This window comes from Mesorhizobium sp. M0663, from assembly GCF_040320585.1.
Taxonomy (GTDB): Bacteria; Pseudomonadota; Alphaproteobacteria; order Rhizobiales; family Rhizobiaceae; genus Mesorhizobium.
Map to the genome: position 1 here is coordinate 56,498 of NZ_JAMYPX010000011.1, position 56,144 is coordinate 112,641.

The window sequence follows — 56,144 nt, forward strand, 5'->3', positions numbered from 1 at the left end:
ACCGGAGCCAGCGCACGCCCCATCATGATCGAACTTGCAATCATGACCCCGGCCGTAGCCTCCTGCCTGATCACAAGGTACGCGCCGACGGCAAGAATGGCCGATTGCAGCAGCACGCGCAGCGACTTTGAAATGGCACCCAGCCCACCTGCCACGTCCCCGGCTTTCCGGCTGGCGGCCAGATACTTGGCATTGGCCGTGTGCCATCGGGCAGCGATCCGCTTTCCGAGACCGAGAGCTTGCACGACCTCGGCATTGCAACGCGCTGCTTGCAGTAGACCATTGCGTGCCATGTTGTGGGCAATGGTATCGCGTATCGGTCGTTGCGAGAGAGTGTTGGCAAGAAGTGTCAGAGATGTGAGACCGATCGCCCCGACAAGTGCCGTCATGCCGATCCAGAAATGAAAGAGGAAGCAAATGCCAAGATAAAGCAGCATCCATGGCAGATCGAAGAACGCTGTCGGGCCGTTTCCACCTAAGAATCCGCGAACATTGTCGAGATCGCGTAGCGGCTGCAAGCCGTCGCCCGGCATGCGCGTTGAAAGCGGAAGGCGAACGATCGCATCGTGAACGCGTCCGGAAAACTGTTCATCGAAACGCTCGCCAATCCGCAGCAGCACGCGCGCGCGCAAAATGTCGAGCAGGCACTGGAACGCATAAAGCCCTGTAGCAAGCACGACGAGCCCCACTAGCGTCGATACGCTGCCACTTGCCAGAACGCGGTCGTAGACCTGAAGCATGAACAGCGGCGAGATCAGCGCAAGCACGTTCACCACGCCGCTGATCAACAGAATTCCCCAAATAGCGGAAGTCAGAGGGAAAGGTCTCAAAGCTGAATCCTTCAAGGAATGGTTACTCACGTAGGTCTCCGTGAGGATCTGGCGACCCAGCTCCCCATATTGCTCCCCGAGCGGCGACCGACTGCATCCGCTCGCTGATTCAGGATCAGTGCTCCCGCCGAATATGTTTGGTTTGGCATCTAATGGAGCGGGTCAACAACAACACCGTCCGGCTGAAGGTTTGGAAGGGCAACGTCATCGTGGCCGGCCGCAAGGGCCCGAACAGGCTTCCGCCTCCACGCCTTCAGGGAGATTTCGGTGTACGACCAGCGCGACGTGCAGGGCTTCGTCAAGCTGTACACGCTGCGACTGCTCCCGGGCGCCCCGGCCCATCGCAAGTAGCGGAAACGGAAAGCGCCCGCCCCCGGGGGGCGGGGCGCTGTTCCGTATGGGTTTTCTGGATCAAACGAAGGTGAAGTCCGACGCGGTCAGGCCTAGGTCGGCCACGGTGACCACACCGCCCAGGTGGACGAATTCATGCGCGCTGTTGTCGGCGGTGACATAGGCCAGAGTTGCGACTCTGTCGGTGTAGCTGCTTTGGTAGACAATGATGTCGCCGGCGTGCTCGCCGGAGATCGCACTCGCGGCTTCAGAAGCAGAGTTGAAAGATTCGCCAGTGATTACCACGACGTGTTCGCCGTTCGCACCTGAGGCCGCACCACTGTAGAAGCTGCTCACCGGGTAGCCGGACTGTATGCTGGCGTTGTTGACGAAGTTCGCGCCAAAACCGTCATTGTAGAGGCCCACCGCATCGAAGGCGAACTTGTCCTCCGCTGGGTTGAAATCGGTGATAGTGGAAATGTCCGACTTCGACCCGACAACCCCAGGCACCGGATTGTGGAACTGGAACACGAACGTGTCACTGTCGGTGCCCCCGGTCAACGTGTCCTGGCCGTCACCCACGTAGAGGACATCCTGGCCGGGACCGCCGCTGAGCCTGTCATTGTCCTCACCGGAGACGCGCGGGTTGAAGCGGCCGTTGTCGCCGGAGAGATCGTCCCAGCCATCTCCGCCGAAGATGCGGTCGTTACCCTTGCCGCCGATGAGTCGGTCACTGTCCGGGCCACCCGAGATCTCGTCGTTGCCGCCACGACCGTCAATCCAGTCACCGCCCTGGAAACCCTCCATCCAATCGTCAAGCTCGGTGCCCATGAGTGTTTCGGCATCCGGGCCACCCTCGATAATGTTTGCCATCGAAAAATACTCCTAATGATGCACCCTGCCTGACGCGTTCATATTGCTCATCGGATAATTAGAGAAATCGATTGCTTGGATAGACACACATTTACGAAATGGATGCACTCACGTTCGCTTCCTTCTGCTGAGCAGTTGCGGGCTCGCAGGCGGCGGAGACGCTGGTCGCCGATGCAATCGATGAAGATTCGACACTCAAACCGGGACTAGGACGAACTTCGTAACGGGGCCGTCCTGGTTGGGCCCCAAACTTCTCTCTGTTTGCTCGACGCCGGCATACCCGCACCGTGAGCGCTGGACGAGGACAAGTTCCGCTGGCGGAGAACGGCGTGATCGGCTTGCCGCGCCGAAACTGATGGCGCTCGTCGAAGGCATGGACTGGACACGCGTTCGAGCCGAACGGCGACGGCGTCCGGCCGGAAGGCGGTGGCGAAGTGACTCAGGCGCAAAAGGCGGGCTTCAGGCCGTGCACAATAAGCTTCTGTCGGCGTCATGACGAGAAGCGCTTCGGCCCGTCCCCACGAAATCGATATGCTCAAGGCGATGTTCGTCGCCATGGCGGCGGAGAAGGCCGAACTCCAACAACTCCGGAGCGAAACACTCAAGGCCGAGATCGTCCGGATGGCGACACTCAACGAGCCTGCCCAGGAGCGGATCGCCGACCTTTATGGGATCGTCAAGCAGCTGGAGCGCGCCGCTTCGGTCGCAGCTCCGAGAAGCTCGAACGTGACCAGCAGGCCTTCGCCTTCGACGAAATCCAGACCGGGCTCGGCGCGATTGAGTCCGAGCTCGAGGCCGCAAGACCGACAGGCGAGCCGCGACGTGCTGCGCGACCGCGCAAGGCGTTCCCGGCGCATCTGGAGCGGGTCGAGATCGTCATCCAGCCCGAGCCATGGGGGAAGAAGCGCTCCCGCAGCCAATCGTCCAGTCCGTCAAACGCGGTCGGCCGCACAGGCTTGCGAAACGGAACAGTCCCGCCCTCCCTTAGATACCGAGGCACCGTGTTGCGCGCGCACCCGAATTCTTTCGCCCGTCGGTTCATTCCCCAACCAAGCTCATGCAGCCGCAGCATCGCTGCCACCTCTTCATGCTGAAGGATCTGCTCTCCCTGCATCGTTCTCGACAATGCAGGAATCGCCCAATCCCAATCGCCATCCATGCCTCCTCTCATAACCGAGGGAGTCAGTTGCTCAATTCGGCCGACAACTGAGACGTCCGGTGCTCTTAGGCGGGGTAATCATACGAGATGCCTCCTGCAACATCATTTCCCGCATCCATAGGCTTGCCGGATCATTATTGTGAAGCGCAGGCCATTGGACGGCCTCCGTGAATGCGGCAGGAAGTGGCGGCGGAAGTTCGACAATCCGCAGGGGTGTTAATTTTGCGAAATGCTGCGCCAGCCGTAAGGGCATTGTCCCGATGCGGTTGGTGCCTGATAGAAGGGGCGGGATCATGCTAAAGCCCTGTACGACGACCTCGATACGTCTCTCGAAACCGTTCTCGAGCAAATACCATTCCTCGATGGAGGGCTGCCGGGTGTCCCCGAATTTAAGCACAACCTGCCCCATCGACAAGTATCGGTCGAATGTAAGTGGCTCTGACAGCTGCTTGTTCGTGCCGCAGCCTACGCATACGAGCATATCTTCGAACAGGGCTGCGCGAGGATGTTTCGACATGAACACTTCCGGCATAATCAGAAAATCAACGTCGCCGCGCCGGAGAAGCTCCTCGGGGTCGTCGGAAATAGGCAGACATTCGAAGCGGACGGCGGGAGCTTCCCGCGCAGCACGCTTTACGATCTTCTTAAAAAATACGAGTGTGAGGTAATCGGAAAGGATGATGCGGAAGCGACGATCCGATCGGGCCGGGTTAAAGGCGTCCCAGGAAATAATCGATAGCTGGATGTGCAGCAATGCCTCCCGGACTGCTGTGGCGAGCCCCTCCGCGCGCGGTGTCAAAATGAGTTCGCGGCCGTTCATCGTAAATAGCTCATCGCTGAAATAGGCGCGTAACCGACCGACGGCGGCGCTCATGGCCGGCTGACTCAGGTTAATACTGCGGGCCGCGGCGGTGACTTTACGCTCCCTGATCAAAGCGTCCAGCACAACGAGGAGATTTAGATCGAGTCCCTTAAAACGCATGTATTGACCTATCCGACGCGTGGATGGGTATCGCCAAAACAATCAATTTTACGAATGGTGAGTAGCGTCAACGCATCAGCCGACGACGAAATAGAGCAACCGATAGGAAGAACGGCAAAACCGTGTATATGCAAAGCGCGCCGATATGCAGGCCCATGCTGCCGGCCGGACGGCCAAGCATCGCCGGACGAATGAGGTCAATTGCATGTGCGAGCGGCAACAAGGAGGCGACGTCCTGAAAAGCGCCGGGCAATTGGTTGACCGGAAACATCGCGCCGCAAAGGAACAGCATAGGTGTTATAACAAGCGTATTATAAAATATGAAATATTCATAACTGGGCGCAAGCGCCGTGACGACCATCGCTAGACTCGCGAAGGCGAGGCCACTGAGAGCGATGACTGGCAGCAAGCAGAGGACGGATGGCCACGATGTGTAGCCGAGCGTGGTGGCAACAATAGTGATTGCTGTGCCCGCCATCAGGGCCTTGGTGGCTGCCCACGCCAATTCGCCGAGTAAGATATCGCCGAGCGTCAGCTGAGTGCATAGCATTCCTTCCCAGGTGCGCTGGTTGTCCATGCGGCCAAAACTCCCGTAAACCGTTTCAGCGGTCGCCGATGCCATCGCGCTTGTGGCAACCATGCCAGCCGCGAGAAACGCAATGTACGAAGTGCCCTCAACAGGACCTATCATTGTTCCGATGCCAAAGCCGAGACCGAACAGATAGATCATCGGATCGGCGAGGTTGCCGAGAACCGATGCAAGCCCGATTTTCTTCCATCCAAGATAGTTGCGGCGCCAAACCGCGACCCAATTCCACGCATTGGCGGGCATGGCCGCCGCATAACGTTCGCCCATTGTTCAGTCCTCCATCTCGCGCCCGGTTAGCCGCAAGAACACATCCTCGAGATTGGGGGGACGCTGCAGAAGGCGCAGACCCGCGCGCCCGCGTAGCTGCACCAGCACCTGCTCCGGATCGGGTGCATAGCAAAAAAGCGTCTCACCGCTCACCTCGATGCGCTGTGCGTACGGCCGGATCAGCGCACCCAGTTCATGCGGATTGCCGCCGTAGACCTCGACCACGTCACAGCCGATCTGCTCGTCAATGAGTGCGGACGGGCGGCCTTCGGCGATCTTGCGCCCCTCCTCCATAACGCACAGCCGATCGCACAGCCGCTCGGCCTCTTCCATGAAATGGGTAGTCAAAAGAATAGTCTTGCCCCGCGCCAGCAGCGATCGCAGCCGTTCCCAGATCAGGTGGCGGGCCTGCGGATCGAGGCCGGTGGTCGGCTCGTCCATCACCAGCAAGTGCGGGTCATTGATCAGCGCACGCGCGAGCGTCAGGCGCCGCTTCATGCCGCCGGACAGTTCGGCGACGCGCGCATCCGCTTTGTTCTCGAGGCGGGCGAACTCAAGCAGCGACGGTATGACCGCTTCGATCTGGCGTCTGCTCATCCGGAAGTAGCGCCCGAACACCAACAGGTTCTCGCGCACAGTGAACGCGGTATCAAGATTGTCGAACTGCGGGACCACGCCGATGCGCATACGTGCCAAACGGGCGCGCGCCGGCACTGGAGCGCCGAGCACAGTAATCTTCCCCGCATCAGGCGATGTCATGCCGAGGACCATACGCGCAATCGTGCTTTTGCCCGCACCGTTCGGTCCCAAGAGCCCGAAGCATTCCCCCGCCGCAACGCGGAACGACAGTCTGTCGACAACGAGCTTGTCATAAGTTTTGCTTACCTCAGTAAGATCGATCGCTACCGTGGACATGGGTTCATTTTACCTAGAGGGTCGCCTCGACCGGCGGTTGCTCGGTTGCCTGCCGGACCTGAAACTGTGACTCGTCTTCGCCATCCCAGCCGTCGATAAAGAACTGATCGACATCACAAGGATTTAGCCCCTGTTCCGCCAAAGCGGCGACAATTGCGTCGAGATTATCGATGGTTTGGTAACGCGGATTGTTGTGCCGCTTTTCCTGCTCAACGCAGAAGACGAGCCGTCCATCCTCGACAAGGGCGATCGCCCCGTCATGGGCCTGCTTGGTACCACAGATGCGCATAGTGTCTCCACGTTAACGGCGATAGATTCGATTCATCAGGAAGCGGAAAGCGGGTTCCGGAAACGGACGAGCAAGCAGTGTTCGTTAGCCGACTCGCCCCGGCACTCAAGACGCTCTACCTCGATCAACGTTTCGTTCAGCATGGCGATGACCGGCTCAGCACCAGCTGCATGACCCCAGCGACGGCAATTAGCATCCCTTGCCGATCCGAAGATCAGATACCCGCCTGGCGCAAGCACCCGCACCAGGTTTCGGACGGCGCCGCACATCTCGGCTATGTCTTCGAGGTAGTAGAGGACCTCCGCCACAACGATCAGGTCAAACAACTCGTCGGTCGAAAACTGTTGAACATCGGAGAGCATCCAGTTGATGCTCGGCGACTCCTTCATCCGTTGACGTGCTCGAGCAATCGCTTGCGCCCTGACATCGATGACGGTGAGCCCTTGGCAGCAGGGGGCTAGTTTCTCCGTGAATGCGCCGGCAGCGCACCCGACTTCGAGGGCATTTGTGATGGAGCCTTGGGCAAGCGCCATCCGGAGCATTTGCGTGTGGCGCTCCCGCTCGAACGGATTGCCGTCGAGGCGCCACGGATCGTCTGCGGCCAATTCCCGATCGAGCAACTGATGATTCATGTTCTGGGTCAAACTCGTCCACCTCTCGTCCACCTAGGTAATTAGCGATCACTCGTCGCCGCAAATGTTGCCCGACAGCGCTAATCCCGAAGAATCCGCGCAAGATTGAGCCTGCGAAGCGGAGCCGCATGCGGTGAGAATTCTGCCCTGCTTGATCCAGTGATCGGAGTTTGGGTGGGGGCCTGTTTTCCCCCAGTGTTCGATGTAGCGACAGCAGAGCTTCGCGACAGCCAATCGCTATTGCTCAATGTACACAGCGCGTAGGCCTTCAAGGGAAGTAAGAGAAAGATGTTGATGAACGTGTGCAGGGAAAAGCCCAGAAATCGAAACTGTCGAGCACGAAATGCTACCACGCTGCATCGGAGCATGGTCATGGACACAATCATCAGTCCTGTCCACCAAGGCACAGTGCCTGTCAGTGCGAAATGTGCGAGGCCCGTTAGTACCGATAGGGCGAGGAGTAGCGGCCCGAGATTCTGTCCGACCACGTCCAACGTGAGATAGCTATTGAGGCCGGGCAGCAAGCGCAGCCCAAGCAGCGTGTCCCGGAATGTGCTTCGTGCCCAACGGAGTTGTTGGCGCAGATACGGTCCGAGTCTGTTCGGAACGACTGTGGCCGCGATGGCGCTCGGAACGTACTCGGTTCGAAAGCCTGCTTTCAGCATGAGGATAGTGAGATGGCGATCCTCACCGAAGTCGCTTGGCTTGCCCCGAAAAAATTGCGACTCGTACTGGTCCAGTAACAAAAGGAGCGCAGACCGGCGGTACATGGCACATGGGCCGCAACAGCACATAACGGCACCGAAGCGAGCCTGTGCCGCGCGCTCCTCGTTGCAAGCCAGCCAGTACTCCATGTCTATCAGCCTGGTCAGCCAGCTCTCGCTCCGGTTACTGGCCGTCAACTGACCCATGACTGCGCCGACCGCTGGATCTCGCATCTTCGGTACAAGCTTGGTAATGACGTCGGACGCGAGTATCGTGTCTGAATCAACGTTAAGCACCAAATCCCCGGATGAGCGGCGTATCGCGGCGATCTGTGCCTTGCGCTTTCCAACATTCTCGGGAAGCAAAATGATGTCGAACCTAGGGTCGCGCGCGTAGGTTTCGTGGACAGTTCCTACGGCTTCGCGATTTCCAGAACCGTCATCAACCACATAGACCCGAAGTCTTCCGGCGTATTCTTGGTCTGCAATGGAAGCCAGGCACTCTGAAAGCGTGCGCGGATCCTCGTTGAAGCAGGGGACGATGACATCCACGCTGGGCAGTTGATCGGAGCCGACGAGATCCTCCAACGCCGATGAGTCGTTTGTCGGCAGAGCATAAATCCCCTGCATGCTCTTATAAGTAGTCGAGAGCAGTGCATAAAGCGAAATGGCCACAGTGCTGGTTGTACCAAGAAGAGTCATGGGATCTCGTTTGTTCAGTGATGTTGAGGAAGTGAGCGGACTACAAATCCGCGCTCATGAAGTGCTGGAATCAGACGGGACAGCGCCGTGACCGTCTGGTCGCGCAGACCGGCGTGAGCGCCCTGGCTCAACTCGCCGGGAGGGCATCCGTCGTGCAAGAGTACTATTGCGCCCGGCCGGACAGAGGCGAGCACGGTATCGATAATCGCGTCGACCCCAGGGCGAGACCAATCTCGAGGGTCGACGGACCAATGGAGGGCCGTCAGCCCGGCGATCTGTGACGCTGTGAAGACTTCTTCGCTCCAGGCGCCGTAGGGCGCGCGAATATAGCGCACCGAGGCCTGAGGGCACGCCCTCATGATGGCGCCGTTCGCTTCAAAGATCTCACGTTGCACTTCGCCGAAGCCGCATTTGTACAGATCCGGATGAGTCATCGTGTGGTTGCCTAGCTCGTGCCCTTCTGCAAACATTCGTTGGATTAGATCCGGGTGCTCTAAGGCGTAGGCGCCGATGACGAAGAAAGTCGCCGGCACCCGCTGCTCTGCCAACACATCCAGAATCTCCGGTGTGAAAAGTGGATTGGGACCGTCGTCGAACGTCAGATAAACGCTGCGACGGCCGGTGCCGTCAGAGCACTCACGGCGCACTTCGTATAAGCAATCGGGACGGCTCATAGCTCTGGTCCGTTCCGATCGATCATCGCGCCGGTGGGCCATTCGCTGATCGGTCGTCCAACTGGCAGAACAATGACGAGTGCGTCATCGATGCGTGTGGGCGGCAGGTCGAGGCGCGCCTCTGGTCGGGTGGAGCGCACGCGAATTCCCGACAAAACAGCCAAAGGGCTGTATCGCCGCCCGAACCTCTCAACATGATTCCGCAGCGCGTCCCGGACGGTTCCGAAAGCGAATGGAACGCCAAGCTCCTGCAGTGTTGGAAGCATGATATGGATTGAATGGGCGATTCCGAGGCCCTCAAGATCCGGACGTACCCCGTACAGGCCCAGCTCAGCCACCAATAGATCGACCGCGTCAACCTTGACGAAACGGCGCAGTATGCCCATGTGGGCCGCTACACCGCTCGAATCATAGGCGATTACGCGGAGTTCAGGCCTGGCTCCGGCCCAGCTTCGACTACCTTCGAACGGTTCTGCGTTGCACGCCCCAGTCGGCCCATAGGTATTTCGAAAGAACTTGGCGAGCTCGACATGGTCGGAGAGCTGCAACTCATTTTCCCAGCACAACTTCCACTGCACCTGCGAGCGCATTCAGGATCTCTCTTTCTTATTGGTTTCTTGCGGGCCGCATTACCCGGCCAAAGCGGCGGCGTTGTTTGACTGCACTCAACCGTTGTCGTTAGCGAAGGTGAGCCAGCCGGTCGGGCTCGCAAATGAGCTCTCTCGATGTTCCCGCCCGTGTTGCGGCGCCGTCGATTTGAGCTTGACGTCGGTCATTTACGTTCCTCTAATGCATGGTTCGTAAATTCGTAAAATTGATTGTTTAGATGATACCCATCCACACGCTGGATAGATCAGGACATGCGTTTTAAGGGGCTGGATCTAAATCTCCTCGTTGTGCTGGACGCTCTGATCAGGGAACGTAAAGTCACCGCGGCGGCCCGGAGTATTAACCTGAGCCAGCCGGCCATGAGCGCCGCCGTCGCTCGGTTACGCGCCTATTTCAGCGATGAGCTATTTGCGATGAACGGCCGCGAGCTCATTTTGACACCGCGCGCGGAGGGGCTCGCCCCAGCAGTCCGGGACGCATTGCTGCACATCCAGCTATCGATTATTTCCTGGGACGCCTTTAACCCAGCCCAATCGGATCGTCTCTTCCGAATCATGCTTTCCGATTACCTCACGCTCGTATTTTTTAAGAAGATCGTAGAGCGTGCTGCGCGGGAAGCTCCCGCCGTCCGCTTCGAATGTCTGCCTATTTCCGACGACCCCGAGGAGCTTCTCCGGCGCGGCGACGTTCATTTTCTGATTATGCCGGAAGTGTTCATGTCGAAACATCCTCGCGCAGCCCTGTTCGAAGATATGCTCGTATGCGTAGGCTGCGGCACGAACAAGCAGCTGTCAGAGCCACTTACATTCGAGCGATACTTGTCCATGGGGCATGTTGTGCTCAGATTCAGGCACACCCGGCAGCCCACCATGGAGGAATGGTATTTGCTCGAGCACGGTTTCGAGAGACGTATCGAGGTCGTCGTACAGGGCTTTAGCATGATCCCGCCCGTTGTATCAGGCACCAACCGCATCGGGACCATGCCCTTACGGCTGGCGCAGCATTTCGCAAAAACAACACCCCTGCGGATTGTCGGACTTCCGCCGCCACTTCCTCATCCCGCATTCACGGAGGCCGTCCAATGGCCTGCGCTTCACAATACTGATCCGGCAAGCCTGTGGATGCGGGAAATGATGTTGCAGGAGGCATCTCGCCTGGCGCCTTTGCTTGAAACTATTGAGCGTCTCGGGCACGCCGGATCCGACCTTGCCGTTGTTGGTACCGAATTGAATGCCGCCTCCGATTTCGCATGCGAAGTCCCAGAAGAGATTTAGCCCCACTTAAACACCGGCTGTAAGAATAATGTCATTAATCAGCATGTTAGGCGCGCGCCGGCGCGTGTTACCACTACCTTTTTGGGGGTGATCTCAGGCGAGTTGTTTGTCGAGCTGTGTCGCAGAGCGATGCCAGCTGCCTTCAAGACGTTGCCCACTTTTGCCGTGACGTGGTGGTGACGACGCGACCATCCTTTTCGATGGTGGCTCCTGGAGGCGGTCGCGGAGGAGCGGTTGCCATTCGGGGCAGAGCGGCGCAGTTACTTGCTGAGTACGAGGGCCAGGAACGAGCAGAACACATGCCCGGTTGGTGCTGAGTTGACTGCCGCCTCCGATTTCGCGTGCGAAGTCCCAGAAGATGTTTAGCCCCACTCAAATGCCAACTTTGCCGGCCTTGCCGCGGCTTTTCACGCGCGGCCAGGCGAGGAGATGGCGGTCGACGAGGTCGATCCCAATGGACTGTGCCGGCCTCGCTCGGCTACTGGCGTGAGGCATCCTTGACGACACCGCCCTGCACCGACAACGTCGAGATGTTGGCAATGAAGCCGGTCGAGGTCGACGCTGCGGATGTAGGGAATTTACGTCGCGCTTCCGCCTGAACGCGCGGCCGATCCGTTCACTCAATCGGCGCTTTCATCCTGGGCCGCGGCTGAGGCCTGTGGGGTGCGGCTACCCCGCGTGGATCGGATCATCAATCAACTTTCTCTCATTTATGAAAGGAAACTCCCCGCTTACGATAGAATCCATCAGCTTCATATATTTTCCGGCAGATGGATGTCGAACGGCAGAAATGTCTGTCCTGGTGTTTCAGCAGTGCCGGTCTCGATAGCCCGCGTCATCAGCGTTATCAGCTCCTGGGAAAGCCGGCGCATTGGCGTGGCGACCGCCATCGTGATGATGTTATCTGCGAGTGCCGCCCGAGATTCCGGCGTGATTTCATTCACGATCGCGACGAGATCGCGACTTTTACCCTCTTCCCGGACCGCGGAGATGGCGCCCTCCATGCCGCCGCCGGCGACATAGAAGCCGACGAGCTCGGGTTCCCGCTGCATGAGATCAAGCGTTGCCTCGTAGGTGACCTGCCGTTTCTCCAGGTTCACAAGCGGATCGAGTACCTCGAACGTCGGCGCGTTCTCACGGCAATAGGAGCGAAAGCCGACGTCACGGAGCTCGTGCCCCTGGAAACGATGGCTGCCGACAAACACCGCCACCTTGCCGGGCCGTTTTGCGACCTTGGACACCATCCAAGCGGCCGTGCGCCCCACCTTGCGGTTGTTGAGGCCGATATAGCCCTGTCGCACGCCGGCGGCGAAGTCGGAAAGCAGCGAGAAAACCGGAATGCCTTTGGCCTTGAGGTCCTCAACCGCTGCTGTAATTTTCGGGTGGTCCGGTGCCACCATCGCGATCGCATGGCAGCGTGCGCCCAAATCCTTGAGCGGTGCGATTAGGTCGCTCGGCATATGTGACGGGGCGAATTGGATGAGCGGAATGCCGTGGAAGGACTGGGCCAAATTGACCGACGCTTCGACCTCGCGCGCAAAGTCTTGGTAGAAATGCTGGGCCGGTTTTCTCAAGATGAAGCCCAGACGGTAGCACGGTAGGTCTCGCCGCAAGCGCTGCTTGATGAGCCCGGCAGCATGATAGCCGATCGCGTGGGCGGCGTCGTGGACCCGCCGCGCGGTCTCCTCGCGCACCGGATGGCGGGCGTTCAGAACCCGATCGACCGTTGCTACGCTGACTCGGGCTTCGCGGGCGAGATCGGCAATTGTGGGGCGCTTGGTCATGGGTCCTATTCTGATTGGTTTTTGACGCAGGCTGGCTCTCTGTCACCTAGCGCGATTCGACAATGGTTTCGGGTGGGCAAAGTGGAGACGCCCGCATACTGAATGATCGACAGCGTATTGGACTACTCCAGATGTAGACCGGCCGGGTATAACGGAAGGTTCATTCGCTTAGGGCGGCGATGATTTGCACTCACACATATTGCGCTTCTGATACATGGTCCGTGAGGCGCCGTTTAGAGCCTGCGAGTCGATCGTTCAGGTCATGTGACCAGCTTGGCGAAACCGGTCGCGGTGCGTCGACCTTACTCGGCGGAGGATAGCCGGTTTGATGCCTCGGCAAGCTGATGACCGCAGAAGGCGGCTTTCATCTGCGCTCGGTCCAATTCTCCTTCCCAGCGGGCAACGACGAGGGATGCCACTGCGTTGCCGACGCAATTCGTCAGCGCCCGGCATTCGGACATGAAGCGGTCGATGCCGAGTATCAGTGCCATCCCAGCAACGGGAACACTCGGAACTACGGCGAGCGTAGCAGCCAGGGTGATGAAGCCCGCACCTGTCACACCTGCAGCGCCCTTGGAGGAAAGCATCGCAACGAGCAGCAGCAGCACCTGATCGCCGATTGACAGATCCGTGTTCGTCGCCTGCGCGATGAAGAGGGCCGCCAGGGTCATGTAGATATTCGTGCCGTCCAGATTGAACGAATATCCGGCCGGGATGACGAGACCCACAACCGAACGCCTGGCGCCCGCCTTCTCCATCTTCTGCATGAGCGAGGGGAGCGCGGCCTCCGAGGAGGACGTTGCGAGGACAAGCAGCAGCTCTTCCTTGATGTAGCGAATAAGAGAACAGATCGAAAAGCCGTTGTAGCGGCAGACCGCGCCGAGAACCCCGAACACGAAGAGGAAGGCGGTGAAATAAAACGTCGCGACCAGCATCGCGAGGTTGACGACCGAACCGATGCCATATCTACCGATGGTGAAGGCCATTGCGCCGAAAGCGCCGATCGGCGCGGCTTTCATCAGAATGCCGACGAGCTTGAAGACAGGCGCGATGAGCGCCTGAAGGAAGGAAACGACAGGCTTGCCCGTCTCTCCGGCCATCGCGAGCGCCATGCCGAACAGAACCGAGAAGAACAGCACCTGCAGGATGTCGCCTTCCGCGAAGGCACCGACAATCGTTGGCGGGATGATGTTCATCAGGAAGCCGGTGACCGACTGCTCGTGGGCCTTTGCGGCATAGGTATTCACGGCCTGGACATCGAGCGAGGCCGGATCGATGTTGAGGCCGGCGCCAGGCTGGACGACATTGGCGACGATGAGGCCGACGATCAGCGCCAGCGTCGAGAAGGTGAGGAAATAGACCATTGCCTTGCCGGCGACCCGGCCGACCTTGTGAAGATCGTTCATGCCGGCAATGCCGGTCGCAATTGTCAGGAAGATGACAGGCGCGATGATCATCTTGACCAGCTTGATGAAGGCATCGCCCAGCGGCTTCAGGCTCTCGCCGGTCCCTGGATAGAAATAGCCAATTGCGACGCCGAGGGCGATGGCGGCAAGCACCTGCGCGTAAAGCTTGGCATAGAAGGGTTTGCGGGGCGCGGGACTCGCGCCGCGGACTTGTGCAGCTGACACTGTTTCTCTCTCCCTGACCGGATCGAGGTGGCGTGACTTCTCCCGGGCTTCTCCCTATCGCGGCGCTCCGGTCGAACGCTGCACCAACGCCGCCGCAATACCCATGCCAAATGGATCCGCATGACCTGAACTGACGTTGGGCTCGCCAATGATGGGATGAATGCGGTGGCACAAGACGGGAATGACAAGGCCGCCGTCCAGCACGCGCTTGATGTTCTCCGGCAGATTGCCGGTCGATCTCTCTGGCTTGCGGTTTTGCTGCACATCGTGGCGGGCTCCTCGGTTTGCCGACTTTGGGAAGGGCCGCATCGCTGGCACCAGGGCGCAGAATTGCCGTGTTCTTTGCCGCGCTCCCGCTGCAGCGACAGCTTGAAAGCGACGTCGAGACGTAGGGATTGACGCCGCTGGTGCTGACCGCGACGATGCGGTTCAGAAGTTCCAAGCACCGCCGAGAAAGCCGCGCTCGACCGCCACCTTCGCGCCTTCACACGCGACGCCGCCGCCTTATCTGCGTCATCAATATCGAGGAAATGGCGGTTGCCGCGACCGACCAGTGTCGTCGGCAGTGATTATCGCTCCCGCCCCTGGTTCGCAGGCGCTGGTGACTGGCACGGCCCGGCAACTCGGCGCGGTCAGCCGCTCGGGCACCGCATCGCCGGCGCCGTATTTCTGTCGTTCAACATCGCCGACAAAAATTAGAACTGATGAATTCTATCATAGGCCGCGAGGTTTCCTTTCACGAATGAAAGAAAGCTCGATTGACTATCCCGCCTCGCTCCAGTCTTTTGAAAATCAACGTGTGGTTGCCCCCGTGCAAGCCGAGAACGTGGCCAAGCTTCGTGGAGGGAGAGCCAAGCGATGCGTCAGGGGTCGACCCGCTTTGTACTCGACCACACGGCGGTGGCACGAGTTCACGTCAGAGCATTTTCGCGCTTGCCCGCGACGTCGCGGGCGCACATGCCGCCGGCATGCATTTCATGGCGCGAGATCGAGGATCACATGCACCACAACATTCCCAAATCAGAACAAAATGCCAGCGAGTGCCGCATTTCGCTTCCGGATGCGAAAAGGGCTTACCCAAAGTCCGAGACGAACACCGCGGTCCCTTTTGTGCCATCGCACGAGCGCGCGCTTACCGGCATCTTCGAAATATCGAAAGTACTCACCGACCCCGCCCGGCTCGAAGTCACGTTGGCCAAGGTCGTCGATCTCCTGCCCTCGTTTGTGCAGATGCGGCACGGCATCATCGCTCTCTTCGACGCTGAGGGCATACTGGACATCACCGTAGTCACCGGCTGCGACGAGAACAGCGATGAGCGCTCCCGGATGCGTCTGCCGCGCGAGGCAATCGATCGGATTGTGACGACGGACACGCCGCTCGTCGCCGAGAACATAGCGGTGCATTCGGCCTTCACTGCCGCTGACATAGAGGTGCTTGGGGCCTCCGACCCCGTGTCGTTCATCGGCGTTCCCATTCGTGTTGATGGGAACGCCGTAGGCACGCTGACTATCGACCGCGCCTTGGACAGCAGGTCAACGTATCGGCTCGATTATGATGTCCGGCTGCTCACCATGATCGCCAACATGGTGGGACAGACAGTCAAGTTGCACCGCTTCTCCGCGGGCGACCGCGAACGACCGACAGAGGTGGAAGATCGGCTGCAAACGCAATTCTCTGATGTCAAGCACCCTGCACCGCAGCGCAAGAAGGTTCACGTCAAGGGGATGATTGGCGATAGTCCGGCGCTAAGCGCGCTGCTCGAGAAGATCGCAGTGGTAGCTAAGGCAAAGACCACGGTTCTGTTGCGAGGCGAATCCGGTACCGGGAAGGAGCTGGTCGCCAAGGCAATTCACGAGTTGTCGCCGCGCGCCAAGCGGCCCTTCATCAAACTCAATTGTGCAGCGCTGCCAGAGACAGTCCTGGAATCCGAACTGTTCGGTCATGAGAAGGGTGCCTTCACAAGTGCGTTCAATTCCCGCAAGGGTCGCTTTGAGCTCGCCGACAAGGGGACGTTGTTTCTGGATGAGATCGGCGAGATCTCGGCCTCCTTCCAGGCAAAGCTTCTGCGCGTGCTGCAGGAGCAGGAGTTTGAGCGCGTCGGCAGCAACCAGACCATCAAGGTCGACGTTCGCGTGATTGCCGCCACGAACAGGAACCTTGAAGAGGCGGTTGCAAGGAATGAGTTCCGCGCCGACCTATATTATCGCATCAACGTGGTTCCCTTGCTGGTGCCGGCGCTACGCCAAAGGCGCAGCGATATTCCGCTCCTCGCAGCTGAGTTTCTCAAGAATTTCAACGATGAGAACGGCCGTACCCTGACCTTCGATCCGCGTGCGATTGAAGTACTGATGAAATGTGAATTTCCCGGCAACATTCGCGAGCTTGAAAATTGCGTGCACCGGACAGCGATCCTGGCGGAGGGACTATCAATCGGGAGAAACGACTTTGCGTGCTCCCACGACCAATGCTTTGCCGAGGCGCTGCGGAAGAGCAGATCGGGCAAGGCCGCGCTGCAACCAGCGCCAATCCTGCCAGAGGCAGTGAATCCGGCCACGCCGCCGGATGCGGCCGCTCGTTCGGCCGCCACCACAGTCCCGCCTGCCGGAGCAACGCACTCATTGGGCGCGAGGACCACCGACGCCGAGCGCGTCATTGCTGCCATGGAAAGATGTGGCTGGGTACAGGCAAAGGCGGCGCGCCTGCTTGGACTGACCCCGCGCCAGATTGGCTACGTGCTGAGGAAATACGGCATCGAGGTCAAGCGTCTGTGAAAGCATGACTCAGGCGGATTAGCTGAGACCGCTTAGCGGCTTGGCCCGCGCAGGGATGCAGATCCGCGTCCGCGTCAAGTCGATCCGACCGAGGACAGCCTGGCCGAATTCCCGTGGCAGCCGGCGTTGCGACCATCTTGTGAAAGGCGACGCTGCCATCGTCAATCCGTCCGCCATGTTGCTCTCGTTGCGAGCTCATACGGATGCCCTGTGCGACTGAAACGGAGATAAAATATGTCCGATGCAAAACTGCAAGCTGTGCTTTCGTCTCTTCCGCAAGGGACGCGACAGTTAGATGCTCTGCCGTCCAACGGACCAGCGCCGGACAGAAGTTTTGTCAAGCTGAATACGAATGAGAACCCGTTTCCGTTGCCGCCAATCATAATGCAAAGTGCAGTGGCGGCCCTCAATCGCCAGTATCTGTATCCTGACGACGATAACATCAGCTTGAGGGAAGCAGCGTCCAATACCTATGGCGTATCCACGGATCAGGTCATCGCAGGCAACGGGTCGTCTGAACTGCTCGGACTCATCTACAGAGCTTTCCTCGCCCCTGGCGACAAGGTGGCGATGATATCGCCAGGGTTTTCGTTCAACCGCAAACTTGCCATGTTGCATGGTGCTGAGTTTCTCGAGATCGGATGTCAAACTCATTCGCTGCCAATGGAGCAATTGCTTTCCGGTCCGGCAAAAGACGCCAAGTTCATTCTGGTGGCCAATCCAAACAATCCGACCGGAACATTCCTCTCGATAAGCAATATCGAACGCCTCGTGGCACAATCGGATCGCCTGGTCGTCCTTGATGAGGCCTACGTCGACTTTGCACCCGATCACGGGCTGCGCCTCATCAACCGTTATTCGAACCTTCTGATCTTGAGAACATTTTCGAAGAGCTATGCCGCCGCCGGCATTCGCGTCGGTTTCGGTTTCGGTCACCCTGAGATTATTGGCAGGCTGCGCAACATCCAGAACGTCTTCAACATGAACGTGATCGGGCATGCGGTTGGTATCAGCGTGCTTGCGCATCGCGGCGCCTACGCAGAGAACCACAAGCACATCAGACATGAACGACAGCGAGTGACAGCCGCACTGTCGCAACTTGGATTTTCCGTAACGCCCTCCCACGCAAATTTCTTGCTAGCCCGTGTGCCAGCGGGACAGGACGGCTCATGGTGGCAAGCAGCCTTGGAAAGGCAAAAGATACTCGTTGCCTACTTTCCGGACAATGGTTTGGAACATTGCATCCGCGTCAGCATCGGCACAAAAGAGCAATTGGATGCATTTCTTGCTGCCGCTCGCGATATAGTTGGAAGCTTAAACATACCAAGCACCACGGGCAGGGGAGCGTCAGGCTCTGCTCGTTCGGTACGCTGACGCTAATCCGATATCACACATTGCTATCTTTAGACTTGCTTGGTCACCCAAGCATGACAACATTTTTCTTTAAAATCGGGGACAATATCGAGTGACAAACGTCTTTCCTTCAAACCTAGCCTTCGGCATCTTCGATCATCTGGACGAGGACGGCCTCGATATCGCCCGGCAGTACGAAGATCGCCTGATATTAGCAGAGGCGTGCGATCAGCTAGGGTTCTATGCCTATCATCTCGCAGAGCACCACTGTACCCCCCATGGGAGAGGTCCATCGCCGAATCTGTTCTTATCGAGCGTCGCCCAGCGCACCCGGCGCCTGCGTCTCGGACCCTTGGTGATGCTGCTTGCGCTTTATCATCCGCTGCGTGCGTTCGAAGAGATCTGTATGCTGGACCAGTTGAGCGGTGGCAGGCTCGAACTGGGCATAGGGCGCGGTGCTCTCCCGATCGAATTGGGTTACTTCGGGATTGGTGCGGACGCGGTGCCGGGCCGCTATGCGGAAGCCAGCGAAATTCTTGTTGAAATACTTGTTAATGCCATGAAGGTTGGCACGCTGTGCTATCAAGGCCGCCATTTTGAGCTCAATGACGTTCCTTTGACGCTAAGACCTCATCAGCGTCCACATCCGCCGACATGGGTCGCCGCCAATCGACCCGAGTCCGCAGCCTGGGCCGCTGCGAATGGAGCAAATATCGCGTGTGTAGGACCTTCCTCTTCTGTTCGCAAAACTACTGATGCGTTCCGCGCCTATCAAGAGGACAACACTGGCGCGGGCGATCGAGCGCCATTTATTGGATTGCTCCGCATGGTCGTGGTTGGGCGTTGTGACACACATGCCTATTCGCTCGCGGCACCTGCTTACGAACGATGGCTCAAGAGCTTCCAATTCCTTTACGAGCTTAACGCTATCCCCACTCCACCCAACCTGCCGCTGACCTTCGATGCGGCAGTCGAGAGTGAATTGTGCGTGGTAGGATCAGCAGCGTCTGTGCGAGAAGCTCTGCTCAGTCAGTTGGAAGAGGCAGGTGCTAACTACCTGCTTTGTCAACTGGCATTTGGAAATCTGCCGCTAGATGCTTCCCTGTACACCGCGACGACCATTCAATCCGAAATCATGGCTCGATTTGTCTGACCATGAAATTCGCGGTCTGATCTGAAGGTTAAATCGTTGTAACAGCGCTCCCTCACATCCACGTGTTCGAGCGTGCACGTGGTTGGGACGGGCAATCGGGAGGGAGGCCAAACTGACGACGAGCCGGCGGCACAGATTACCAGGTTTGTGCGTTGGCTGGCGTCTGGGCCATCGTGTGAACCTGCACGATCCTAAGGAGATGATGGCCGACCGCGACACGATGCCGGCACGCGTCTGCTCGTCGCGCTCGCGCTAGTCGTTGGCACATAGCCCGCCGCAGAGGTTCTTCTCGCCCGGGGCGGCGCCGGTGGCGGCTCCCGCATCCAGCTTCATCAGCGGCTCGGCGGTAGCAAAGCCGTCACTCGCTACGGCGCTGTTGAGGGCGCGCTCGCGAGCGGCTTTGCTACGCCGAACGACACCACCTGGAGCGAGTTCGCCCGATGTCGCGGCGTGCACCGCGGTTGGATAACGACGCTGGAGGAAATCGTTCGCAGCCGGTCTTCACGATCCGCGCGAGTGCTTTTCATGAATGCTGCCTGCTTCCTCGTCTGCGGCGGCCTGAGTGTCCGGCACGCCCGAGTCAATGCCAGTACCACAAGGCCGGCAAGACGTCAGGTCTGGGAGCCTGCTTGTACGGTCGTATCGTATTCGGGAATGTCGTCGAAGGAGGCGTAGTTGAGATTGTAGAGTTTGGAATAGAGGCCCCCTGTGGCTATTAGCTGATCGTGGTTGCCAGTCGCAATAACTTGGCCATTCTGAAGCACGATGATGCGGTCGGCACCCCGGATCGTGGCAAGACGGTGGGCGATCACGAGGCCAGTACGGCCTTCAAGCAGCTTTATCAGAGCCTTCTGAATCTGCATTTCCGTGTAGCTGTCGATGTTGGCGGTAGCTTCGTCGAGCACGAGGATCTTGGCGTCGGCGACGAGGGCGCGGGCGAAACTGATAAGCTGGCGCTGGCCGAGAGATAAGTTGTCGCCGCGTTCGCCAAGTTGGGTCTCATACCCGTCGGCGAGGCTCATTATGAAGTCGTGGGCGCCGACCGCCTTGGCGGCCTCGATCACCTTGTCGCGCGTGGCTTCCGTCTTGTGGTATCGAATGTTCTCGAAGACCGTCCCGGTGAACAGGAACGGCTCCTGCAGCACCATGGCGACCTGGCGGCCGAGCGATTCCTGGGTGAGATCGCGCACATCATGTCCGCCGACCAGCACTTGGCCCTGCTGAACATCATAGAAGCGGTGGACCAGGGCCATCGCGCTCGATTTGCCAGAACCGCTCGGCCCGACCAGTGCGACCGTCTCGCCGGGATTGACCCGGAAGGAGACATTTTTCAGCACCGAACGGTTCGAATTGTAGCCGAAGGTGACGTCCCTGAACTCGACCGAGCCGTCCATTTCGGGCGAAAGCACCTCGGCATTGGGTTTGTCCTGAACATCGATCTTGACGTCGAGCACATCGGTCAGGCGCTTGCCTGAGGCCATGGCGCGCTGCATGACCGAATATTGCAGGGTGAGTGAGCGGATCGGGTCAAAGAAGCGCTGGATGTAAAATAGGTAGGCAACCAATACGCCCACATCTATGCGGCCATTCATGACCATCGAGCCGCCGACCACAATAACGGCGGCCATGGCGAGGCCGGTGAGGCCATCGACGATAGGCACCATGACCAGTGCATATTTGGCAGCGATCAGGTGGGTCCTGAGGTTGGCATGGGCCTTGTCGTCAAAAAGGATGAAATTCACCTGCTGGCGGTCCATTGACTGGACGGTGCGCACGCCGTGAATGGCTTCGGCCAGCGCGCCGTTGACGACGGAATTAGTCTCGTGTGCGGCCATGAAGGCGTCGCGGGCACGCGGCAGCCAGACAATGCGGACGATCACCAGGACCGGCAGAACCGAGAGCGTCAGGAGGCCGAGGCGGAAGTCGAGCCACAGCATTACGAAAACGATGCCGAAGAGAAGCGCAACATCGCCTACGGAATATACCGAGGTTTCGAGGAATTCCTGTATGGAGTTGACGTCGCCTTGCAGGCGCGACATGAGGCGTCCGACCTCGGTCTTGTCCATGAAGGAGAGCGAAACCTTCTGCAGATGGCCAAACATGGCGCGGCGGATGTCGAACAGGACAGTTTCGGCCACTTTCCCAACCACGGTTTCCTGCATGTAGCCGGCAGCGAAATTGACCAAAATCGCCAAAACGAACGCGCCGACGGCCGCGAGCTGGGCTGAGCGATCGGTCCTTGCCGGGTTCATGCCCTGGTCGAGCGCGTAGCGGATGATCAACGGGATGAGAAGCTGCGTCCCGGTGAAGATCAGCATTGCTGCAATCGTGATGACTACCCTGGCCCGATAGGGACGGACGAAAGCCCAGATGCGCCGGAGGATGCTCTTGTCGAAAGCCCGGCCGAACATCTCCTCCTCGATGCGGTGCGAGCCGACAACCGCGCGCGGAGGGCGTCTACCGTCGTCACGTTCGGCTTCGACTTCGCCGGCGCGGCCCTGCGCCATCAGCGGGCGCCCCCATACTGGGTCATATTGTCATCACCCGGGCGCGTCTGGAGATCGTAAAGGGCCCTGTAGCGTCCCCGCTTCGCCAAAAGCTCTTGATGCGTGCCGCGTTCTACGATTTCGCCGTTATCGACAAAAAGGATCTGATCGGCATGCACAAGCGCACTCAGCCGGTGCGCGATGATGATCGTCACCCGATCCTTGGCGAAGCGCCGCATCGCCGCGCGGATGCGCTGCTCGGTGCCGGCATCGATCGCGGCCGTTGAGTCGTCGAAAACGACGACGGAGGGGCGCAGCATCATGGTGCGAGCAATCGTGAGACGCTGGCGCTGGCCGCCAGAGAGAGAGACGCCGCGTTCGCCCACGACCGTCTCGTAGCCCGCTGGGAGCCCGAGGATGTAGTTGTGGAGCTGGGCGAATTCGCCAGCGCGTTCGATTCGCTGTCTCTTCGCCCAGGGATCGCCATAAGCGATGTTGTTCTCGATCGTAGTGGTGAATAGGAATGCATCCTGCTGTACGACGGCGACCGCCTTGCGAAGCGTCGCGAGGGTGACATTGCGTATGTCCTGGCCGTCCAGCGTGATGGCGCCACCGGTCACGTCATAAAAGCGGGGGACCAGATGAGCTATCGTCGATTTGCCCGAACCCGGCGGACCGACGATCGCGATCGTCTCGCCTCTACGGGCCTCAAAGCTGAGGTTCTTCAGAATGGCGCGGTTTTCGGCGCTGGGGTACGCAAACGAGACATTGTGGAAGCGCAGAGTGCCGTCGCTTATCTCGAGCGGTCTGGCCTCGAGAGCATCCCTGATTGTGATCTCCTGGTCGAGGAGACCGAAAAGCCGCGAACCGCAGCTAGAAGCGCGGGCAAAGGCATTGACCATGAGGCCGATCTGGCGGACTGGCATTTGCAGGATTGTCATGAAGGTCAGGAAGGTCGCCACCGTTCCGACGCTTATCTCGCCAGCGACGAGCTTGCTGCCACCGATCCAGAGCACCAATCCCATTGCGAAAAAGAAGGACAAGGTCATCGCCGACGTGCTGGGCACGTAGATGTCAACTCGGTCGTGGGCGAGGTCGAGCGCGTTCTTGGAAGCGCCGTCGAACTTCAGCATCTCATAGGCTTGAGCCGCAAAAGCGCGGACCACGCGGATGCCTGCGAGATTTTCCTCCATCACGCGGCTTAGTACCGAAAGCCGCTCATGCAGGTCGAGCCAGGTGGCGCGCAGCCTAAGCTGTGTGGCCGATGAGCGCCAGGCGACAAAAGGCACGAAGCTCAGCGCGACCAGGCCGAGCATGGGATCGGTCGAGATCATCATGTAGGCGCCGATCCCGATCAGCATGGTGAGCAGGAGCACGCGAACGAGCGCGGTGGAAAAATACATCCGCACGCCTTGGAGATCGAGCATTCCGATGGTGATCAGATCGCCTGAATGGACCCGGTCGTGAAAGGAAAAGCTGAGACGCTGGATCTTGTCGTAGTAGGCGAGCCGCAGTTCGTACGCGACATGATGCCCGACGGCTTCGGCAAAATAGTTCTGCGCCATCGTGAAAAGGCCGCGTAGCGCGCTGACGGCGAGCAGCAGGAGAGCCGGGGTCCAGAGCGCTTGTCCTGCCGCGGTCCCCGCGACACCGCCCCCGATGGCTGTCTGGGTCTGGTCGACGGCCCGGCCGAGAAGCTGGGGAATGAGCAACTGGAGGATTGCCGCCATGATCGTCGAGCCCATAGCGAAGGCGACCTGCCAGGGATGCCGCAAATTCATACGCGTGATGCGCAACAGCGTACTCAAATCCCTGCCCCAGCGCGCCGCTTCCACATGGGTCAACGAATTCAGAGCGTTCGTTGCGCTGCCGATAGCATCACTGCTCACGGGTGTATTCCCGACTGCATTTTGCGCCTTCGAGGCAAGCCGAAGGACCAATCATCAAAGGGGCCCGCCATTGTTAATCCTGTCCACCACCTGCAGCAGTGCCCGTTCCTATAAGCCGAGCCGCGGCTTCACTTACTGGCATGTCGATCACCGTGATTCCGCTTACCGAAAGGAAACGCGCTTCGTTTCTGGTCAGCGTTTCCGCGTCCATTACCGCGCAATGTGGACCTCGGGAGCGCTTCATGATCTGCCTGGCGTAGGTGCGCAGCATCTGATCGTTGAAGCGGCAGCCAACGAAGAAAAATCCACGGGTGATGCGCCCTTCCTTCACCACGTCTGGGATCGGTGTCTGGATATCGATTTCGGTCAGGACTTCGACATAGTCGGAATCTGCGACGAGAAAGTTTTGCGCCGGCCTAATACTCCCGTGAGGTGTATAGAGAACCGTCTTTGCCCCCGATCGGGGGTCGAGTTCCCTCCCGGACAGATCGTAGGTTTTCGTCCAAATGTCCCGGATTTCGTTCGCCCGCGTGACGCCTTGTATCTCAACGACGTCCGTTCGGCCGGTCTCTACGAGAGCCGTGCGCATCGCGCCGTCGTACCAGCTGTCGACGATGAGGGAGAGCGGCAGCCTTGCGAGCCAGGCGTGGAGGAGGGTCGGCGCCACCGGCGCTGCGAATATGTCGGTCATCCAAGCTTGAAGCGTCCGGCGATGCCGGCGCTGTTCGATGAACTGCGCAACCGACCACATATTGGTGCGGATCCTGGAAGGGGCTGGCGCCCGTGCATTGAGTGCCGCGGCAACGACCTCGGGCGTATGCGGCACAGGCGGTTCCGCACAGTTGAACCCAAGAAGACCCGGACCGAGATAGGGGATCACCTGATCGGCGGCGAGCGCTTCCTTCGCCAGGTCAAGCAGCTTTTCGGCAAAACTGTCCCGCACGATGACCAGGTGGCCCGATGTCAGGATCGTGTTCATGCTCGTTTCCTCGCGACGCACCTTATGAACGGGCAGCATCAGTCCTCTTCGGAAACCTTCCTTGCCTCGACGGTGATCGGCAGACGCGTATCCCGTGGAAGATCGGGTAGGAGGAGCCGCCACCCGTTCCTGAGCGTCACAGTTCCGCCCCACAACTCTTCCTTCTCAAGCTTGATGATCGGCTCTTCGAGGTCCTTTTTGGGGACATACGCCGACAAGCCAGCATCGGTCCTGCGGATCATGACTTTCATCTGGCCGTCCCTTCATTGGTATTGTTTTCAGCACTGCAGGGCGCCTCGGCTTTGTCGAGGCTCATCAGTTCACGCGCTCGCATGCCGACGACGGTGCCACGGTCGATCCATTCGACCGCATAGATGAAGAACTGCTGGAGAAAGGTGCCAATGTCGCGCACATATCCCTCGTCGCCCTTCCGCACGAGATTTTCGCCGATCTCCCTGCCAGGATAGGTGCCGTCATTTTTTATGTGGCGAGTGGCACGTACCCGCTCTCCCGGTATGAATCGTGGAGGCCTGCGGATTTCGACCTCCTCTTCGCGTCCGAGCGACATGTCCGTTCCCTGATTTCTCTTGAGGCTGCAGATTGTGAACAAAGGCGTTCCAGGCCTCCTGCGAAGGCATCCCCGACCATGTCGGCAGCCCAATGTTCGTCACGCAGGAACGCAGGTCTTCGGCACCGGGCATACCGAGGCACATTGCTGCGCATCGAAGACCCCCTCGCACTCGGTGCACTTTTGCGGCTCGATCACATAGCTCTCGCCTTTGAACTTGATCGCGCCGGAGGGACACTCGAATTCGCAGGCGCCGCATTGGGTGCATTGGGATGCGATGATCTTGAAAGCCATTTTAACTCCTGGTCCGAATGGATGAGACGCGCTCAGGCCGTCGCCGCGAGTGCGGGGGTCCCAGACGCGGCCGCGTAAATCGCGCTGATTGCGGTCTCGATATAGTCGTGGGCATATGCGTCGGTGGCTTGGATTCCAGCGTCGGCGAGCTGATCCTGCGGGCAGTTTCCGATCTTGGCGCACAGCACGACATCTATGCCCTCAAGCGCAGCGATGACGCCATCGAGGGCGGCTTCTCCGCCCCAGCCGCCGAGACAATACTGCTCGACCTTGCGATGCCCGACAAAACTGATCCCTCTCGGCGAGGCTTGATAAACCTGGAATTCCTTCGCATGGCCGAAATGTTCATTGACGCGGCCGCCGCCCTTGGTCGCCACCGCGAAGAGAAGGGACTTGCCGGGGCTCGCTGCCTTGACCAATCCGATCGCTTCTCTCCTAGCCGCCACGTGATCACGGCGCTCCTCCGCGAGCAGCTCCCGATAGGCCTTGCGATTGCTGGCATCGAAGGTGACCTCGCCGGGAATCCGGTCGAGTGTGAATTCCTGGCCACGATCCTCACCGAGCAGGCCGACGGCATCTGCCCGGCACTGCCGGCAGTGGCGCATCAACTGGGCGCCGCCTTCGACACGATCCTGAAGAGCCTTCATCTCCATTGCGTTTGGGCCGCGTTGCCCGCTCAGTCCGTAGTGCGTGCCGTGCGCCGGGTCCGAAATCAGCGGCATGAGGTTGTGCAGAAACGCGCCTCGCTCTTTGACCCATCTATTCACCTTGATCAGATGCTCATCGTTCACGCCGGGGATCATCACTGAATTGATTTTGGTGAGGATGCCGCGCGCGGTCAGCATTTCCAGACCCAACATCTGCCGCTCGTGCAGGATCCGGGCGGCTTCGATGCCGACGTAGCGGCGATGGTCGTAAAAGATCCAAGGATAGATCTTTGCACCGACCTCAGGGTCGACCATGTTGATGGTGATCGTCACGTGATCGACATTCATGTCGGCAAGCTCATCGACATGGTCCGGCAGCGCGAGCCCATTCGTGGAGATGCAAAACTTGATGTCTGGGATTTCCCTGGCAACTCGTTCGAACGTTGCCTTCGTCTTCTTCCAGTCGTAACAGGCATCGCCCGGTCCGGCGATGCCGAGCACGGAGAGTTGCGGCACCTCGTTGGCGACCGCGACCACCTTGCGTAGCGCCTGGTCGGGTGTCAGCTTTTCGGAGACCACCCCAGGCCGGCTTTCGTTGGCGCAGTCATATTTGCGATTGCAGTAGTTGCACTGGATATTGCAGCCGGGCGCGACCGCGACGTGCATGCGCGCGAAATAGTGATGCGCCTCTTCTGAAAAGCAGGGGTGATCCTTGATCTTCTCCCAGATAGCCGGATCCGTGTCGTCCGGCTTTATCGACGAGCCGCAGGACGAAGACGCGCAGCCACCGGCTTTCACGGTGGCAAGCAACTGGTCACCGAATGTCGTGCTGAGGCTCTCAAGCGAAATTGCCGGTGCGGACATCGAACGGCTCCGTTGCTGGGTGAATGTCGCAGTTCGAACCGCAAGAGCTATGCCAGCTCAAAGAGCGGTTTTGGTTCACGAATTGGCTTTCGTGTCGGATTCCGTCGGATTACTCCGACACACCTTTGTCGGGCTTCCGACAGTGGACAAGCAAATCGGGTCGCGAAGGCTACCAGCCTTGGGCGCGAAGGGTGTGAGGGAGACTACTCCGGGCTTACGTTTGACGTCATCACGACGTCTAGAATTTCTTCACCTCGATACCATGCCGGCGCAGCGCGTAGCCGATTTGCCGCGGCGTGAGGCCGAGGATACGAGCCGCCCTGGCCTGAACCCAACCGGCCTTGTCCATCGCGTCGATCAGCCGGTCGCGTTCCGTCAGACGCGGGGGACAAGCGGGATCGTTTGGATCGCCGGCCGCAAGGGGAGATACGTTGCCTGCGGAGGCACCGATGCGACTGGCCGGCAGCCGCAATCCGACCGGCACTGCGTTGACCCGTGCGAGATCGTCGATGGTATTGCCGCCATTCGAGCGGTCGACTCGCTTCCAGAGGAGCCAGGAAAGGCACTGGCTCTTCTTACAGGCGAAATCGGATGGCGTGATCGTCCTTGAACGCGCAAGTGTGGCCGTCCTTTGGACGCAGTTCTCCAGCTCGCGGACGTTACCAGGGAAGTAGCATTGCGAGATCAGGTCAAGCGCCGACGGCGCGAAGGCGAGTGCGCGATCGTTCTCCTTGTTGAATCGATTGAGGAAGGCGTTCGCAAGGCGTGGAATATCGCCGGGTCGCTCTCTGAGCGGAGGCAGGATAATTGGCACCACATTGATGCGGTAATAAAGGTCGGCCCTGAACTCCCCTTTTATGACGGCCGTCTCGAGGTCCTTGTTGGTGGCGCATATGAGGCGCACGTCGACCTGTAGCGTTTTGGTGCCGCCGACTCGCTCCAACTCGCCTTCCTGCAAGACACGCAACAGCTTGGCTTGAAAGGCCGGCGAAATCTCGCCGATTTCATCAAGTAGCAGCGTTCCCTCATTTGCCAATTCAAAACGACCGGCGCGCTGGGAGATAGCACCCGTGAAAGCGCCCTTTTCATGCCCAAACAGTTCTGACTCCAGAACGCTTTCAGACAGTGCGGCGCAGTTCAATTTGACGAAAGACTTCTTCCTCCGACGTGAGAGCTTATGGATGGCTTGCGCAAAGAATTCCTTGCCGGTGCCGCTTTCACCCCGCAGAAGCACGGTGGAATTGGTCCCTGCTACGACCGAGACGGTTTCGAGCACCTGCTTGAGTGCGGGGCTTTCCCCGATGATCCCGTCGATTTTGGCATCCGCATGCCGGGCAGGGTCGTAGGTTCTCCCCTCGTTGGGCGATTTCTCCGGTCTCCATTGCTCAGGGACACACCTTTGACGATCTGTACTCAGGGTGCGATGGAGACGGATGGTCCGGCCGACAAGGTTGGCGACCATCGTCAGGAAGTATGTGTCCTCGTCGTCGCGAAAGTCGGTGGCGCCGTCTCCGGCGCGGTCGATCGACAATGTCCCAAGGATCTTATGATCAGCCTTTAGCGGGATGCCGATAAAGGCAATTGGGATGGTGCCGCTGCTCGAAGACGTTTGAAGGTCAGCCTGAAATAGTTGGGACTTGCGGACGTCCGGTATTAAGAGCGGCGTCCCCGTAGCGACGATTTGATCTGTTACGGCCTGTGGTATGACGCGGCGAGTGCCTGATTGAGGTGCGTGGGTATTGCCGGCAGTTGCGGCAATCTCCGGCTCTCCTTCAGCGTCCAGGACGATGATTGCTCCGTGACGCATCTGCAGAAACGAAGGCAGGATGTTCACGACGTTGGCGAGCGTAATCTCCAGCTCGCTGGGGGCGGTCAGCACCTTCGATATCTCGTAGAGTCCCCTGAGCGCGATATCTGCTTGGGGCATGCTTTTGATGGGCGGTTCAGGGCGGGTATCCCGAGGTGCTACCTCGTCGACCCGATCTTGCGGTACGTGAGCCATGGAAACACCTCAGGGGTTGTCGTCCAGAGTGCTCCTCCTTTTGTATCTGGGTCTGAATTCTGAAAGCACAGTATTCACGAGCTTCTCTTCGTTGCGAGGCGATTCCAGCAAAGATAGACTTGGCCTTGGTCCCGACCTCAGGTGTACCAAGATTGACCCTGTTGATACGGTGCGTGCCTCGGTCATCCGAATTTGAAGAGGACTCCGAAGCCGCCGCGTGGATAGTTCCACTCGATCTCGCCACTGGTCTCGCACAAAATCCGGCAGGTGCCGCACTCCATGCAGCCGTCGGCGGTGATCTCCACTTGACCTTTGTCGTTCAACTCATAACATTTCGCCGGGCAGACGTGGGTCAGCGCGAGCAAGTTCGCGCTTGGCCTCTCGTGCGGTAGCACTTTGATATGCGGACGGCCGGAATCCACCAAGTAGCGGTTCTGGTAAAGCTTGTCCTCGACACGTGACTTCGTCACTGCGATCGTCATTTCGTCTCCCCTCAGCGCCACGCCAATGCAAGGCGGACCGCGTCGCTGACCAGCCCCCAGCGCGAGCGCGCCTTGATGAAGGCCGCCGTGGTCGCCTTTTCCTTCTCGATCTTCGGCGTGCCGTCGACACGCATGAAATTCTGCGCGGCTTGCGACATCAACCGCGGATAAGTCGTGAAGTAATTGCAGGAATTGGTGTGGAGCAAGGCCGGCATGTCTTTGTATTTCCTTAGGTCCTTGACCACGAAGGACTTGTCCAGCATGGCTTTGTAAAGGGCGAGATTCCGTTTGGTCATAGGACCGTTGCGGCTCTTGACCTCGATGATTGCCTCAGCCGCGATGCGGCCGGAGGTCATGGCGAGGTTCGAACCCTCGCGGTGAATGGCGTTGTTCAGTTGCGCGGCATCGCCGACCACGACCCAACCGTCGCCAAAGAGCTGCGGAATAGCCTTGTAGCCGCCTTCGGGAATGAGATGCGCGGAATATTCTTTCACTTCCGAGCCGGCGATCAGCGGCCGGATCGAAGGATGGCTTTTTAAGGCGTCGAGGAGGACGTAAGGGCTCTCGGCCATCGCGGCGAAATCGGAGACGAGGCAGCCAATGCCCAGTGAGATCGACTCCTTGTTGGTGTAGAGGAAGCCGAGCCCGGCCATGCTGCGGGAGGTCGTGCCCACCGCCTCGATCACGCAGCCTTCATCGCCTTTGAGGCCGAACCGCTGCTCAATGACCTCTTCGGGCAGGAAATGCATTTCCTTGACGGCGAGCGCCACGGTTTGCGGCTTCGGCATCTCGCGCAGGCCGGCCCGCGTGCCAAGGAGTCCGCAGACACCTTCTGCGAGGACGACCACGTCCGCGTAAATGGCTCCGCCGGCCCGGTCTGTGCGGACGCCGATCACCCTGTCCTTGGCGTCACGGATGAGTTCCGTCACGGTCGTCTCGCAAAGAACCGTCGCGCCGGCCTCGCGCACCTTACGCGAAAACCATTTGTCGAACTGGGCACGAATGATCGTGTAGCGGTTGGGCTTCGCCTCATTGAAGTCGTCCGACCGATAGTGAATCCCGGTATGGGATGTGTCGTCCATCACCCAAAGCCGCTGTTCAACCAAATGCCGCTCGAGAGGCGCATCGTCCCGGAAGTCCGGGATGATCTTCTCCAGCATGTTCGCGTACATGATGGCACCCTGGACATTCTTGGACCCCGGATATTCACCCCGCTCCAACTGCAGCACCTTCAGGCCGTGGCTGGCCATGGTGTAAGCAGCTGCGTTTCCGGACATGCCGGCCCCAATAACAATGGCGTCGAATTGTTCCTCAATCATATCCATCCCTTAGCTCGCAAGCTTATCGCGACTGTGGGGCGACAGCCGCCGGGTGAAGGCTTCCGTCAGTGCGGGCAGGAAGCGGATCGCGTCGGTGACGATCCCGAGGTGAGCGAAATCGAAAATCGGCGCGTTCGGGTCGGTGTTGATGGCCACGATGAGATCCGCCCCCTCGACGCCAACCCGGTGCTGGATGGCGCCGGAAATCCCGGCCGCTATGTAAAGCTTCGGCCGGATGGTCTTGCCAGTTTGGCCGATCTGCCGATCAGCTGGCATCCAGCTCTTCTGGACCAACGGGCGCGAACAGCCGTGCTCGGCGCCGATTGCTCGCGCGAGATTCTTCACAAGCTGCAGGTTCTCCGCCGCGCCTAGACCGAGGCCTCCCGCAACCACGACATCGGCATAGGCAAGATTTGCCTTTGCCGACTGACTATCCGGCAGGAAGCCCAGCACTTTGGTAACGATCTCGTCCTCGGCTACCGACAGCTTGTGCCGGATGACACGCCCGACCGGATTATCCGCCCGCTGCGGCATGGGCATGACCCTCGGTCGCACTGTCGCCATCTGCGGCCGGAAATTGAGCGTATAGATCGTGCACAACAAGGAACCGCCGAAAGTCGGACGGGTGGCGGCGAGCGAACCGTCGGTATCCACATCAAGTTCGGTGCAGTCGGCCGTGAGCCCTGTCTGCAAGGTCGTCGCCACGGAGCCGGCAAGATCCCTGCCGAGTGTGGTGGCACCGAGAAGAAGGATCTCGGGTTTGTGGGTATCGACCAGATCCGTCATCGCCTTGGTGAAAGGCTCGTTCCTATAGTCGGCGAGCAGCGGCTCCTCGACGATGTAGACAAGGTCGGCGCCATAAGCGAACGCTTCGGCAACGGCGTTCCCGATGGCCTCTCCCGGCGGTCCAAGCGCGACGCCCGCAAGCTGGACCTGAAGCTTGTCTGCTAACTTGCGGCCTTCGCCGAGCAGTTCGAATGATACGGGATGGACCTGGCCGCGTTCGAGCTCGATGAAAACCCAAACGTGCCGGTAGTCCTTGAAATGCGCGGGCAGCTCCTTCTTTATGCCGGCACGGCCGGCGGCAGGGCGAGGGGTTTCTCGGTTCGCGTTCGCCATCGTCTGATCCTTGCCCTCTCACGCGCCGCCGTTGAAGGCGAGCTCATGTTCCAATGCCGGCTGGCGGGTGAAGATTGCCGTGATGAGTTCGTCAGCGACATCGCGCAAGGCCATCTCGGCGGTGTCGATTTTTGCCGCCTTTTCCGCCCGCGCAGGAGGGGCGAAAACGCGCTTGACGACGGTCGGTGAACCGCGCAGGCCGCATTTGGTGAGATCCTCAATGCCGGCGTCGGCGGCACTCCATTTCAAGACCTGGCTGCGCGCGGCGCACAGGGCGTCCTGGATCGAGCCCCGGCGGATCTCGTTTGTGCCTTCCAGCATGGTGATGAGGCAAGGGAGCCTGCTCTTCAGCATCTGTGTGCCGCCTTCGGAGCGGCGCTCGACCTTGATCTCGCGCGCAGCAATATCAACGGAGGCGATCTTCGCGACATAGGTCAGCTGCAGGAGTCCGAGGCGCTTGGCGATGCCGGGCCCGACCTGGGCGGTATCGCCATCGATCGTCTGCTTGCCGGTGAAGACGAGGTCTGGCGTGCCGAACGTCTCGCCAACCTTCGCGATTGCCTGGGAAAGGGCGAACGAGGTAGCCAGCGTGTCGGAGCCGGCAAAATAGCGGTCGGTCAAGAGCACCGCTCGGTCGGCGCCGTAACCGAGCGCCTTGCGCAGCGCGTCCTCTGCCATGGGCGGACCCATAGTGAGCACGGTGACTTCGCCACCATAGGCGTCGCGCAGTTTGAGGGCTTCTTCGAGGGCGAACAGGTCGTAAGGGTTGATGATAGTCGGAACACCCTGGCGCATGATCGTGTTCGTCACCGGATGGACCCGTATCTGTGCCGAGTCCGGCACCTGCTTGATGCAGATTACGATGTGCATTGGCGGTTTCTCCAGGCTCCTGTCCGGATGCGGGCTTGGCGGTTATTCTCCTTGGTTTGCATCATTCGTGCCAACTGGTTTGCGCTGCCTCCTATTCCTAGAACTTCGCTTGGTTGCTTCTGAGGGCGCCTGGTGATGACTGGATTTGTCGGCTTCTCGACATTGTCGCGTCGCAACCCGTGTCGCGGTCATTCCTGTCCGAACCGCTTCAGTACAGAGTCGAACGGGACAAAGGTGCGGCCCGGCGTGGCAGGTTTGTTCGGATCGTGGTCTTTGAGCACCTTGAAGACCCGATGGGTGAGCGGCGAGGAAACCGCGAAGTCCTCGTAAGCGCGTTCGAGCGTCGCGCGCACCCGCGCGGCAATCACCTGGTCGGGCAGACCGGAGAAATCTTCTTCGGCAAGGTATTGGCCCACGCGCTTCATGATATGGAGCCGCGAGACATTCAGCACCTTCGGGTCATAGGAGACGCCAAGGACTGCGAAGAACTCCTCCGCAGCCGACAGGCGCTTCAGTCGTGCGAGGATGTCGGTGACATCGATAGGGCGGCTGTCAGCGGAACAATTCATTGCATTCTCCCTGGTCGGAAAACTGTGGTGTCGGTGCGCTCGCGCACGGCTGACCTGGACCCGCACAGCTCCGCGAGGGATGCCTCGCTGCACATTCCATCGTAGAGCTCGACCAGTTGAGTTGCAGTGACGGTCGATTTGGTCTCGGTCGCCTCGCGCCGGACGCGGGCCACCATCGCGGCTGCCAGATCCGGGTCGAGATCGCGACCGCTTTCGCTCAGCACATAGGCAATCGCAGTGGCGCCGGAATGCTTGCCGATGACTATACGCCGGCAGCGGCCCACGAGAGCCGGATCGAGCCCCTGATAAGTACGCGAGTCCTTCAGCAGCCCTGCGACGTGAATGCCGGATTCGTGGGTGAAAACATCGGCGCCCACGACCGGCTTAATGGCCGCGGTCTGCCGGCGGGAGGCCCAAGCCACCTGGGCGGCGAGGTCGGGCAATGCGGTCAGCTCGATGCCGGTATTCGCGCCGTCGAGGACCGCCATCGCGGCGGCCACCTCTTCCAGCGCGGCATTGCCCGCACGCTCGCCGAGCCCCAGGACGGTGACGGAGGCATGGCGCGTGCCTGCGCGGATCGCGGCCAGCGTGTTGGCGGCAGCAAGTCCGAGATCGTTGTGGGCATGAAATTCAAGGTCGATTGGAGACTGCGCCACGAGCTGGGCGACAAGTTCGAAGGTCGAAAACGGGTCGAGAACGCCGACTGTGTCGGCTAGCCTGACGCGGCTTGCGCCGGCGCGTGCAGCCGTCTCGATGACGCGGGCGAGATGATCCCGATTGGCCCGCGAGGCGTCCTCGCAGCCCACCGCGACGAAGAAGCCGGCGGCGGCTGCGCGCCTGACCATACGTTCGATGACCTGGAGCGCTCCCGCCTTATCGAGGCCGAGCTTGGCGGCAAGTTGGATGTCCGACGCAGGCAGCGATAGATTGATGGCGTGGACGCCGCTCTCGATCGCTGCATCGAGATCCAGCGACGTCATCCGGCACCAGGCCATGAGCCGAACCGGGAGACACCGCGCGACCACGGCGCGAATTGTTTCGATCTCGTCGGCGCCCATGACCGGCGTGCCGATCTCGATCTCTGTGACGCCGGCCGCCGCAAGAGACTCGGCGATCTCCAGCTTTTCCGTCGTCGTAAAGGCGACGCCGGGTGCCTGCTCGCCATCGCGCAAGGTCGTATCGTTGAGAAAGACATGACGGGTCATGAACGGCAGCCTGTTCTGCTGCCGCTCAGGCATAGACCGGATTGAACGTCTTCGGCGCCTCGCCTACCGGGCCCAGGACTGGGAAAGCCACGCAGCTTCTCCACGATTGCCGGCATGACCTCGAGCACCCGGTCGACGTCCGCTTCGCCGTTGTCCCGCGCCAAGGAGAAGCGGACTGCCGCGTGTGGCGTTTTCATCGCGCTCAGGACATGGCTCGGTTCCAGCGAGCCGGAGGTGCAGGCGGAGCCGGAGGAACACGCGATGCCCACGCGGCTGAGGAGAAGTGGAATTCCATCACTTTCGACATGTTCGAAGGAGATGTTTGCGGTGTTGGGCAACCGTTCCAGGGGATCACCAGTGACACAGGTGCTTGGGATGCGCTGGAGAATCCCGTCCTCTAAACGGTCGCGGAGCGACTTTACCCGTGTGGTCTCGTCGTCCATGAATTTCAAGGCGAGTTCGGCCGCCATGCCGAGCCCGACTATGCCGGGCGTATTCTCGGTGCCAGCACGACGGTTTTGTTCTTGGTGGCCCCCCTTGATCAGCGAGTGGAAATTGACGCCACGTTTTACGAAAAGCGCGCCGATCCCTTTCGGCCCATGCAGCTTGTGGCCGGAGAGCGACAGCATGTCGATTGCGGTCGACTTCAGGTCCATCGGAAGCTTGCCGACCGCCTGCACAGCATCGGTATGAAAAAGGGCGTCCACTTCCTTGGCCAACTCGGCAAGCCTGGCCACGGGGAAGATCACACCAGTCTCATTGTTCGCCCACATTATCGAGACGATTGCCACCTGTGGGGTGAGGGCGGCCATATAGGCGTCGAGGTCGAGCCGGCCACGGCAATCCACCGGAATCCTGTGCACCTTGACGCGGCGGGTCTTCTCAAGATGCGCGCAGAGCGTAAGCACGGCGGGATGCTCGACCGCGGACGTCACGATCTCGGTTCGGTTGGGCGCCGCCTCGAGCGCCGAAAGAAGCGCTGCATTGTCGCTTTCTGTCCCACCCGAGGTGAAGGTGATCTCATCGTCGAACTCCGCGCCGATCAGAGCTTGCAACTGCCTCCGCGCCTTTCTCACCGCCGCACTGACTGAGGCGCCAAGAGCGTGCGCCGACGAAGGGTTGCCGAATTGATCCCTAAAGAACGGCAACATCGCTTGCACCACCTCAGGATCGACCCGTGTGGTTGCGTTGTTGTCGAGGTAGACAGGTTTCATGTGCGATCCTCAGTTGACCGGAATGACGCGAGCGTGCGACCGCCTCATTGAGCCTCTGGCGCATGCCGTTGATGATGATGGGCCCGAACTGGCAGCCGGCGCAGACGCCCGAGAGGTTGACGTAGACCGGATCGGCGTCGACATGGACAAGTCCGCAGTCGCCGCCGTCAGCCCGCAGGTAAGGACGCCCGAACACGACAACGTTATCGATAAGCCGAATTTGGCGCAGCGGCGCGATTTGGCCGCCAGCAGCTTGGGTGCCACCAGGAACCGAACTGTTTCGGGAGGCGACGTTCTTTGCATCCTACCTGAAGCGATTGCCGGTCCCAAGATCGGCTTCGACCTTGCCTTGTTCTTGAGGACAGGGACATCTGTTGTGCCGGCCATATAAGCCTCCTCTGCCGCAAATGAGTCCGTCGGCGGCAATCGCTTCATGGACCCGCACAGGCGCTTCGGGCGATCAACTGAAGGACTTGCCGCAGCCGCACTTCTCGCGCGCGTTGGGGTTATCGAAGACAAAGCCGGAAGATTCGAGCCCGGTGAGGAAGTCGACGGTCATGCCGGCGACATGCGGTTGGGAGCCCGCGTCCACGAACAGCTTGATCCCATCTGTCTCGGTGATCGCGTCGCCCTCGCGCGACACGCTCTCCAGGCCCATTAAGTATTTGAAGCCGGCGCAGCCGCCGGCCTGGACCATGATGCGAAAGCCTTCCGCCGGCTCGCTGGCGCGGGAAAGAGCAGTCTTGATGGCGGCAACAGCGTTGTCGGTGAGCGTAATCATGGCTCCATTCTCCTCAGTCCGGGACCTGCTTGCGCATCACGCTGCATGCACCGTGCCAAAGCGAAAACCGTTTCAACACAGCGCGGCATCTCTGACCCTGCGGTGATTCTTGTGAGTCCATTGCTGCGAAGGTGTCGGCCAACCGACACGTACTGTCGGGTTTGTCGGGTCCGCCACGCGGGATGTTGGGCCTGAGTTGTTGGCTGAACTCACATTAAACCAATGACCATTACAGAAGACTCCTTCTGAGCTTGCTTCGGCGCATTGGCACGGTTTTTGAAGCTCCACTGGCGAGGTGGCAAGAGACTGCCGATCCACAATCGTGTCGTGGGTGCCCTCGCGATCGATGGGGCGAAGCAAGGGAGCAACATGTCAGGACTGGGTCAGATACGCTTTGTTTGGCAAAGCAGCGCGGCCTGTGGCATCCGAATGACCGATTGGCCGATTGCGACAACACCGACAATCGCTCACCACCGCCCAGTGGCCGCCGGCCGGCTCGATGGGATTCCATCGCATGTGCCTGCTCGTGCCCCTCGGGTCTCGCCGCTCCGACAGCACCCCCGGTTTTCGCGCGGGTGCGACGACGTGCGCACGCTGTCCAGCGACACTTTGTTCACGGGCCAGCAGCAGATCAGGGTCGAGCATTACGGCACGCCCTATCGGCTGAAGATTCCCCGGCAGGGCAGCTGATCCTTACACGTAGGTGGAAGCAGGGGTAAGACATGGACCAGCGCGAGAAACCGTCGCCGGACGAAATCCGGCGGGCGTGCGAAGACAATCCGAAAATCCGGGAGCATGATCTCGCCGCTCGATTGGGCATTTCGGAAGCCGAATTGGTCGCGGCGCATTGTGGTCACGGCGCGGTGCGCATCGAGCCGCGCGTCGATGATCTGCTGACCGGCCTCGAAGCGGTCGGCGAGGTGATGGCGCTCACCCGCAATGAAAGTGCCGTGCACGAAAAGATCGGCGTCTACGACAAAGTGGTCACCGGCAACCAGCATGCCATGGTGCTCGGCGACGAAATCGACCTGCGCATCTTCCCGAAAGCGTGGGCGTATGGCTTCGCCGTCGAGAAGCGCGAGGGAGCCGAGATCCGCCGCAGCCTGCAATTCTTTGATGCCACCGGCGAGGCGATGCACAAAGTACATCTCAGGCCCGCCTCGAACCTGCACGCCTATCAGAATCTGGCGGCAGAGCTTGTATCCTCCGACCAGGAGCCGATCATATCGGTCGAGGCGAGCGGGGCGCTCGATAATGCAGTGAGTCCAGACCAAGCCGCCACGGTCGACGACCTACGCGAGCACTGGAGCCGGCTGAGCGACGTGCATCAGTTCTACCATATGTTGAAGACCCTGAAGCTCAGCCGCTGCCAGGCGATGCGTATGGCCGACGAGGATTACGCCTGGCTGCTCGACAATGATGCCGTTGGCGCCCTGTTCCAACAGGCGGCCGAAGACGAGATGCCGATCATGTGCTTTGTCGGCAATCATGGTTGCATCCAGATCCATTCCGGCCCGATCAAGTCGGTCAAGCAGATCGGGCCGCGGATCAATGTGCTCGACGAGACCTTCCATCTGCATCTTAGGACCCATCACATCCGCGAGGTCTGGGCCGTGCGCAAGCCGACGAGGGACGGTCACGTCACGTCCATTGAAGCCTATGGCGCCGACGGCAAGATGATCATCCAGTTCTTCGGCACGCGCAAGGAAGGCGAACGCGAGCGCAGCGACTGGCGGTTTCTGGCCGAGAGTCTGCCACGCGTTCCCGGTCCGACCGACAGGGATGTGTAGAGCCGACAGGCCCTCGGATTGAACCGGCCGCCATAGGACTCGGCTCCACGTTCCGACAGCGGCTCGCGAGGAAATATAGGTCCATGTGCGATAGAGCTTGCCGTCGTAGCGCATACGGCCGGTCAGGTGTGCACGCCGGAATTGACCGCATCGATACAGTCAAGCTCGTCGTCGGCCGGACCGCTGCACACGAGTGCATCGCCGTCTGACCGAAAATCCTTGCAGCGCCTGCGAGCGATAAAACGCATACGCCATCAGCGCCGAACCGAAGCGCGGCTCGACCTTGTTGATATTTCCGATCATCGCGCGCAAGCGCCGTCGGTTCTTGTCGGACCGCACCCGATCCTTGCGCTGGATCGCGTCGTTGCTCAATCCGGGCCGTGCGAGCGATCTCCTCGCTCGTCGACCGGAAGGCTGTGCAGCAGCAGCCAAGCCGAACAGCCCGATGTCGCGGACTCGACAAAACCGACCACGGATGTCGGTTGTCGGACGTTGTCCTAAGAATGATGGACAGGTGATCATCAGCGGCGGGCCCAGTGCAGGCTGGCATCGATTGGTGCAGCGCCATGGGTACGCCTATCCGGCACGCGACTTGCTTCGACAATTTGATCAGCAGGGCATCAGCAGTGCGTCACGGTGCTCAGAGGTGATTGACCAGCCTCTCAACCCTAACGGGGATAAGCGGCGGCTTTGCTTCATGACCGCAGCGCGGCGGAGATGCCCCTTCTGATCGACTTCGCAACCGATCTCATCCGCGCTGGTGCAGGTGGGCTGTATCAGGCGACAGAATCTAGAAGGCGCCCGACAAGAGACGTGCCCATGCTGGAAATCGACTTTATGAACAGCGGTGCAATCTCAATCGAGCCATGAACGCCAATGTAGAGAACACAAAATGGCGACCAACCCCGTTCCAGATCATGTCCCGCCCGAAATGGTGAGGGACTTCAGTCTGTTTACATCGCCAGGCATGCCACCAACACCCAACGGGGATCCACACGCAGCTGTCGCTTGCGTACATGACGGGCCTCCGATCTTTTACTCCCGCTACAACACGCAAGATGGCCGGGGTACCTGGGTCATCACCCGTGCCGCGGACCAGCGGAAGGTGCTGCAGGACGCAGAGACTTTTTCCAGCCATCGCAGCATCTTCTCCTCCATACTGGGTGAAAACTGGCCGACGATCCCGCTTGAGCTCGATCCACCGGCCCATGGCGTCTTTCGCTCACTGCTCAATCCGCTGCTTTCGCCAAAGCGGGTGTTGGCTTTGGAACCGGCTGTCCGCGAACGGGCGGTCGAGCTGATCGAAAGGATCGCCGCGTCGGGCACAAGCTGCGAGGTGATGAAGGATTTTGCCTTTCCTTTCGCGGTGAGCACCTTTCTTCGCTTTCTGGGGTTGCCCGATGACCGACTCGATACATTCGTCGGCTGGGGGAAAGATCTGCTCCACGGCGACGATAAGGAACGACCTGTGGCTGCCCGGACGATCGTGGCATTCATCGACGAACTTGCAGCCATGCGCCGCCAGGAGGCGGTTGACGATTTCATGACCTTTATCGTGCAGGCACAGGTCGAGGGCCGCCCGCTGACGGACACCCAAGTCCGCGGCATCGGCGTGCTTGTCTTCGTCGCTGGGCTCGACACGGTCGCAGCAGCTATAGGCTTTGACTTGGCGTACCTCGCGCGCAACCTCAAAGATCAGCAATTGCTGCGGAGCGAACCGGACCGCATCCCGCTCGCAACCGAAGAATTGCTGCGGGCCTATCCGCCCATTCAGTTGATCCGCGTGGCTACGAAAGATATCGACTTCGAAGGCGCGCCGATCCGGAAGGGGGACTATGTTTCCTGCGCCACGATGATTGCCAATCGTGACCCGGCGGAATTCGAATGCCCCAACACGATCGATTTGGAGCGGGAGGACAATCGCCACGCAGCGTTTGGCTATGGTCCCCACCGTTGCCTTGGCTCACACCTTGCCCGGCGGGAGATTGTCATTGGCCTGGAGGAGTGGCTGGCGCGCATCCCGGCTTTCAGGATCAAGCAGGGTACGGCACCCGTAACCTCTGGCGGCCATGTGTTCGGGATCGAAAATTTGATCCTGGACTGGTCTTAGGCCCGCCCCGAGCCGGGGCACAGACAATGGAGGCAGCGCCATGCGCATCATCGTCCAAAAGGCCAAATGCCAGGGTCACGCGCGATGTGCGGCGCAAGCGCCGGACATCTTCAAGCTTGATGACGAGGGCTACATCCTGCCTGGTGACATTGAAGTTGCGGTAGGGGAGGAACTGCCTGCATCGCGGGGCGCGCGATCCTGTCCTGAACGTGCGCTGGAACTCACCCGCTGCCCGCTTTGAGGACTCATTCAACCGAGAGTCTGGCGGGCTTGAATGGGGCCGACCATGTGGCCGCACTCAGCACGCGACGTTTGTCCTGCACGGTCCACCTCCAACTCTGCGGGGGCATTTCCGGCGCCAGTGTTCCCCATGAGGCGCAAACGGCAGGGCGGGGGCTCGCGAAACGCCTCTTCCAATCACAGAATTTGCGACAGAGCCGATGGACCAGACGAAAATTGCCGAACTACTCGACCGCGAGGCGATCCGCGACTGCGTATACCCGAAGAACTGCCCGACCCATGTTGCGGCAGGCCGGGTCTCTGCATGATTTGATAGGACAAACCAGGAGAACGCACCATATTTGCCCAACATTATGCCCGGCTCAGCACCGGCCAATGGCCGCAGATCGAGCTGGAGAGGAGGTTCGACCAGCATGTGCTTGCCTGTGTGCTTTCACGTGCGCTCGAGGAGATCGAGGCCGGCGAGGCGACGGCGACGGAGGCAACCGGCCTTTCGCGCGCCGAGCTGCGCGATGTCCTGGCCCGCTGTTTCCCTGCTATTCCTATCAACGCGTTTGCCTTGGAAGAGGTGAGCGAGCCCGAGCCGGATCTGGAGGAAGAACTTCTGCGCGGACTGCTGCTGGCGCATGCCCGGCCCGGCGACCCGGCGAGCGCCCGCTTCGCCAAGATCATCGCCCGGCGTGCCATGCGCAATGACCATCTCTGGCAGGACCTTGGCCTTTTTAATCGAACCGACCTCGGCCGCCTGCTCGCCTCGCATTTTCCGACGCTGGCGGCCGGCAACACCCAAAACATGAAATGGAAGAGATACTTTTACCGCAAGCTCTGCGAGGCCGAAGGTTTTTCGCTGTGCAGCGCGCCCAGTTGCCGGGAATGCAATGATTTCGAAAGCTGCTTCGGCCCGGAGGAAGGCGAAAGCCACCTCACACGGATCAAGAACGGCATCGCCTCGGATTGAGAGCCGCTTCCGTCAGTCGTAAGCCCCAGCGCTCGCGCCGCGCCATATGTCTCTTGTCGAATGTCGACTGACGCCTTCGGGGATTGAATGCTGTGCCTGCTGTCCGATTGCTCGCGGTGCTCGCTTCGGCGGGCCGTCGTCATGGCGCGCCGCCGGTGGAGCTCTTACGGCAGGCGCAAGCGATTTGACCTGCTTGCGAGCGTCTTTCTCGTTGCCGCAAAAAGAGAGCCTCAAAGTGAGCTAAAGCGGAAAACGGGAGAGTGACAGTGATCGCACTGACAATTCGTGAGGATATTTGTTGCATTTTTAAGCTGGCATGATTGCAGTTTCTCGATTTTTGGGCAGCATTGTGCCGCCAAGTCGGGTGGTCACTATGAAATCGCGATCCAGAATGCTTCCAATGCTCGCCGCGTCGTTGGTAGTCGGGGTTGTATCGGCCGAAGCGAAAACCTGCGGTGAGGGCGATACCCGTCAGGAACATCACGTCGGCAACTTCAACTTCGTAACCAGCTCCTGGGTCGAGAAGAAAGGCAAGCTGCGACGTTACATTTCTTGTGTTAAAAACCTCGATCCCAACAGCGATCTCCTAGTCACCTGGTTTATCGCTGGGCCATTTCAGACCTATGTTCCCGCGACAGTCGAACTACCCACGCCTCGATTGCGTGACGACATCAGCCCCAGGCCAGTGCGTGGCTGCATCCAACATGGGAACCTCGGAGAAAGGACGCCTGCCGAGTTCATGGGGACGGCCGACGACGAAGAACGAAATGGCAAAGAAGGAAATTGCGCTCCCGCCACCCAAGTTGGGAACGAACCTCAGGGTACGGACTTACCTCCCGATGGGTGGCAGGATGATGTGAGAGTATTCTTCCCAAGCGAACCAGATGATCCGCACGACACAATGCTCGAAGTTACCGGAAAAATTGGCATCGCACCGATCCCAGGAGGCGTGACGGGGGGTGGCTTCCAAAGCTTCTTCGCTTACTCCGCGAAACAGTATGAGGGAAGAAAGCTTGGCAAGGTTGAGGACGTTACGGTCACGCCTGTTTTCCCGATAAAATCCGACTTCTTCGCTGCGGCCTTCTTCAAAGAAAACAAAGAGGCGACAGGGCTTTCGCGCGACGGATCGATCAGCTTTGACGTGCTCACCCCCTTTTCTAACGCCTGGGGGCCTGCGCCGGCGTTCTACGAGTTTCGCGACAAGCATGGCCGAGTGTTGGGAGCCATACCAATGCCGCTCTTCCAGAGCTCAGGCGGATGAGTTTAGAAGAGATTTTTGACTTTATTCGAAAGGTCACGCCAGAGCTTCTTCAGGGCTGGGTTTCTAGCTGGGCTACGCTCTTCAAAAACACGTACATAATGCGTTCAGATGCCAACGATCAGGTCATTTCCACAGCGTTGGCCATTTCCACTCTGTTCGCCATTTTCTTCGTATTGATTACTGTTTCCACAACTGCGGCACGCCTTAAAGCGATCGCTATAGGCTTCGCCGCTGCCGTTGTGGTCCTCTTTTGCTTCTGCAATGCCATAAGGATTTGGCTAAATTTCCCTCTGACCCGCGAAACCATAGGGAAGCTGCAACCCACCTGGGACTATGTGACCATGGCATTCACACTTGCAATGGTAATGATGATGCTATTTGCAATCCTATCATTTATAAAGGCGGTTTACGGAAATCTTCGATCGACCTCGTGAACAAAACGAAAAGACTCAATGGTCGACTGATTAAGCTCTTGGAAGAAGTAAGCTCAATTTAGACGAGGATGAACTTGTAGATTTTCTGCCTTTGTTTATCTTATGCACATGAGGGGCATGGAGCGGACGGCGGATGACCTCACATATACGTAGGATGGTTCCTCGTCCCAAGTCGGCTGGGGCGGCCAAGATTGCGACCTCCACTATGAAGCGAACCGGGGCACGAAGAAGCCGCTGCTAGTCGAAAGCGTGACGGCATACCTGCAACGGGTGTTCGAGCTCCCTGAGATGACAGGTGGCGCTCGCTGCTACCGTGGCGAGTCTGATGCCAAGTGGCAACTGAAGCCCTCTATTATGCGGGGAGTGCGCTCTGATGCGGAGAACCGCATCTTCAGCGAACTAATGCTTGAGGCACCTACAGAGTTCAGCAACGACAAGTCGATGTTCGACATGCTGGTGCGCGCACAGCACTACGGCTCGATCTCTAGCCTCACTATCAGTAGCCAGGTACGCAAAGAGGAATCCATGATGCGGTTAAGGATCGTGTCGGCTGCGCCGTTCACCGCTTGGCGAGCTCACTGCCGCGCTCCAGCATGTCCTCGTAGTGAGCGACCACCCACAGCTGCCCGACAACAAAACTGGCCATTGCCGGGCTATCGAGCTCGACGCTGGCAAGAAAGCGTGCGCCGTAGCGGGAGCTGCGATCGGGGCCACGCGGAACGCGGATGGGAACTCACACTGGCGCGGACACGCCGCCTCAATCGCTGGTCTACGCGGACGTTTATTCGGCGGATATTCGACCGAATGACGCATCCAAAAGTAAGTCATTGATTTTCGTAAGCCAAGGGGAATCGAACCGCTGTTCCCGCCGTGAGAGGGCGGCATCTTGAACATTCATGAACAACTTTGATCAGCCATACACGTTTGATTTAAAAGGTCAATGTGCGCTATTGTGTAGACGCGACCATCTGCGATTGGGCGGGTTTGTTGCAACGAAATTGGCAACGAAAATCTTCGGAGCGAATATGGCGCAGCGCCGCAGCGTATTATCCAGCCGAACTAGTCGGGCGGCTCTTTCTTACTCGGATGCTCCCGAATGGGAGATCATCAATCCCGGTTTGCGGTTGGGCTACGGGCGCGGCCGCGGGAGCTATGGCCGTGGCGGTTCTTGGCTGGCAGCATCGCTGCTCGAGCGACGGCACTCGCGTCAAGATCAAGCTGGGCCGCGCCGACGATCTCATCCCCGCCGTGGTTCAACCATCCTTTCGCATGAGCAGGCAAAGGACGCGGCTCGCGGGTGGCTCAAATCGCTAAAGGCTGGCAACGATGCCCCTGTGGCGCTGATTCTAAATGACGTGCTCGATCGGTATTTCGAAGCACGCGCCGCCGAGGGCATGAAGTCGATCCGAAGACAAGGGCAGCGTTCCACATTCGACCAAAGCTCGGATCGTCGAAGGTCGCGGATCTCTCGATAGAAAAGATTCGTGCCTGGCGCGACGGCATGGTTTCGGCGCAGAAGCGGTTGCGCACCGGCAAATTCGCCAAAAAGGCAAATGTCGTTACCGTCGATCTGTCGGACCCGGAAACTATCCGCCGCCGCCGGGACTCAGCCAACCGAACGCTGACGACGTTGAAAGCCGCGCTCAATTGGGCGTTCAACAATCGGCTAGTTACTGATGACGCTGCGTGGCGCCTTGTGAAGCCGTACCGCGGCACGACTGCCGCGCGGGTCCGCTTCCTTTCGCCGGCTGAGCAGAAGGCGTTGATCGCCGCCAGTAACGGCGCAATTCGCGATCTCGTGTCGGCCGCCCTGGTGACTGGCGCCCGTTTCGGCGAGCTCGCCCGGCTGCGTGTGTCGGACTACGACGCAGCCAACAAGTCTGTCTTCATTGCCGAGAGCAAGAGCGGCAAGCCGCGGCACATCCCATTGCCTGCCGGCGGCGCCGAGCTATTCGAAAGGCTTTCTCGCGACCGTCCCGGCACCGACGCGCTGCTGCGGCAGGAAAGCGGCGCGGCTTGGGCGCCGTCCACATACAATAGGCCGTGGAAGGCGCTGCTCGCTCGGGCCAAACTGTCAGACGTGACGCTGCACGAGATCCGGCACACCTATGCCAGCACGATGGTCCGCAACGGGGCGCCCCTGATCGTCATCGCCGAAGCGCTCGGCCATAGCGATACTCGAATGGCCGAGAAGCACTATGCACACTTGGCGCCTTCCTACGTGGCCGACACGATCAGGCGGCTAGCGCCTGATATCTGATAGCCCGATCGGACGGACGAACCGGGCCTCAGATATCCAGGTACGGAAAGTGGAACGCCTTTCGCTCGTAGTTCACCTCTCGAAACGCAATCTTGAGCTTTGAGGCCGTGGAACGAATCTCAAGCACCCTGGTAGGGTCGGGCTGGCGTCCCTTCACATCAAAATCATCGCCGCTAGTGGCTTGCCTAAAATTCAGGAAGGCGGAATTGACTCTAGTGTGCGAGTTCTTGACGCGCGTAGTGACGAAATTCGCGAAAACATTGATGTCGTGTAGGCTGACGATTGTATTTTCCACGTCTGGCGACAAGGGGTCGCCCGGCAGCATCCAAACGGCCGAAGCTTTGGCTGCGCATTCCGCGGTCATTTGCTCAAGTTCCGCAAGGGTGGCGTCAATCATCTGCGTGTTCGATGTGAAACGCTGCTGAATGGCCAATCCAGTTAAACCGACCAAACCAGAAGCTACGCCGCCGAGCACGGAGATGAAGAAGGTTTCAGCGCCGTCCGCCATCGCTCGCTTTTCTGACATGAAATTCAATATCTGAAATATACACAGCGAAGTCCGGCGATGCATGAAGTTCAATGCGCTGGCGGAACTCTTCAGGCGACCATTTCAGTTCGCGGGTCAAACCGCCGAAGGCCTCTTCCAAAAACGAAGACGGGTAACCTCTAGTCCCATCCATCTCAACGACGACGCGGTCGTTCGCGGCCAATGCGGGAAGCAGAAATTCCTCACGAAATTTCTGCCCCGATGCGGGGCCATCAGTGTAGTATCGGCCGCCGGGGGTCTTCGAAAACTGCTTGAGTATGTTGATCGTCGCCACCCGATTCTTCAGAGCCATCGTCATTTTGAAATGCTCCACTCAATCAGTGTGCCGCCCAAGGCCACCCTGTGGTTGGTCGTGGTTATCACACTATCTACGCTATCATAAACAGCCTCACCCGTCCCGCTGATAATTCGCAGGTATCCACGGTGGTGGTCGAGGATCCTCATCATCGTGGGAAGGCCGTTGCCACGCCCCTGGACCATGGTACGGGTGCGCCCGTATTCCATAGCGGCTTTGATCATCTGCGCATCATCGGTCGTTCCACCCAATGCAGTCAAAACACCGCGCACCCCTTCCCAAATCGTAGCCCGGGGCAAGGTGCGGGGAATTCCAACTCCCATGTCATAAACTGCTGCTGTGAGGGACTGCGAAGTTCGGTTATACGAACCGGACATAAACCACGTACCCGCAGGAACGCCGAACCACTCATCGGGTTCCAAATAGGCGTGTTGCTTAGAGTTCTTAAGAGCCTCAATGAGCCCGTCATAGATGAAATTGGCCGCATGTATTGGTCCGGAAATTTCCGCCAAATGTTCCAACAAATCGTCGCATTTGGCGCCCACCACATCAGTGTCACTGCGATATTTGAGGATTTCAACCAGGGGCGCTGCGGGCCGGCGCCGGATCTTTGGTTTGTTGGGGGTCTCAAGAAAATCGAACAGACCCAGGTTCTGGAAAAGATAATCAATTTCTGGATTCCAGAGGCTGTGTCTCAGGATGGCGAGCTTTCTCCCGATAAATTGCTGCCAACGGAATAACTCTGCCGCCAATACGAGGGCCGCCCCTGGCGAGGCACGTTGAAAAGCCTCGAAAGCAACACCCCTAGGGAGCTCAGATGGTATTTTGTCACGATAAATTTGGAAACGAAGATACGCGAAGAACGACGCGACCTGTTCATAGTTCGATCGAAGCGAGAAATCAGCAGGAGGTTGAATATACAGGTAGGGTTTGCGCCGACTGCCCCTTCTTACTTCCATTATAGGTGCAACGATGTCGGTTGCCGGTCTTGGCAATCTCGGATTGGCAGTCTCCGCAGGTAAGACTGTCGGAATACGGCTTCCCCCTGACGTTGCTGCTTTGCGGCGACGTTCATTGGCTGCTCTCAATGCATGCCAATTCTTCCAGACCTCGTCAGGTTTCTTCACTTTTCGTCACCCCCGCTGGACTGTTGAAATTAAACGCTCGGCAGAGTCAAGGAGGGGCTAACGCTTTTCCAAGCGGCTCAGAATTTAGCATCCGCGATTTGCAACACGGCTAACGGTCACTAGAACTTGGCCATGCGCAAACCCTTGTTTGACCCCGACGTCGCCGACGAGGCGCCCAATTCATCGGTCCTGACCGGCTACGACGAAGAATGCATGCTTACCTATATGAAGATGCGGACTGGCGCGAGGTCGCCAGGATCGTGCTGCACATCGATCCGGAGAAGGATCGTGCATTCCGGGCATGGGAGACACATCTTGCCCGCGCACGGTGGATGACGACGAATGGCTACAGATACCTCCTGGCCGGCGGCGCGCGGCACTGAAATCTCCCTCCTCGCCCGACAGTCGTTTAGGGATTACATATTGAGCAGCCGCGCATGTCAGCGCCATTGAGCTGGGTAGCTTTTGCGAATGCGGATTCTCGGTCAAATGGGCCGAGCCAGCGGCCGTTCCTGTCGCCCGCTCCGGCCTGCGTGCCTTGACCTCCGTTGCAGAAGCCACAGTCGGCTCTATGGATTCGCCCCCGATCGTGGGCCCAATTCTCGTAGATATAGTAATTCAATTCTCACCCCAGCTTGCCAAGCGTCTTGCTGGCGTTCGTTTCAGAAGACGTATTTTGCAGGCCAGCGCCAATCTGTCTGCGCTTTGCCCATGCAGTTGCTGTAGTCGACAAATTGACCGGTCGCGATGTCTCGACAAGCCCAAACAAGTTGGCTGTACTGGCTGTAGAATTCGTCCCAGTCAGCACCCTGGTAATAGTTCGGCCTGACATAGCCCCCACCGCCGCAGTTGTTATTCGAGCATACCACAACGGCCGCGCCCACCGCAGCGATTGCGACGCCGGCTGCGATCGCCTGGTTCTGCTTCCTGATCATGTTGGCGCACTGATCTAGCGTCACCGATCGGCGCGTTAGTTCAGCGTAAAGATCCTGCTGGAACGTCGCGTCCTTGGTAGACGCCAGCGTCCTGCAGAGCGCTGAAGTGCTGACTGCGCTCGGATTCTTCTTGAGCGGCTGTTGCGATGTCGTGCACGAGGCGCTTGCAAGCGCCAAGACTACCGCAGCCGAAACTGCGGCTCGTCGACCGAGCCCCATTTCACCCTCCCACCCAATCACTCAGTTCCGCCAAACCCCTTCGGCGGATTGTCTTTCACTAACACAGCGTTTCGCACGCTACTCCATCGGCATCTCGGTCCAGCTTGCGGCCCCACGAACAGTTGCCAACATACCATTGGGCTTCATCGCACGTGCTGATCTGCGAGCACGTCCTCCGCGGCTCGCACGAATAGCTCCGCGCCACTTGCCGGCTGCCGATGATGCCGAGCGGCTGGCCCGACGGCGCCGCGCCATCCGCGTGCGCCGCGCGCCATTCCCAGGGCGCCTGAAACATTCCGACCCACAGACCGACCTTCGCCGCCTCTGTCTTTGCTTGCTGCTCCGCGTACGCGCCGTGGCTATAGCGCGGCCAATCCAGCGCCTGGCCGTGTTCCACCATCCATGAGGCGACACCGGAGCCGTCCACCCGCCGGCAGTCGCCGACAAAGCGGCCGTAGCGATCCCAAGTGACGAAACTGCATCGCACCGGCTTCGACGCGGCCAGGAACGTGTCCAGCGCGTTAGCGGCCCGGCGTCCGCACGGATACTCAGAACCCTTCGCGTCGTTGCAGTACTGCCGGCTCTCGGGCGCATCGATGCCGTTAAAGCGGATGCGCTGGCCGTGGATCTCGATCGTATCGCCATCGATGACAGACGCGACACCGGCGATCGGCGCCGGCTTTGATCCGATCCAGTTTGATACGTTGAGCTCGGGCACAGGATCGCTATGTTGCACGACGAACTGCGTCCGGTAGGCTGCCATCGCGGCCAAGGCCACGAACACGAGCCGCTTCGGAACGCCAGCCAGTTGGCGCACGCGCCCCGGCTTACGCCACTGGTCGGTTCGACCATTATAGCGAGACTTGCCCAACCCCTGTCTCCTCTTGAGGGGCAGAGTGCTTCTAATTGAGGGCCAAGTCCAGAGCCGACGGCGGTCGGGCCTCTTGGCCCGCGGCGCACCGCACTGACCCAGGAACGCGCCGGCCTCTCCGATCGTTGACTGCTTTTGATCGAGCCGCCGTCATGCCGTCCACCTCCATACGCAAAACGGAATACGACCCGGACAGCAAAATCCTCTCGGTGTGGTTCGTCGCCAGCGGCAAACGGTACGAATTCGAGGACGTGCCACCCGACACTTACGCCGAATTCCGAGCCGCCTTCGCGAAGGGTCGCTACTTCAACGACCACATCCGCAACAACTTTCGCTTCCGTCTGGTTGGGAGCGATTAGCTGCCCGGGACGCCTGGTCTGTCGGCGGCCGAATTCCGTCCTTCGCCGCGCCAACCGGCGGTTGGTAGACGCTTTGCCGCTGTTGCCCTAAGGTCACTTTCGGTCCGCGCGCACTTGGCAAAGCCCGACCCACGCCCACCCCGCCTGGTGCAAAGCGCTTGATCGGTCCCGCCGTTCTGGCAGTGCGGCGGGATTTTTTGCGGTCAGTTGGAACACCGGCGCGCGGGGAAGGTTCGGTGCACGCAGCAAATCCTTCCCCTCACACGATATTGCTGCACGATCGGTAATGGCATCCGATCTGCCCGCATCTCCTCCCCCCAGAGACGCGGGCTTTGAGCTTCGCGGAACCGAAACGTTCAAAGTTTATTGAATCGGGTTGGTGTGGCGTGGAGTTTGTATGAACGGGGCGAGGCTGGCGTTTATCCGTGCGATGGAGCCCAAGCTGGTCGCAAAGCCACCCGAGGGTGAACACTGGATTCACGAGATCAAGCTCGATGGCTACCGAACCCAGATCATCATAAGCAGCCCTGACGATATTCGCGCCTTCAGCAGCAGCGGAGCGGATTGGACGCGGAAATACACCGGCATCATCGAGGCCGCGCGGGATCTCGACGTCAAGAGCGCGATCTTTGAGGGCGAGGCGGTCGTCACGGGCGTGAATGGCCTGCCCGATTTCGACGCACTACAGAAAGCCGTCCACAGCGATCCCTACGCCACGATCCTCGGCGCCTTCGATATCATGCATCTTGACGGCCACGATCTGCGCGACATCGGATGCAAGGCGCGCCGGGAAATTCTATTTGGCATCATCAAGCCGAACAGCCGCATTCAGTTCAGCGAGGCTCTACCCGGTGATGCCAAGTCGATTTTCTACCTCGCTGACCAGGCTGGGCTTGAAGGGATCGTCTCCAAGCGCGCCGACAGCCCATATCGGAGTGGCCCGACGTCGAACTGGCTGAAGACCAAGAGCTGGACGGTCGAAGAATTCGAACTGCTCGGCGTCGAGCGAGAGCCGGGCAAGGCGGCGTTCGCCTTGCTGGCGCATCCCGACACCGGAAAGTATGTCGGTTCAGCTTTCATCTCGTTGGGGCGCGACATGAAGGAGCGGCTGTGGAAGCGGGTCATGGAACATGCCGGCCCACTCCGGGCGGCATCAAGAAGCGACCGGCGACGCAGTGGGTTGAGCCAGGCGTAAAGCTACGGATCAAGTATCTTCGTGGCGAGCACAAGTATATACGCCACGCTTCGCTGCTTGGCTTCGGCGACGATCCGGAGCGTCCGGGAAAATAAGGGCCCGCCTGCCAAGTCCAGGAATGGCTGGCGGGCCCTATCAGCGCAATCCTTGTCTTGCGCCGAACTCTCCTCCCGGAGATGACGCTACCAACTGTGAATGAGCGCCGCGGTTCCTGACGCCGCCTGTGCAACGGACCATTGCGCAGACAGTTCAGACTAAGGTGCCTATCATCGGGGCTGGGCAACTTCAGTTCGGGCAGCGGGTCAGTCGCTCGACGGTGTCAATAATCGCCTTTGCCAGCGCCTCGCCCTCATGCACCGGCAGCGGTCCATAGAGCAGGTTCACTGCCTCCTCGCTCGGCAGAACGCCGGCTGGACAGGTGAGTTCGATCGCCATGCGAACGAGCTGCAGGCCAGTTCTTTCCCCGTAGATGTAGTTCTCATCCATCGCCAGGATACTGGCGCCCGTCCTGCGATCGTCAAGGCCGGCCGGCACGCATCATGGCGCGAGCGATGGCGAGCTGTGCCTCGACTTTGGCATTTTCCTTCTGGGTCATGTTGTCGGCGCGATGAGCCGCTTCAACGACCGCGTGATCTCCCCGCGCGTCCATCCCGCCTCGAGCATGCAATCGACGATCACCTGAAAGCCCGGTTCCATCGCCTCCTGGCAGTCGATCTCCCGGTCGACATACTCATTCTGTCGTTTCGGCGCTGACCATCCTTTGCCACGCTCCTAGAGATATACTTCGCCATCAGAACGGTGTTCAAAGCAGAACCAGTGCGATGGCTGCCGCGACTTGGCGAATCCCATCCTGCATCTTTGCCACAGTCGGGACGCTCGCACCTGTGATGCTGAACGCCAGGCCGCGTGACGGGCTCTATTGCATCCGGCAGGCGGATAGGTTCATCGCTCATCGGGACGGGTTTCAGTGCGGCACGCAGGGCTTCTTTTTGCGATCTTTAGAGACAGTGAACAGAATGAGAACAAAATTGTCAAGAGCGCCTTGACCAGAGAGGAAAATGTTCCTTATTTCTGGTTCAACCTGAGGCGGGAAGGAGCGATGGCGAAGCGCCAAAATGGACGCTGGCCGGCGAAGCTATGGCAAAAACTGCGGAGGACAATTTCCGGATCGAGGTTTGGGATCGGGAGGAAAAGGCCCTTGTCGAAACCATCTGTCGATCGCCGGATTCAAGCGTCAGCCAAGCCGCATGGCAAGCCGCCATTCGGCGCCGGCCGGGGATGCTGCTGATCCACTACAACAGCCGGCATGTGATGAAAAGATTATCACGCCAGGCGAGCCCATGGTGTCACCGCAAGTGATAGTGGAAGGCAGCGTGCATGCCGGGCTCGATGTGTCTCTTGGCGATCTGCGCGAATGGCACAAGCTGCGTGCCTGGTGCAAAAACTGTTCGCATCATGCCGAGGTGAAGCCGGCCGGTCTGATCCGGCGTTATGGCAAGGATGCGCTGTTCAGCACGGTCGAGCGGGGTCTGTTCTGCACAAGCTGCGACAGAGGCGGTCCGGTCAGACTGGAGATTCACAAGCTCCCACGGAACTGACCGTTGCCGTCGTCACGGCCAATGGTGGCGATCGGTTAAAACACCAGAAACATGCCAGACGTGTCGGTCGAAACCGCCGGATTATATTGAATGATGATAAGGCCGCCGGTGCCCGCGCCGCTGGTGCCTAGACCATTTCCTCGCCCGCCGCCGCCAGCGCCATAGTTCCCGCCAGCGCCGCCACCTGAATTGCCTGACGCACCACCGCCGCCACCGCCAGAGCCAGCCGAGCCGCCTGCGGTAATGGAGAATTCGCTACCGGCACCACCAGCGCCCCCTGGGTTAGTAAATGTGCCGCCTGCGCCACCTGATCCCGCATCGCCGATCCACCGGTGCCGCCTGAAGCCGGGGTGACGCCAGTGTTACCGGCTCCATTCGTGCCCCCGGCACCGCCACCGCCCGCGCCACGCTTAGACCCGGCGGACTCACCCGTACCGCCGTTACCGCCATTGAATTTCGAACCGCCGGCGGGAACCGTCGACGCTGCCGCGGTGCCGCCGGTGCCTGCCGCTGTCGTCGCGCTGGCGCCAGCCGTGCCGCCTTTGGCGATGAAGGCACTGGCATCAAACGTGGTGTCTCCACCCGCCGAACCCGCCGCACCGGCGTCACCAAGCGCGTAAGAGATGGGACCGGCCCCGCTCAGGGCATAATGAGTCTTGAAGCAGCAGGCGCCACCGCCACCGCCGCCGCCCCCGCCGCCGAACGCACCGCCACCGCCACCGCCACCGATAACCACGATCTGGTTATCCGCGCTGTTCCAGTCCCCAGGGACAACCCAGGATGTGCCAGAAGTGAGTGCGATCGTCTGGGAGTACGGCATCAGATATTATTCACCTTGGCGACCAAGTCCCACTTCGTGTCAGTCGTGTTGTAGATAAAGCCGAGATACATGGTCTTGCTGAGGACGGTCGTTGCGGGGAGTGCGACATCGGTGCCCGCGCGATAAATGGAATCCCACGTCAAGGCGCGGGCGGTGCCGTTGTCCTTGACGCGAATGATCAGTTTCTGGCCGTTAGCTGGCGTGCCGGTCGGCGCACCGAAAGCCGCAGCGGCCGCCCGCGCGGTCAAAATATATTCATCGGTGTTGGTCGAATCCGGCGTAGGCGTCGCCGAACTGGCGGTACTGGCAATCCGAGGCAGAGGGCTGCCGCTTGGCCCCGTCGCACCAGTCACGCCGGTTGCACCGGTGATGCCTGTCGGTCCGGTGATGCCTGTCGGTCCCGTGACGCCGGTCGGACCGGTGGCCCCGACGTTCCCGGTGCGCTCGAACGACACGGCGGCGGGATCGCTGTTCGAAAACGTGCCGCCGGACGCTACATGGGCCACTGTGAATTGATCCCAAGTGCCGCTTGTCTGTCAGCGCGGCCGTGATCTGAACCTGGAGGAAAGTCGCAGGCGTGCCGATCTTGCGGATCGTCACCAGGCCACGCGCGCCGTGGTCGTGCTGTCACCCCAAAGCGCGATCGACGTCGCAATGGCGTTGCCGTCGTTGTCGTTCTCGGAAATGTAGAGCGCCGTTGCCGATGTCAGGGTGGCGTTATTGATGCGCAGCTTGCCGGTCGTCGGATCGGCCGCTGTCGTGCCAGTGTCCCACAGAAAGCGCAGTCCGGCATCGCGGCCGATGAGGCCAGTGGGGCCGGTCACGCCCGTTGCTCCGGTAACGCCAGTTGGACCTGTTGCACCCGTAATTCCAGTCGGGCCTGCGACACCGTCGCGCCGGTCGGGCCGCCAGCAGGACCGGTTGCGCCGACGACGCCGGTTGGACCTGTCGGACCAGTTGCTCCGGTGACGCCGGTCGGACCTGTCGCGCCAACGCCGGTCGCTCCGACAACGCCCGTGGGGCCGGTAGCACCGGTGATGCCAGTCGGCCCTGTAGGGCCGGTGGCCCCGACACCAGTCGGGCCGGTCGGCCCTGTGGGTCCGGTTGGGCCGTCGCCGCGCAGTAGCGCCAGGACGGAAGGGGAAAGGCTGTCGACCGTGACCTTTTCGTTCGGCAGCGCGCCGTCACTGCGGCGTACGTCGGCCAAAGCGTCGATCGTCTCGTCAATGCTGGTGACGAGTTCGGCAAGAACATTGTCAAGCTGCGTGCCGTAAGGCAGGTAGTACTGGTAGCTGAATTCGATGACGGGCTTTTCGGGAGCAGCCATTTGATGCACCAGAACGTCGTCTTCCAGATAGCATCACGGCGCAGGAGCAGCGCTCCGCACTCAGATTTCAGATGCTTGTTGGAAGCCGTTGACGTTAGCCCCGGTGGGATCCGAAGCGGTTGGTGCAGTTGCCCGAGTCTGCGATTGTTCCGGCGCGATAACTCTACCCGATTTGGGCTCGGAAAACTAGGCTAGTCTAGGCGAAACTGCGATTCGCCGTCGACATAGACATGGCACCGCAAAAGGCAGTTCGAGCAGGAGATAGCACTTGGCAGAGGCTTCAGCACAACCACCGAGATGCTTTATCTCCTACAGTTGGACGAACCCTGATCACGAGGAATGGGTTCTTCAACTGGGGACCGAGCTTCGTCAAAGCGGCATCGACGTCGTTCTCGACAAGTGGGATCTTCGCGAGGGGCAAGATCCGCACGTTTTCATGGAGGCGATGATCACTGACGACACGATCACCAAGGTGCTTTTGGTTTGTGACGCTAAGTACGTGGAACGGGCAAATGAGCGAAGCGGTGGCGTTGGAATAGAGTCTCAAATTATCTCGCCAAAGGTCTATGCGAGCGCCAAGCAGACCAAATTTGTAGCGGTGGTCCGGGAACGTGATGCGGATGGGAGGGCGCTCTTACCCGCCTACTATGGTTCGCGAATTTACATAGATTTGAGCGCCGACGACCTCTACCGGCAGAACTTCGAACAGCTCGTTCGGTGGATTTTCGACAAGCCTGTTTATGTGAAACCCGCGATCGGAAAGCCGCCCGAATTCTTCGATGAAAACAAACCGAAGCTGTTTGGAAACGCAGCCGCTTACCACTCTGCGATGGATGGTCTGAAAGCGGGCCGTCCGAATTTTAAGGGTGCAGCCGAAGATTACCTCGCCAGCGTGCTCGAAGGCTTGGCAGCCTTTCGAATTCAAGGGCAGCACGAATTGTTGGACGAAGTCATTTTTCAGTCGATTGAAAGTTTGACCCCTTGCGAA

58 protein-coding genes and 5 pseudogenes (2 of these 63 running past the window's edge) are annotated in these 56,144 nt (G+C 59.6%); 20 read left to right on the plus strand and 43 right to left on the minus strand.

Features of this window, described 5'->3' with window-relative positions; genetic code table 11:
* On the minus strand, positions 1 to 845 hold the start of the coding sequence (locus NKI54_RS19695; protein ID WP_352692293.1) for a type I secretion system permease/ATPase. Its footprint begins 928 nt before the window's first position; only the first 845 of its 1,773 coding nucleotides appear in the window; it begins with the start codon at positions 843 to 845; its stop codon lies off the left edge, out of view.
* A 396-nt stretch (positions 846 to 1,241) separates the two neighbouring features.
* Entirely contained in the window at positions 1,242 to 2,033 is a 792-nt protein-coding gene (locus NKI54_RS19700; RefSeq protein WP_352692210.1) for a calcium-binding protein, read from the minus strand.
* 434 nt (positions 2,034 to 2,467) lie between these two features.
* Here NKI54_RS19700 and NKI54_RS19705 point away from each other — a divergent pair.
* Positions 2,468 to 2,848, plus strand: a pseudogene (locus tag NKI54_RS19705) (transposase domain-containing protein); the annotation flags it as partial.
* A gap of 77 nt (positions 2,849 to 2,925) precedes the next feature.
* Here NKI54_RS19705 and NKI54_RS19710 read toward each other — a convergent pair.
* The 9 genes and pseudogenes from NKI54_RS19710 to NKI54_RS19750 form a co-directional block, all read right to left on the minus strand.
* Positions 2,926 to 3,192: pseudogene (locus tag NKI54_RS19710) on the minus strand (hypothetical protein); the annotation flags it as partial.
* Positions 3,193 to 3,223: 31 nt separating this feature from the next.
* A complete protein-coding gene (locus NKI54_RS19715; protein WP_352692211.1) occupies positions 3,224 to 4,174 on the minus strand; it encodes a LysR family transcriptional regulator in 951 nt (316 codons plus the stop codon).
* Positions 4,175 to 4,241: 67 nt separating this feature from the next.
* Positions 4,242 to 5,030, minus strand: coding sequence for an ABC transporter permease (locus NKI54_RS19720; protein ID WP_352692212.1), 789 nt, complete (start codon positions 5,028 to 5,030; stop codon positions 4,242 to 4,244).
* 3 nt (positions 5,031 to 5,033) lie between these two features.
* A complete protein-coding gene (gene nodI / locus NKI54_RS19725) occupies positions 5,034 to 5,945 on the minus strand; it encodes a nodulation factor ABC transporter ATP-binding protein NodI (protein ID WP_352457037.1) in 912 nt (303 codons plus the stop codon).
* Between the two features lie 55 nt (positions 5,946 to 6,000).
* Positions 6,001 to 6,234, minus strand: a pseudogene (locus NKI54_RS19730) (carbamoyltransferase N-terminal domain-containing protein); the annotation flags it as partial.
* A 35-nt stretch (positions 6,235 to 6,269) separates the two neighbouring features.
* Entirely contained in the window at positions 6,270 to 6,866 is a 597-nt protein-coding gene (gene nodS / locus NKI54_RS19735; RefSeq protein WP_352692294.1) for a nodulation methyltransferase NodS, read from the minus strand.
* Positions 6,867 to 6,946: 80 nt separating this feature from the next.
* Positions 6,947 to 8,272: a chitooligosaccharide synthase NodC gene (gene nodC / locus NKI54_RS19740; protein ID WP_352692213.1), complete on the minus strand. Its 1,326-nt coding sequence runs from the start codon at positions 8,270 to 8,272 to the stop codon at positions 6,947 to 6,949.
* Positions 8,273 to 8,286: 14 nt separating this feature from the next.
* Positions 8,287 to 8,946: a chitooligosaccharide deacetylase NodB gene (nodB, locus tag NKI54_RS19745; protein WP_352692214.1), complete on the minus strand. Its 660-nt coding sequence runs from the start codon at positions 8,944 to 8,946 to the stop codon at positions 8,287 to 8,289.
* Positions 8,943 to 9,536 carry a NodA family N-acyltransferase gene (locus tag NKI54_RS19750; RefSeq protein ID WP_352692216.1) on the minus strand — a complete coding sequence of 198 codons (594 nt, stop codon included), beginning with the start codon at positions 9,534 to 9,536 and terminating at the stop codon, positions 8,943 to 8,945. The genes nodB and NKI54_RS19750 overlap by 4 nt, the downstream gene beginning before the upstream one ends.
* A gap of 270 nt (positions 9,537 to 9,806) precedes the next feature.
* Here NKI54_RS19750 and NKI54_RS19755 point away from each other — a divergent pair, with 270 nt between their 5' ends.
* Positions 9,807 to 10,829, plus strand: coding sequence for a LysR family transcriptional regulator (locus NKI54_RS19755; RefSeq protein WP_023678261.1), 1,023 nt, complete (start codon positions 9,807 to 9,809; stop codon positions 10,827 to 10,829).
* A gap of 752 nt (positions 10,830 to 11,581) precedes the next feature.
* Here NKI54_RS19755 and NKI54_RS19760 read toward each other — a convergent pair.
* The 3 genes from NKI54_RS19760 to NKI54_RS19770 all read right to left on the minus strand — a co-directional run bounded on the left by NKI54_RS19760 (position 11,582) and on the right by NKI54_RS19770 (position 14,508).
* The gene (locus NKI54_RS19760; RefSeq protein WP_023678260.1) at positions 11,582 to 12,613 is read right to left on the minus strand and encodes a LacI family DNA-binding transcriptional regulator; all 1,032 of its coding nucleotides are present in this window, start codon (positions 12,611 to 12,613) and stop codon (positions 11,582 to 11,584) included.
* A gap of 302 nt (positions 12,614 to 12,915) precedes the next feature.
* Complete coding sequence (locus NKI54_RS19765) at positions 12,916 to 14,244, minus strand: dicarboxylate/amino acid:cation symporter (RefSeq protein WP_023678259.1); 1,329 nt, start codon at positions 14,242 to 14,244, stop codon at positions 12,916 to 12,918.
* A 54-nt stretch (positions 14,245 to 14,298) separates the two neighbouring features.
* Positions 14,299 to 14,508 (minus strand): hypothetical protein, encoded by a 210-nt coding sequence (locus tag NKI54_RS19770; protein WP_156937379.1) that lies wholly within the window; start codon positions 14,506 to 14,508, stop codon positions 14,299 to 14,301.
* A 735-nt stretch (positions 14,509 to 15,243) separates the two neighbouring features.
* Between NKI54_RS19770 and nifA (NKI54_RS19775) the strand changes: the two genes are divergently transcribed.
* From nifA (NKI54_RS19775) to NKI54_RS19785, 3 genes are all read left to right on the plus strand, one after another.
* Positions 15,244 to 17,016 carry a nif-specific transcriptional activator NifA gene (nifA, locus tag NKI54_RS19775; RefSeq protein WP_352692295.1) on the plus strand — a complete coding sequence of 591 codons (1,773 nt, stop codon included), beginning with the start codon at positions 15,244 to 15,246 and terminating at the stop codon, positions 17,014 to 17,016.
* 234 nt (positions 17,017 to 17,250) lie between these two features.
* On the plus strand, positions 17,251 to 18,390 hold the full coding sequence (gene hisC, locus NKI54_RS19780) for a histidinol-phosphate transaminase (protein WP_352542067.1): 1,140 nt from the start codon (positions 17,251 to 17,253) through the stop codon (positions 18,388 to 18,390).
* 91 nt (positions 18,391 to 18,481) lie between these two features.
* Positions 18,482 to 19,522 (plus strand): LLM class flavin-dependent oxidoreductase, encoded by a 1,041-nt coding sequence (locus NKI54_RS19785; RefSeq protein WP_352641286.1) that lies wholly within the window; start codon positions 18,482 to 18,484, stop codon positions 19,520 to 19,522.
* 611 nt (positions 19,523 to 20,133) lie between these two features.
* On the opposite strand, the gene NKI54_RS19790 is transcribed toward NKI54_RS19785, so the two are convergent.
* The 17 genes from NKI54_RS19790 to NKI54_RS19870 form a co-directional block, all read right to left on the minus strand.
* Complete coding sequence (locus NKI54_RS19790; RefSeq protein WP_352692217.1) at positions 20,134 to 22,029, minus strand: ABC transporter ATP-binding protein; 1,896 nt, start codon at positions 22,027 to 22,029, stop codon at positions 20,134 to 20,136.
* Entirely contained in the window at positions 22,029 to 23,897 is a 1,869-nt protein-coding gene (locus NKI54_RS19795) for an ABC transporter ATP-binding protein (RefSeq protein WP_352692218.1), read from the minus strand. The genes NKI54_RS19790 and NKI54_RS19795 overlap by 1 nt, the downstream gene beginning before the upstream one ends.
* A gap of 73 nt (positions 23,898 to 23,970) precedes the next feature.
* Positions 23,971 to 24,876 (minus strand): SIR2 family NAD-dependent protein deacylase, encoded by a 906-nt coding sequence (locus tag NKI54_RS19800; protein WP_352692219.1) that lies wholly within the window; start codon positions 24,874 to 24,876, stop codon positions 23,971 to 23,973.
* A 38-nt stretch (positions 24,877 to 24,914) separates the two neighbouring features.
* Positions 24,915 to 25,127 carry a putative nitrogen fixation protein NifT gene (nifT, locus tag NKI54_RS19805; protein WP_023678250.1) on the minus strand — a complete coding sequence of 71 codons (213 nt, stop codon included), beginning with the start codon at positions 25,125 to 25,127 and terminating at the stop codon, positions 24,915 to 24,917.
* Positions 25,124 to 25,444 carry a nitrogen fixation protein NifZ gene (locus tag NKI54_RS19810; protein ID WP_352639920.1) on the minus strand — a complete coding sequence of 107 codons (321 nt, stop codon included), beginning with the start codon at positions 25,442 to 25,444 and terminating at the stop codon, positions 25,124 to 25,126. The genes nifT and NKI54_RS19810 overlap by 4 nt, the downstream gene beginning before the upstream one ends.
* Positions 25,445 to 25,543: 99 nt before the next feature.
* Positions 25,544 to 25,738 (minus strand): 4Fe-4S dicluster domain-containing protein, encoded by a 195-nt coding sequence (locus NKI54_RS36510; RefSeq protein ID WP_023678248.1) that lies wholly within the window; start codon positions 25,736 to 25,738, stop codon positions 25,544 to 25,546.
* A gap of 32 nt (positions 25,739 to 25,770) precedes the next feature.
* A complete protein-coding gene (gene nifB / locus NKI54_RS19820; RefSeq protein ID WP_352692220.1) occupies positions 25,771 to 27,249 on the minus strand; it encodes a nitrogenase cofactor biosynthesis protein NifB in 1,479 nt (492 codons plus the stop codon).
* Between the two features lie 238 nt (positions 27,250 to 27,487).
* Positions 27,488 to 29,251: a nif-specific transcriptional activator NifA gene (gene nifA / locus NKI54_RS19825; protein WP_352692221.1), complete on the minus strand. Its 1,764-nt coding sequence runs from the start codon at positions 29,249 to 29,251 to the stop codon at positions 27,488 to 27,490.
* Positions 29,252 to 29,433: 182 nt separating this feature from the next.
* Positions 29,434 to 29,733: a ferredoxin family protein gene (locus NKI54_RS19830; protein WP_352480510.1), complete on the minus strand. Its 300-nt coding sequence runs from the start codon at positions 29,731 to 29,733 to the stop codon at positions 29,434 to 29,436.
* Between the two features lie 11 nt (positions 29,734 to 29,744).
* Positions 29,745 to 31,052, minus strand: coding sequence for an FAD-binding protein (locus NKI54_RS19835; protein ID WP_352692296.1), 1,308 nt, complete (start codon positions 31,050 to 31,052; stop codon positions 29,745 to 29,747).
* Positions 31,053 to 31,061: 9 nt separating this feature from the next.
* The gene (locus NKI54_RS19840; protein WP_352692222.1) at positions 31,062 to 32,171 is read right to left on the minus strand and encodes an electron transfer flavoprotein subunit alpha/FixB family protein; all 1,110 of its coding nucleotides are present in this window, start codon (positions 32,169 to 32,171) and stop codon (positions 31,062 to 31,064) included.
* 18 nt (positions 32,172 to 32,189) lie between these two features.
* Complete coding sequence (locus tag NKI54_RS19845; RefSeq protein WP_352692223.1) at positions 32,190 to 33,041, minus strand: electron transfer flavoprotein subunit beta/FixA family protein; 852 nt, start codon at positions 33,039 to 33,041, stop codon at positions 32,190 to 32,192.
* 188 nt (positions 33,042 to 33,229) lie between these two features.
* On the minus strand, positions 33,230 to 33,610 hold the full coding sequence (gene nifW / locus NKI54_RS19850) for a nitrogenase stabilizing/protective protein NifW (RefSeq protein WP_352503026.1): 381 nt from the start codon (positions 33,608 to 33,610) through the stop codon (positions 33,230 to 33,232).
* On the minus strand, positions 33,607 to 34,815 hold the full coding sequence (nifV, locus tag NKI54_RS19855; RefSeq protein ID WP_352692224.1) for a homocitrate synthase: 1,209 nt from the start codon (positions 34,813 to 34,815) through the stop codon (positions 33,607 to 33,609). The genes nifW and nifV overlap by 4 nt, the downstream gene beginning before the upstream one ends.
* Positions 34,812 to 36,029, minus strand: a complete 1,218-nt coding sequence (nifS, locus tag NKI54_RS19860; protein WP_352692225.1) for a cysteine desulfurase NifS — start codon at positions 36,027 to 36,029, stop codon at positions 34,812 to 34,814. Before nifS ends, nifV begins: the two co-directional genes overlap by 4 nt.
* Entirely contained in the window at positions 35,980 to 36,225 is a 246-nt protein-coding gene (locus tag NKI54_RS19865; RefSeq protein ID WP_352692226.1) for a NifU family protein, read from the minus strand. The genes nifS and NKI54_RS19865 overlap by 50 nt, the downstream gene beginning before the upstream one ends.
* Before the next feature lie 264 nt (positions 36,226 to 36,489).
* Positions 36,490 to 36,810: a HesB/IscA family protein gene (locus tag NKI54_RS19870; protein WP_023678237.1), complete on the minus strand. Its 321-nt coding sequence runs from the start codon at positions 36,808 to 36,810 to the stop codon at positions 36,490 to 36,492.
* A gap of 585 nt (positions 36,811 to 37,395) precedes the next feature.
* Between NKI54_RS19870 and hemP the strand changes: the two genes are divergently transcribed.
* On the plus strand, positions 37,396 to 37,500 hold the full coding sequence (hemP, locus tag NKI54_RS19875; RefSeq protein WP_352692227.1) for a hemin uptake protein HemP: 105 nt from the start codon (positions 37,396 to 37,398) through the stop codon (positions 37,498 to 37,500).
* Positions 37,501 to 37,532: 32 nt separating this feature from the next.
* Positions 37,533 to 38,600 carry a hemin-degrading factor gene (locus NKI54_RS19880; protein WP_352692228.1) on the plus strand — a complete coding sequence of 356 codons (1,068 nt, stop codon included), beginning with the start codon at positions 37,533 to 37,535 and terminating at the stop codon, positions 38,598 to 38,600.
* A gap of 159 nt (positions 38,601 to 38,759) precedes the next feature.
* Here NKI54_RS19880 and NKI54_RS19890 read toward each other — a convergent pair whose 3' ends face one another.
* Positions 38,760 to 38,972 (minus strand): hypothetical protein, encoded by a 213-nt coding sequence (locus NKI54_RS19890; protein WP_352692229.1) that lies wholly within the window; start codon positions 38,970 to 38,972, stop codon positions 38,760 to 38,762.
* A 520-nt stretch (positions 38,973 to 39,492) separates the two neighbouring features.
* Between NKI54_RS19890 and NKI54_RS19895 the strand changes: the two genes are divergently transcribed.
* The 8 genes from NKI54_RS19895 (at position 39,493) to NKI54_RS19930 (ending at position 45,863) form a co-directional block, all read left to right on the plus strand.
* Entirely contained in the window at positions 39,493 to 40,710 is a 1,218-nt protein-coding gene (locus tag NKI54_RS19895; RefSeq protein WP_352692230.1) for a cytochrome P450, read from the plus strand.
* A 40-nt stretch (positions 40,711 to 40,750) separates the two neighbouring features.
* On the plus strand, positions 40,751 to 40,951 hold the full coding sequence (locus NKI54_RS19900; protein ID WP_352692231.1) for a ferredoxin: 201 nt from the start codon (positions 40,751 to 40,753) through the stop codon (positions 40,949 to 40,951).
* Between the two features lie 336 nt (positions 40,952 to 41,287).
* Entirely contained in the window at positions 41,288 to 41,908 is a 621-nt protein-coding gene (locus NKI54_RS19905) for a nitrogen fixation protein NifQ (RefSeq protein WP_352692297.1), read from the plus strand.
* Between the two features lie 400 nt (positions 41,909 to 42,308).
* A complete protein-coding gene (locus NKI54_RS19910) occupies positions 42,309 to 43,169 on the plus strand; it encodes a hypothetical protein (RefSeq protein WP_352692232.1) in 861 nt (286 codons plus the stop codon).
* Positions 43,166 to 43,603, plus strand: a complete 438-nt coding sequence (locus tag NKI54_RS19915) for a hypothetical protein (RefSeq protein ID WP_352692233.1) — start codon at positions 43,166 to 43,168, stop codon at positions 43,601 to 43,603. The genes NKI54_RS19910 and NKI54_RS19915 overlap by 4 nt, the downstream gene beginning before the upstream one ends.
* Positions 43,604 to 43,891: 288 nt before the next feature.
* Positions 43,892 to 44,434, plus strand: a complete 543-nt coding sequence (locus tag NKI54_RS19920; protein ID WP_352692298.1) for an FRG domain-containing protein — start codon at positions 43,892 to 43,894, stop codon at positions 44,432 to 44,434.
* A 65-nt stretch (positions 44,435 to 44,499) separates the two neighbouring features.
* Positions 44,500 to 45,078 carry a hypothetical protein gene (locus NKI54_RS19925; RefSeq protein WP_352692234.1) on the plus strand — a complete coding sequence of 193 codons (579 nt, stop codon included), beginning with the start codon at positions 44,500 to 44,502 and terminating at the stop codon, positions 45,076 to 45,078.
* Positions 45,079 to 45,104: 26 nt separating this feature from the next.
* Positions 45,105 to 45,863 (plus strand): tyrosine-type recombinase/integrase, encoded by a 759-nt coding sequence (locus NKI54_RS19930; protein ID WP_352692235.1) that lies wholly within the window; start codon positions 45,105 to 45,107, stop codon positions 45,861 to 45,863.
* Between the two features lie 28 nt (positions 45,864 to 45,891).
* Here NKI54_RS19930 and NKI54_RS19935 read toward each other — a convergent pair whose 3' ends face one another.
* The 3 genes from NKI54_RS19935 to NKI54_RS19945 are packed head-to-tail and all read right to left on the minus strand — an operon-like array spanning position 45,892 to position 47,832.
* Positions 45,892 to 46,371: a hypothetical protein gene (locus tag NKI54_RS19935; RefSeq protein WP_352646951.1), complete on the minus strand. Its 480-nt coding sequence runs from the start codon at positions 46,369 to 46,371 to the stop codon at positions 45,892 to 45,894.
* Entirely contained in the window at positions 46,355 to 46,708 is a 354-nt protein-coding gene (locus NKI54_RS19940) for an STAS-like domain-containing protein (RefSeq protein WP_352646953.1), read from the minus strand. Before NKI54_RS19940 ends, NKI54_RS19935 begins: the two co-directional genes overlap by 17 nt.
* Positions 46,705 to 47,832 carry a hypothetical protein gene (locus NKI54_RS19945; protein WP_352692236.1) on the minus strand — a complete coding sequence of 376 codons (1,128 nt, stop codon included), beginning with the start codon at positions 47,830 to 47,832 and terminating at the stop codon, positions 46,705 to 46,707. Before NKI54_RS19945 ends, NKI54_RS19940 begins: the two co-directional genes overlap by 4 nt.
* 132 nt (positions 47,833 to 47,964) lie before the next feature.
* Between NKI54_RS19945 and NKI54_RS19950 the strand changes: the two are divergent.
* Positions 47,965 to 48,215, plus strand: a pseudogene (locus tag NKI54_RS19950) (DUF2285 domain-containing protein).
* Between the two features lie 279 nt (positions 48,216 to 48,494).
* Here the strand turns inward: NKI54_RS19950 and NKI54_RS19955 are convergent.
* Entirely contained in the window at positions 48,495 to 48,944 is a 450-nt protein-coding gene (locus tag NKI54_RS19955; RefSeq protein ID WP_352692237.1) for a hypothetical protein, read from the minus strand.
* A 100-nt stretch (positions 48,945 to 49,044) separates the two neighbouring features.
* On the minus strand, positions 49,045 to 49,857 hold the full coding sequence (locus NKI54_RS19960) for a thermonuclease family protein (RefSeq protein ID WP_352692238.1): 813 nt from the start codon (positions 49,855 to 49,857) through the stop codon (positions 49,045 to 49,047).
* 152 nt (positions 49,858 to 50,009) lie between these two features.
* Here NKI54_RS19960 and NKI54_RS19965 point away from each other — a divergent pair, with 152 nt between their 5' ends.
* Both NKI54_RS19965 and NKI54_RS19970 read left to right on the plus strand, forming a co-directional pair.
* The gene (locus NKI54_RS19965; protein ID WP_352646961.1) at positions 50,010 to 50,216 is read left to right on the plus strand and encodes a KTSC domain-containing protein; all 207 of its coding nucleotides are present in this window, start codon (positions 50,010 to 50,012) and stop codon (positions 50,214 to 50,216) included.
* Positions 50,217 to 50,613: 397 nt separating this feature from the next.
* Positions 50,614 to 51,411: an ATP-dependent DNA ligase gene (locus NKI54_RS19970; RefSeq protein WP_352692239.1), complete on the plus strand. Its 798-nt coding sequence runs from the start codon at positions 50,614 to 50,616 to the stop codon at positions 51,409 to 51,411.
* 285 nt (positions 51,412 to 51,696) lie between these two features.
* Here the strand turns inward: NKI54_RS19970 and NKI54_RS19975 are convergent, their stop codons facing one another.
* Positions 51,697 to 51,897, minus strand: a complete 201-nt coding sequence (locus tag NKI54_RS19975; RefSeq protein WP_352692240.1) for a hypothetical protein — start codon at positions 51,895 to 51,897, stop codon at positions 51,697 to 51,699.
* 31 nt (positions 51,898 to 51,928) lie between these two features.
* Positions 51,929 to 52,125: pseudogene (locus NKI54_RS19980) on the minus strand (hypothetical protein).
* Positions 52,126 to 52,526: 401 nt separating this feature from the next.
* Between NKI54_RS19980 and NKI54_RS19985 the strand changes: the two are divergent.
* Positions 52,527 to 53,009 carry a hypothetical protein gene (locus NKI54_RS19985; RefSeq protein WP_352692242.1) on the plus strand — a complete coding sequence of 161 codons (483 nt, stop codon included), beginning with the start codon at positions 52,527 to 52,529 and terminating at the stop codon, positions 53,007 to 53,009.
* A 127-nt stretch (positions 53,010 to 53,136) separates the two neighbouring features.
* Here NKI54_RS19985 and NKI54_RS19990 read toward each other — a convergent pair whose 3' ends face one another.
* The 4 genes from NKI54_RS19990 to NKI54_RS20005 form a co-directional block, all read right to left on the minus strand.
* A complete protein-coding gene (locus NKI54_RS19990; RefSeq protein ID WP_352828437.1) occupies positions 53,137 to 53,829 on the minus strand; it encodes a glycine-rich domain-containing protein in 693 nt (230 codons plus the stop codon).
* Entirely contained in the window at positions 53,829 to 54,335 is a 507-nt protein-coding gene (locus NKI54_RS19995) for a hypothetical protein (protein ID WP_352692244.1), read from the minus strand. The genes NKI54_RS19990 and NKI54_RS19995 overlap by 1 nt, the downstream gene beginning before the upstream one ends.
* Positions 54,336 to 54,425: 90 nt before the next feature.
* Positions 54,426 to 54,653: a hypothetical protein gene (locus tag NKI54_RS20000; protein WP_352692245.1), complete on the minus strand. Its 228-nt coding sequence runs from the start codon at positions 54,651 to 54,653 to the stop codon at positions 54,426 to 54,428.
* Positions 54,650 to 55,156 (minus strand): hypothetical protein, encoded by a 507-nt coding sequence (locus tag NKI54_RS20005; protein WP_352692246.1) that lies wholly within the window; start codon positions 55,154 to 55,156, stop codon positions 54,650 to 54,652. Before NKI54_RS20005 ends, NKI54_RS20000 begins: the two co-directional genes overlap by 4 nt.
* A 268-nt stretch (positions 55,157 to 55,424) precedes the next feature.
* Between NKI54_RS20005 and NKI54_RS20010 the strand changes: the two genes are divergently transcribed.
* Positions 55,425 to 56,144: the 5' end (the start) of a toll/interleukin-1 receptor domain-containing protein gene (locus tag NKI54_RS20010; protein ID WP_352692247.1), read on the plus strand. 738 nt of this gene lie beyond the right edge of the window; only the first 720 of its 1,458 coding nucleotides appear in the window; the start codon lies at positions 55,425 to 55,427; the stop codon falls past the right edge of the window.

Bases quoted from the DNA above. Each gene is read 5' to 3' on its own strand.
- nodI (WP_352457037.1), bottom strand. From the start codon at position 5,945: ATGTCCACGGTAGCGATCGATCTTACTGAGGTAAGCAAAACTTATGAC.
- NKI54_RS19880 (WP_352692228.1), top strand. From the start codon at position 37,533: ATGGACCAGCGCGAGAAACCGTCGCCGGACGAAATCCGGCGGGCGTGC.
- NKI54_RS19845 (WP_352692223.1), bottom strand. From the start codon at position 33,041: ATGCACATCGTAATCTGCATCAAGCAGGTGCCGGACTCGGCACAGATA.
- nodB (WP_352692214.1), bottom strand. From the start codon at position 8,946: ATGAGCCGTCCCGATTGCTTATACGAAGTGCGCCGTGAGTGCTCTGAC.
- NKI54_RS19915 (WP_352692233.1), top strand. From the start codon at position 43,166: ATGAGTTTAGAAGAGATTTTTGACTTTATTCGAAAGGTCACGCCAGAG.
- hisC (WP_352542067.1), top strand. From the start codon at position 17,251: ATGTCCGATGCAAAACTGCAAGCTGTGCTTTCGTCTCTTCCGCAAGGG.
- NKI54_RS19895 (WP_352692230.1), top strand. From the start codon at position 39,493: ATGGCGACCAACCCCGTTCCAGATCATGTCCCGCCCGAAATGGTGAGG.
- NKI54_RS19940 (WP_352646953.1), bottom strand. From the start codon at position 46,708: ATGACGATGGCTCTGAAGAATCGGGTGGCGACGATCAACATACTCAAG.
- nifT (WP_023678250.1), bottom strand. From the start codon at position 25,127: ATGAAAGTCATGATCCGCAGGACCGATGCTGGCTTGTCGGCGTATGTC.
- NKI54_RS19970 (WP_352692239.1), top strand. From the start codon at position 50,614: ATGAACGGGGCGAGGCTGGCGTTTATCCGTGCGATGGAGCCCAAGCTG.
- NKI54_RS19975 (WP_352692240.1), bottom strand. From the start codon at position 51,897: ATGGATGAGAACTACATCTACGGGGAAAGAACTGGCCTGCAGCTCGTT.
- nifW (WP_352503026.1), bottom strand. From the start codon at position 33,610: ATGAATTGTTCCGCTGACAGCCGCCCTATCGATGTCACCGACATCCTC.
- NKI54_RS19920 (WP_352692298.1), top strand. From the start codon at position 43,892: ATGACAGGTGGCGCTCGCTGCTACCGTGGCGAGTCTGATGCCAAGTGG.
- nifB (WP_352692220.1), bottom strand. From the start codon at position 27,249: ATGTCCGCACCGGCAATTTCGCTTGAGAGCCTCAGCACGACATTCGGT.
- NKI54_RS19990 (WP_352828437.1), bottom strand. From the start codon at position 53,829: ATGCCGTACTCCCAGACGATCGCACTCACTTCTGGCACATCCTGGGTT.
- NKI54_RS19965 (WP_352646961.1), top strand. From the start codon at position 50,010: ATGCCGTCCACCTCCATACGCAAAACGGAATACGACCCGGACAGCAAA.
- nifV (WP_352692224.1), bottom strand. From the start codon at position 34,815: ATGACCCGTCATGTCTTTCTCAACGATACGACCTTGCGCGATGGCGAG.
- NKI54_RS19985 (WP_352692242.1), top strand. From the start codon at position 52,527: ATGGACGCTGGCCGGCGAAGCTATGGCAAAAACTGCGGAGGACAATTT.
- NKI54_RS19935 (WP_352646951.1), bottom strand. From the start codon at position 46,371: ATGGCGGACGGCGCTGAAACCTTCTTCATCTCCGTGCTCGGCGGCGTA.
- NKI54_RS19930 (WP_352692235.1), top strand. From the start codon at position 45,105: ATGGTTTCGGCGCAGAAGCGGTTGCGCACCGGCAAATTCGCCAAAAAG.
- NKI54_RS19755 (WP_023678261.1), top strand. From the start codon at position 9,807: ATGCGTTTTAAGGGGCTGGATCTAAATCTCCTCGTTGTGCTGGACGCT.
- NKI54_RS19830 (WP_352480510.1), bottom strand. From the start codon at position 29,733: ATGACGATCGCAGTGACGAAGTCACGTGTCGAGGACAAGCTTTACCAG.
- NKI54_RS19910 (WP_352692232.1), top strand. From the start codon at position 42,309: ATGCTCGCCGCGTCGTTGGTAGTCGGGGTTGTATCGGCCGAAGCGAAA.
- NKI54_RS19720 (WP_352692212.1), bottom strand. From the start codon at position 5,030: ATGGGCGAACGTTATGCGGCGGCCATGCCCGCCAATGCGTGGAATTGG.
- NKI54_RS19925 (WP_352692234.1), top strand. From the start codon at position 44,500: ATGAACAACTTTGATCAGCCATACACGTTTGATTTAAAAGGTCAATGT.
- NKI54_RS19835 (WP_352692296.1), bottom strand. From the start codon at position 31,052: ATGATTGAGGAACAATTCGACGCCATTGTTATTGGGGCCGGCATGTCC.
- nodS (WP_352692294.1), bottom strand. From the start codon at position 6,866: ATGAATCATCAGTTGCTCGATCGGGAATTGGCCGCAGACGATCCGTGG.
- nodC (WP_352692213.1), bottom strand. From the start codon at position 8,272: ATGACTCTTCTTGGTACAACCAGCACTGTGGCCATTTCGCTTTATGCA.
- NKI54_RS36510 (WP_023678248.1), bottom strand. From the start codon at position 25,738: ATGGCTTTCAAGATCATCGCATCCCAATGCACCCAATGCGGCGCCTGC.
- NKI54_RS19900 (WP_352692231.1), top strand. From the start codon at position 40,751: ATGCGCATCATCGTCCAAAAGGCCAAATGCCAGGGTCACGCGCGATGT.
- NKI54_RS19760 (WP_023678260.1), bottom strand. From the start codon at position 12,613: ATGACCAAGCGCCCCACAATTGCCGATCTCGCCCGCGAAGCCCGAGTC.
- NKI54_RS20005 (WP_352692246.1), bottom strand. From the start codon at position 55,156: ATGGCTGCTCCCGAAAAGCCCGTCATCGAATTCAGCTACCAGTACTAC.
- NKI54_RS19840 (WP_352692222.1), bottom strand. From the start codon at position 32,171: ATGGCGAACGCGAACCGAGAAACCCCTCGCCCTGCCGCCGGCCGTGCC.
- nifS (WP_352692225.1), bottom strand. From the start codon at position 36,029: ATGAAACCTGTCTACCTCGACAACAACGCAACCACACGGGTCGATCCT.
- NKI54_RS19750 (WP_352692216.1), bottom strand. From the start codon at position 9,536: ATGCGCTCGCAGGTGCAGTGGAAGTTGTGCTGGGAAAATGAGTTGCAG.
- NKI54_RS19700 (WP_352692210.1), bottom strand. From the start codon at position 2,033: ATGGCAAACATTATCGAGGGTGGCCCGGATGCCGAAACACTCATGGGC.
- nifA (WP_352692221.1), bottom strand. From the start codon at position 29,251: ATGGCTCACGTACCGCAAGATCGGGTCGACGAGGTAGCACCTCGGGAT.
- NKI54_RS19810 (WP_352639920.1), bottom strand. From the start codon at position 25,444: ATGTCGCTCGGACGCGAAGAGGAGGTCGAAATCCGCAGGCCTCCACGA.
- NKI54_RS19800 (WP_352692219.1), bottom strand. From the start codon at position 24,876: ATGAACACGATCCTGACATCGGGCCACCTGGTCATCGTGCGGGACAGT.
- NKI54_RS19790 (WP_352692217.1), bottom strand. From the start codon at position 22,029: ATGGCGCAGGGCCGCGCCGGCGAAGTCGAAGCCGAACGTGACGACGGT.
- NKI54_RS19715 (WP_352692211.1), bottom strand. From the start codon at position 4,174: ATGCGTTTTAAGGGACTCGATCTAAATCTCCTCGTTGTGCTGGACGCT.
- NKI54_RS19870 (WP_023678237.1), bottom strand. From the start codon at position 36,810: ATGATTACGCTCACCGACAACGCTGTTGCCGCCATCAAGACTGCTCTT.
- nifA (WP_352692295.1), top strand. From the start codon at position 15,244: ATGCACCACAACATTCCCAAATCAGAACAAAATGCCAGCGAGTGCCGC.